The following is a 57,671-nucleotide window of genomic DNA, read 5'->3' as shown; positions in this document are numbered from 1 at the left end:
TGGCAACCAGCGATACCCGCGCACCGGCCAACCGGGTGACCGCCAGCACTTCCCTGGGCTTTGGCCTGGGGGCAGCGTTGACCAGCCTCTTCTTGTTCGTCCACCACAGTGCCACGCCCGGCAGCTTCTGGTTGCAGCTCGCGTTGGCCGCCCTGGCGATCGTCGTGGTCTGGCGGCTCCCGGACCCGGTGCTGAAAATCAAAGACGCGCCGCTGCTGCGCCTGCCGTTGTTTCCCGCTGGCAGCCTGCCCTACAGTTTTTCCATGCTGTTGGCCTGGGCGACGTCGGGCCTGGTCATCGCCCTATTGCCGTCCGTGCTGGCGACCCATGATTTGCAGCGCTGGTCTGGCCTGTCGACCTTCACGGTCATCAGTTGCGGCTTGCTCTTCCAGCCTTGGGTGCGACGTCTGCAACCGGCCAGGGCTACGTGTCTGGGCCTGTTGATCCTGCCCGCGAGCTACGCGTTGCTGGCCTGGGGCGCGAGCGTCGGCTCGCTGTTCGCCGTGCTGCTGGGGGCATTGGGGGCCAGCAGCGCCTGCTACGGTTTCCTTTACCTGGGCGGGTTGTCGGCCATCACGGCCATGGCTGGGGCGGAAAAGGCCCGGGTCAGTGCCGGGTTCTTCCTGTTCGCCTATGTCGGGTTCAGCATTCCGGTGGTGGTGACCGGGTTGCTGGCTGACGCTTTCGGCGCTGACGTGGCGTTGATCGTGTTTGGCCTGGCGTTGTTGGCGGGGGCGGTTGTCACGGGATGGCGCATCGTCCGAACGCAGGCTTATGTAGCCCACCTGTCCCATGGCTAAACATAAAACCTTTGTGGCGAGGGAGCTTGCTCCCGCTCGATTGCGCAGCAATCGCAAAATCTCGGGTCTGCTGCGCAGCCCAGCGGGAGCAAGCTCCCTCGCCACAGAGTCCACTTTATACCCGGTACAAACAGGGCTGGCTGACGCCGCCCCGGGACACTCGGTCCGGCAAAGTCGTATACCATATCCCCACCTAAGCCGAACGACCCGCTGCCGTGACTTTATCCAAGTTCAACCTGCCAGACCTGGGCAACACCCCGTCCACCTCGGAAATCATCACCCGCCACTTGCGCGATGCCATCGTGGCCGGGCATTTTGCCGAGGACGAGCCGATTCGCCAGGATGACATCGCCCGGCAGTTCAACGTCAGCAAGATTCCCGTGCGCGAAGCTCTCAAGCGTCTGGAGGCCGAGGGCCTGGTGATGTTCCAGCGCAATCGCGGGGCGATGGTGACGCGCATTTCCGAGGCGGAGCTGGCGCAGATGTTCGAAGTGCGCATGCTCCTGGAAGACAAAGTCCTGCGCCTGGCGATTCCCAACATGACCGAAGACACCTTCGCCCGCGCCGAAAGCATCTGCCAGGAGTTCATCGGTGAAGACGACGTCGGGCGCTGGGCCGAACTGAACTGGCAACTGCATGCCTGCCTCTACGAGCCAGCGCAACGGCCCTTCATGGTGAGCCTGATCCGCTCGGTGCACGACAAGCTGGAGCGGTACTTGCGCATGCAGATGAGCCTGTCGGCCGGTAAGGACCGTGCCGATCATGAGCACCGGGAAATCATCAAGGCCTGCCGCGCCGGTGATGTCGAACGGGCCGTGGCGCTGCTGGACGAGCACATCGCCGGGGTCTGCGAAACCTTGTTCAAGTTCCTGCCTTCCAGCCATTGATACATTGGTACTGTGCCGATTTCGTCATCGGCGATAGTTAAAACCCTCAAGCCGTCATCCCCTGGCGCGGGCCACGCTTACCGTCACTCATCTGAACGGACGTGGCCCTCCCATGAAACGCATCACCGTGATCGATTCCCATACGGGCGGCGAACCGACCCGCCTGGTCACCGACGGTTTTCCTGACCTGGGCCAGGGCACCATGGCCGAGCGCAAGCAACGCCTGGCCACGGAGTTCGACACCTGGCGCAGCGCCTGCGTGCTCGAACCCCGGGGCAGCGATGTGCTGGTGGGGGCGCTGCTCTGTGAGCCGGTGGACCCGAGCGCCTGTGCCGGCGTGATCTTTTTCAACAACAGCGGCTACCTGGGCATGTGCGGCCACGGCACCATCGGCCTGGTGGCGTCCCTGGCCCACCTGGGCAGGATCGGCCCCGGCGTGCACAACATCGAAACCCCGGTGGGCACGGTACAGGCGACCTTGCACGAAGACCGCTCGGTCAGCGTGCGCAACGTGCCGGCCTACCGTTACCGCCAGGCGCTGGCCCTGGAGGTGCCCGGCATCGGCCCGGTGGTGGGCGACGTGGCCTGGGGCGGCAACTGGTTTTTCCTGATCGCCGAGCATGGCCAGCGTGTCGCCGGCGATAACCTCGACGCGTTGACCGCCTACACCTACGCCGTGCAGCAAGCCTTGGAGCAGCAGGGTTTTCGCGGTGAGGATGGCGGCCTGATCGACCACATCGAACTGTTCGCCGACGACCCGCAAGCGGACAGCCGCAACTTCGTGCTCTGCCCGGGCAAGGCCTATGACCGCTCCCCGTGCGGCACCGGCACCAGCGCCAAACTGGCGTGCCTGGCCGCCGATGGAAAACTGCAACCCGGGCAGATCTGGCGCCAGGCCAGCGTCATTGGCAGCGAGTTCGAAGGCTCCTACGAACAGGCGGGCGAGCGCATCGTGCCGACCATTCGCGGTCGCGCCTACATCAGCGCCGAAACCACCCTCATCATCGAAGCGGATGACCCGTTCGCCTGGGGCATTCGTCTGTGAGCGAGAGCCATGTCGCCGACGTGATCATCATCGGTGCGGGCATCATCGGTGCGGCCTGCGCCCAGGCGTTGGCCCGACGTAGCGTCAACGTGCTGGTGCTGGACGCCGGTTGGCACGGCGCCACGGCGGCTGGCATGGGGCATTTGTTGGTGCTGGATGACAACCCGGCGGAACTGGCCCTCAGCCAATACTCCCTGCAACGCTGGCGCGAACTGGCGCCAGCCCTGCCCGCCGATTGTGCCTGGCGCAACAACGGCACCTTGTGGTTGGCGGCCAATGCCGAGGAAATGGCGGTGGCCCACAGCAAATACCTGAACCTGCTGGCCCATGGCGAAGCCTGTGAATTGATCGGCCGCGCCGCCCTGCATCAGCGCGAACCCGAACTGCGCCCAGGGCTGGAAGGCGGGTTGCTGATCAAGGGCGACGGCATCCTCTACGCCCCGGCCGCCGCGCGCTGGATGTTGGACGCGCCCAGGATTCGCCAGCAGCGGGCACACGTCAGCGAAGTCGACGGGACTCGCGTGCGCCTCGACGACGGGCGTTGGTTGAGCGCCGATGCGGTGGTGCTCGCCAATGGTATCCAAGCCACCGAGTTGTGCCCGGAACTGCCCATCGAGCCGAAAAAGGGCCACCTGCTGATCACCGACCGCTACCCCGCCACCGTCACTCACACCCTGGTGGAGCTGGGCTATGTCACCAGCGCCCACAACGCGAGCGGGCCGTCGGTGGCGTGCAATATCCAGCCGCGCCCGACCGGGCAATTATTCATCGGCGCCTCGCGACAGTTCGGCACCGTCGACCCGCAGGTGGAAGGCTGGATGCTGGCGAAGATGCTCAAGCGCGCCGTCGACTACATGCCTGGGTTGGCGCATCTGAACGGCATCCGGGCCTGGACCGGTTTTCGCGCGGCGAGCCCCGACGGCTTGCCGCTGGTGGGCCAACATCCGCAGCGCAAGGGGTTGTGGCTGGCGGTGGGTCACGAGGGGTTGGGCGTCACCACCGCGCCGGCGACCGCCGACCTGCTGGTGGCGCAGTTGTTCGACGAAACCTCGCCACTGGCCGCGCAACCTTACCTGCCGCAGCGTTTTTTGGGAGAACCGGCCCATGCCTGAAGCCCGGCATACTTCCCCCGTTTGCTCCGGGAATGGGGTCAACTCTGTGGCGAGGGAGCTTGCTCCCGCTGGGGCGCGAAGCGGCCCTGTTTTGGGTCTGCTGCGCAGCCCAGCGCGAGCTTGCTCCCTCGCCACGGTTTTTGGGTGCGCTCACGACATTCGCTTAGCCAAGGAGGATTGGACCCATGCCTGAAGTGTTCCTGGATGGCCGCCCGCTGTCAGTCGCCAACGGCACCAGCGTCGCGGCGGCATTGGCGTTGGGCGCGGACGGTTGCAGTCGCACCTCGGTCAGCGGCCAGCGTCGAGCGCCGTTGTGCGGCATGGGCACCTGCCAGGAATGCCGGGTGCTGATCGATGGCCGACGCCGCCTGGCCTGCCAGACCCTGTGCCTCGACGGCATGCAAGTGCAGACCCGACCATGAACGAAGCCACCGACCTGCTGATCATCGGCGCCGGCCCCGCCGGCATGGCCGCCGCCCTCGCCGCGGCCAGCAGCGGCGCGCACATCGTGTTGCTGGATGACAACCCACTGCCCGGCGGGCAGATCTGGCGCGACGGTCCCCAGGCCAACCTGCCCAGCGCAGCCCGGCACCTGCGCGATCAACTGCACACCTGCGCCAACGTACGCTGCCATGCCGGCACGCGCGTGATCGCCTGCGCGGCGGATAAAACCTTGCTGGTGGAAGATGCCGAGCGCGGCTGGCAGATCAGCTACGAGCGCTTGATCCTCTGCACCGGTGCCCGTGAGCTGCTACTGCCGTTTCCCGGCTGGACGCTGCCCGGCGTGACCGGCGCCGGCGGGTTGCAGGCGCTGATCAAGGGCGGGTTGCCGGTGCACGGGGAACGGCTGGTCATCGCCGGCAGCGGCCCCTTGCTGTTGGCCAGCGCCTCCACGGCAAAACACCAGGGCGCACAGGTGCTGCGCATCGCCGAGCAAGCCAGCTTCGGCGCCGTGGCCGGTTTCGCCGGGCAACTGCCGCGCTGGCCGGGGAAGTTTTTCCAATCGTTCAGTTTGTTCGACTCGCACTACCGAACCGACACCCACGTGGTGGAGGCGCTCGGTCGGGAACGGCTCGAGGGCGTGCGTCTGCAACAGCAAGGCCAGACGATTGAACTGGCCTGCGACCGGCTCGCCTGTGGCTTCGGGCTCATTCCCAATACCCAGTTGGGCCAGGCCCTGGGCTGCGCGGTTGAAGGCCAGGCGTTGGTGGTTGACGCCTGGCAAGCGACCACGCGCCATGAACATTACGCCGCCGGGGAATGCACCGGTTTCGGCGGCAGCGAACTGGCATTAGTGGAAGGCGCCATTGCCGGCCATGCCGCCGTCGGCAATAGCACAGCCGCCCAGCAGCTATGGCCTCGCCGCGCACGTTGGCAGGGTTTCGCCCGGGCCTTGAACACGGCCTTCGCCCTCGATCCACGGCTCAAGTCCCTGGCCCGCGGCGACACCCTGGTTTGCCGCTGTGAAGACGTGCCTTATGGCGAACTGGTCGGCCACGAAAACTGGCGCGAAGCGAAACTGGCCAGCCGCTGCGGCATGGGCGCCTGCCAAGGCCGAGTGTGCGGTGCTGCACTGGAACACCTGTTCGGCTGGACACCACCGGCACCACGCCCGCCCTTCAGCCCGGCGCGGATCGAGACCCTGCTGGAGTTGGAAGAAACCCCACCCAGCTGATCCCACACAGACTCTTCTGTGGGAGCGGGCTTGCTCGCGAATGCGTCGGCACATCCGGCATCGATGCTAACTGATCCACCGCTTTCGCGAGCAAGCCCGCTCCCACAGTAGAACGCGTGGACCTGGACTTCCTGCCTCGATGACTTTGCCCCTATGATCCCTGAGTCCCCTCAGGAATCTGGCGCCATGTACCCCTCGCTCACCTCCCTCGCCCCCTGCGACCTCGACACCCTGTTGCGCAGCCTGCAGCCCATCGCCCCGCTGCTGGACACCCTCGCCGACGTGGTGTTTTTCATCAAGGACCGGCAGGCCCGCTACGCCTTCGTCAACCAGACCCTGGCCCGGCGCTGCGGTTTCAAACACAGTGGCGGCCTGCTCGGTCTCACTGCCGAGCAAGTGTTTCCCGAGCGCTTCGGCCCGCTGTACACCGAACAGGATCGCCGGGTGCTGGCCAGCGGGCGGGAGTTGGCCGACCAGCTCGAACTGCATTTGTATTACGGCAACCAACCGGTGTGGTGCCTGACCCACAAGCTCGCCCTGCACGACCCAAGCGGCCAGATCGTCGGCCTGGCCGGCATTTCCCGCGACCTGCAACTGCCGCAATCGAGCCACCCGGCGTTTCACAAACTGGCGGCGGTGGACGCCCATATCAAGCAGCACTTCGCCCGCCCCATCAGCCTTGCCGAGCTGACCGCCATTGCTGAATTGTCGGTGGCGCAGTTGGAGCGGCACTGCAAACGCATCTTCCAACTCACACCGCGGCAAATGATTCACAAGGCGCGCCTGGAGGAAGCCTCGCGACTGTTACTCGACCACGACCTGCCGATCACCGAGATCGCCCTGCGCTGCGGCTACACCGACCACAGCGCCTTCAGCCGCCAGTTCCGGGCCCTGACCAGCCTGTCGCCGAGCCAATACCGTGAAAATCAGCGCTGATCGTGTTCGCTGATGGGGCGTCAGATCCCATGGCTGCTCCCATCTGTAACACCCCAAGCCAACGTAGCAACTTGCCCTGATGCGCCACCGCTCGGCGAAAATACCTCTAGATCAACCCTCCAATGCCATTACGGCGCCTCAGGTCAAAACAGGCATGCTGATTGCTTATCTAATATCGTATACGAAATCCTCAATACGATATCTCACCGCATTTATTCGACAGCGAGGCATTTATGAAAAACCCTGCATTGGCCGTAGCCCTCAGCGTTGTCCTTACCCCGCTTTTCATGGCCCCCGCCCACGCCGACAAGCTCGACGACATCATCGGCTCCGGCAAGCTACGTTGCGCCGTGACCCTGGACTTCCCACCCATGGGCTTTCGCGATGAAAGCAACAAACCGGCGGGGTTCGACGTGGATTATTGCCACGACCTGGCGAAGGTCCTCGGTGTCGACGCCGAAGTGGTGGAAACCCCGTTCTCCGACCGCATCCCCGCGCTGCTGTCCGGCCGCGCCGATGTCATCGTCGCCTCCACCTCCGACACCTTGGAGCGGGCCAAGACCGTCGGCCTGACGGTGCCCTACTTCGCGTTCCAGATGGTGGTGCTGACCCGCGACGACACCGGTATCAACAGCTACGCCGACCTCAAGGGCAAGAAACTCGGCAACACCAGCAGTACCTACGAAGCCATCGCCTTGGAAAAGGACCAGAAGAGCTGGGGCAGCGGCAGCTTCCGCGCCTATCAATCGCAGAACGACACCCTGCTGGCCGTCGCCCAGGGACACATCGATGCCACCGTGGTGACTAACACCGTCGCCGCCGCGACCCTCAAGTCGGGCAAATACAAGGGCTTGAAGATTGCCGGTGACGCCCCCTACGTCATCGACTACGTGTCCCTCGGCGCCAAGCGCAGCGAGTACGGTCTGCTCAACTACCTGAACCTCTTCGTCAATCAGCAGGTGCGCACGGGTCGCTACAACGAGCTGTTCGTCAAATGGGTCGGCACCGACATCCCGCCGGCCAACCTGACCGTTCCCCAGGTCTACTACTGAGGATTGGCCCATGCCAAGCACGCCTGTCCGTGTGAAAGGCCGCAGCCTGGTGGAGGGTGCCGCCCAGGGCGCCCTGCTGTTCGCCGAGGTGGGCCTGAGTTTCTGGGGCGGGGTCGATCCGGCCAGTGGCGAGGTCATCGACCGCCACCACCCCTTGAGCGGCGAGCGCCTGGCCGGGCGCGTCTTGGCGATTCCCAGCGGACGCGGCTCCTGCACCGGCAGCAGCGTCTTGATGGAACTGATCAGCAACGGTCACGCACCCGCGGCCCTGGTGTTGGCCGAAGCCGATGAAATCCTGACCCTGGGCGTGCTGGTGGCGCAGGTGATTTTCCAGCGGTCCCTGCCGGTGTTGTGCGTGGGACACGAGGCCTTCAATGGGCTGCGTGGCCAGGGTTTTGTCCGCCTCGAAGGCGATGTCCTGACCCTCACCGGGCGCCGCCCGAACGACGGTTGGCAAGGTTCGCAAGCACCGTCGGCGTCGCCCATTTTCTCGACCCTGGACCTGAGCGAACAGGACCGGGCATTGCTCGACGGTACCCACGGCAAGGCGGCCCAAGTGGCGATGCACATCGTGCTGCGCATGGCCGAGATCCAGGGCGCCACGCAGTTGCTGGACGTGACCCAGGCCCACATCGACGGTTGCATCTACACCGGCCCGGCCAGCCTGCGCTTTGCCGAACAACTGGTGCAGTGGGGGGCGAAGGTTCGCGTCCCCACCACCCTCAATGCCATTTCCGTGGACCAGCGTCGCTGGCGGGAACTGGGCGTCGATCCAGCCCTGGGCGAACCGGCCAGTGCCTTGGGCGATGCCTACATGGCGATGGGCGCGCAACTGAGTTTTACCTGCGCGCCCTACCTGCTGGAGACCGCGCCAAAGGCCGGCGAACAGATCGTCTGGGCCGAGTCCAACGCGGTGGTCTACGCCAACAGTGTGCTGGGTGCGCGCACGCAGAAGTACCCCGACTTCCTCGACATCTGCATCGCCCTGTGCGGGCGGGCACCGTTGATCGGCTGCCATCTCGACGACGAACGCAAGGCCCAACTGATTGTCGACGTGCCGACGCTGGGTCAGGTCGATGACAGTTTCTATCCGCTGCTGGGCTATCACATCGGCAGCCTGGCGGGCCGGCGCATCCCGTTGATACGCGGCCTGGAACACGCCGCGCCGAGCCTGGACGACCTCAAGGCCTTCGGTGCCGCGTTCGCCACCACCAGCGCCGCACCGTTGTTCCACATCGCCGGGGTCACCCCGGAAGCCCTCGACCCTGCCGATGTCCTGGAGAAGGACGTTACCTTGCCGCAGGAAAGCGTCGATGCCGCAAGCCTGCTTGCCAGTTGGCGCGAGCTCAACAGCGCCCGGGACAATTGGGTGGACGTGGTGTCCCTGGGCAATCCGCATTTCTCCCTCAGCGAATTCGCCGCCCTCGCGACCTTGTGCGCGGGCCGGATCAAGCATCCGTATGTGGTGCTGGCCATCACCTGCGGCCGAGCAGTGCTGGAACAAGCGCGCAAAGCCGGATACCTGACGGCCATCGAAGCCTTCGGCGCGGTGCTGGTGACCGACACCTGCTGGTGCATGTTGGGTGAGCCGGTGATCCCGCCCCACGCCACCACGTTGATGACCAACTCAGGTAAATACGCCCACTACGCACCGGGCCTGGTCGGTCGCGGGGTGCATTTTGCCGCCCTCGCCGACTGCGTCGAGGCCGCCTGCACTGCCGCGACCCACGGCCAGCCGCCGACGTGGCTGCAACCCACTGCCCGCACGGGAAGTCCGACCCATGTTTGACTACAGCTTCCAATGGCGCCCGGCCTTACGCGCGCTGCCCGACATGCTCGCCGGGGCCTGGGTGACCTTCGAGACCGCCGCGCTGTCGATGATTTTCGGCGTGCTGATCGCCCTGGTGCTGACGGTGATGCGCCAGGCCCCGAATCGCCTGCTGCGGGGCGTGGGCAATGGCTGGGTGTCCATCGCTCGCAACACGCCCTCGCTGTTCCAGATCTACATCCTCTATTTCGGCCTCGGCTCCCTCGGGCTGCACGTCAGTTCCTGGCTGGCCTTGCTGGCCGGAATCACCTTCAACAACGCCGGCTACCTGGCGGAAAACTTTCGCGGTGGCCTCAAGGCCGTGCCCGGTACGCAAATGCGCGCCGCCCGCTCCTTGGGAATGAGCGCCTTCCAGGCCTACCGGATGATCATCGTCCCGCAATTGTTGCGCATCGTCTTCTACCCGCTGACCAACCAGATGGTCTGGGCGGTGCTGATGACGTCCCTGGGGGTGGTGGTCGGCCTGAACAACGACCTCACCGGCGTGACCCAGGAATACAACGTCAAGACCTTCCGCACCTTCGAATACTTCGCCCTCGCGGCGCTGCTGTATTACCTGATCGCCAAGCTGATCGTCGGGTTGGCCCGGCTGTTGTCCTGGCGGCTGTTCCGTTATTGAGGGCGGGTCATGTTTTCTACAAGCCTTACCGTTAACGACGTGTTGTATCTGCTTGAGGGGGCCTGGGTCACCGTGCAATTGACTGCGTGGTCGATCGTGCTTGGCACGCTGGCCGGCTTGCTGTTCGGCCTGCTGCGGGCGCTGTTGCCGCGAGCCAGCCTGCCGCTGGCCTGGCTGCTGGACGTGTTTCGCAGTGTGCCGCTGCTGATCCAGTTCGTGTTGTTCAACTCCCTAAAGAGCATCGTTGGCCTGAACCTCAGCGCGTTTGCCGTCGGTTGCATCGTGCTCGGGGTCTACGCCGCCGCGTACTTCACCGAGATCGTCCGCGGAGGCGTGCTGGCGGTGCCGTTGAGCACCCGCCGGGCCAGCCGGTCGCTGGGCCTGAGCTATGGGCAGGACCTGCGGTTCATCGTCCTGCCGATTGCCACGCGGGTGGCGTTTCCCGGCTGGCTGAACCTGGTGCTCGGTGTGATGAAGGACACCGCCCTGGTGATGTGGATCGGCATCGTCGAATTGCTGCGGGCCTCGCAAACCATCGTCACGCGCATTCAGGAACCCCTGCTGGTGCTGTGCATCGCGGGCCTCATTTACTACGTCATGAGCCTGGTGGTCGCCCGCCTCGGCGCACGCCTGGAAAGAAGGTGGCAGGAAAATGATTGAGATCGAAAACGTGCACAAGTCTTTCGGTGACCTGGAAGTGGTCAAGGGTGTGAGCCTGACCGTGGACAAGGGTGAAGTGGTGTCGATCATCGGCGGTTCCGGCTCTGGCAAGTCGACCCTGCTGATGTGCATCAACGGCCTGGAGCCGATCCAGAAAGGCAGCATCCGCGTGGATGGCATCGAGGTCCATGACCGCGCCACCGACCTCAATCGCCTGCGGCAAAAGATCGGCATCGTCTTCCAGCAATGGAACGCCTTCCCCCACCTGACCGTGCTGGAAAACGTGATGCTGGCGCCGCGCAAGGTGTTGGGCAAAAGCAAACAGGACGCCGAGGCCCTGGCGGTGAAACAGCTTGAGCACGTGGGCCTGGGGGACAAACTCAAGGCCTTCCCCGGCAAGCTTTCCGGCGGTCAGCAACAGCGCATGGCCATCGCCCGGGCATTGGCGATGTCGCCGGACTACATGCTCTTCGACGAAGCCACCTCGGCGCTGGACCCGCAACTGGTGGGCGAAGTGCTGGACACCATGCGCATGCTCGCCGAGGACGGCATGACCATGGTGCTGGTGACCCACGAGATCCGCTTCGCCCGGGACGTGTCCGACCGCGTGGCGTTTTTTTGCAATGGCCGGGTCCATGAGATCGGGCCGCCGGACCAGGTGATTGGCAATCCGGTGCAGCCGGAGACGGCGGCTTTTCTCAAGTCGGTGAAATAGCCGATGGCCCTATCGCGAGCAAGCTCGCTCCCACACGGACTTGTGTACACCATTGAACCCTGTGGGAGCGAGCTTGCTCGCGATGAGGCCCGACCAGACAACACAAGGATTTGATCCATGCGCTCATCCAGAATCATCCATGTCATCAGCTGCCACGCCGAAGGCGAAGTCGGCGATGTGATCGTCGGCGGTGTCGCGCCGCCCCCCGGCGCCACGGTGTGGGAGCAGTCACGCTGGATCGCCCAGGACCAGACCCTGCGCAACTTCGTCCTCAATGAGCCCCGCGGCGGGGTGTTCCGCCACGTCAACCTGCTGGTGCCGGCCAAGGACCCGCGGGCGCAAATGGCCTGGATCATCATGGAACCGGCCGACACGCCGCCGATGTCCGGCTCCAACTCGCTGTGCGTCGCCACCGTGTTGCTGGACAGCGGCATCCTGCCAATGACCGAACCCCAGACCCGCCTGGTGCTGGAAGCCCCGGGCGGCCTGATCGACGCCGTGGCCGACTGCCGCGACGGCAAGGTGCAACGGGTCGAGATCAAGAACGTACCCTCCTTTGCCGACCGCCTCGATGCCTGGATCGAAGTCGAGGGACTGGGTTCGTTGCAGGTGGACACCGCCTACGGCGGCGACAGCTTTGTCATCGTCGATGCCCAGCGCCTGGGTTTTGCCATTCGCCCCGATGAAGCCGCCGAGCTGGTGGCCGTGGGCTTGAAGATCACCCGCGCCGCCAATGAGCAACTGAGTTTCGTGCACCCGCTGAACCCCGACTGGTCGCACATCTCGTTCTGCCAGATCGCCGCACCCATTGTCCGTGAGGACGGCATCGCCACGGGCGCCAACGCCGTGGTGATCCAGCCCGGCAAGATCGACCGCTCCCCCACCGGCACCGGCTGCTCGGCGCGCATGGCGGTGTTGCAGGCCAAGGGCTTGATGCAGGTAGGCGAGCGTTTTATCGGCCGTTCGATCATCGGTTCCGAATTCCATTGCCGCATCGACTCACTGACCGAGGTGGCCGGACGCCCGGCGATTTACCCGTGCATCGCCGGACGAGCGTGGATCACCGGGACCCATCAGTTGCTGCTCGACCCGGCCGATCCGTGGCCCCAGGGCTATCGGCTTTCGGACACCTGGCCCGGCGCATGACGTTCAGATTCACCCAAAACCTTGTGGCGAGGGAGCTTGCTCCCGCTGGACTGCGAAGCAGTCCTGAAGGCTGACAACTCGGTGTGTCAGTCAGATCCTGGGGGCCGCTTCGCGACCCAGCGGGAGCAAGCTCCCTCGCCACAAAAGCACTATCAAAAACGGAGACAACCCATGAGCAAACGCATCAACTGGAGCGGCGTCTTCCCTGCCGTCACCACCCAATTCAACGATGACTTTTCCATCAACCTGGAAAAAACCCACCAAGTGATTTCCAACGTCATTCGCGATGGCGTTTCCGGCCTGGTGGTCTGCGGGTCGGTGGGGGAAAACACCTCCCTGAGCGCCGAGGAAAAAATCGCCGTGACCGAAGTCGCGGTGGACGCCTCCCGGGGCCGGGTGCCGGTGATCTGCGGCGTGGCCGAGTTCACCAGCGTGCAGGCCGCCAAGGTTGCCAACGCGGTGCGCAAGGTCGGTGTCGACGGGGTGATGCTGATGCCGGCGCTGGTCTACGGCTCCAAGCCCTTCGAGACCGCCGAGCATTTCCGCTACGTGGCCCGCCATGCCGACGTGCCGCTGATGGTCTACAACAACCCGCCGATCTACAAGAATGACGTGACGCCGGACATTTTGATTGCCCTGGCCGATTGCGACAACGTCGTGTGTTTCAAGGACTCCTCCGGCGACACCCGGCGCTTCATCGACGTGCGCAATGAAGTCGGCGATCGCTTCGTGCTGTTCGCCGGTCTCGACGACGTGGTGCTGGAAAGCCTTGCCGTGGGCGCCGAAGGTTGGGTCTCGGGCATGTCCAACGTGTTCCCCCAGGAAGGCGAGACCATTTTCCGCCTGGCCCGCGCCGGACGGTTCGCCGAAGCGATGCCGATCTACGAATGGCTGATGCCGATCCTGCACCTGGACGCCCGGGCCGACCTGGTGCAATGCATCAAGCTGTGCGAAGCCATCGCCGGCCGCGGCAGCGCCCTCACCCGCCCACCGCGCCTGGCCCTGCCGGACGCGGACCGGGTGTATGTGGAGCAGATCATGGCCAAGGCCCTGGCCAATCGGCCGGTGTTGCCGGATGTGGGGCTTTAAGGCCTGACCTACCCCGCAAGGCATCTGAGGATCCCCCTGTGGGAGCGAGCTTGCTCGCGATAGCGATCTGCCTGGGCCGGCTATGCTGGATGTGCCGACCTCATCGCGAGCAAGCTCGCTCCCACATGGATTTGCGGTGAACACATAAGAATGAGCCCATGCGACTCAACCTGTGGGAGCGAGCCTGCTCGCGAAAGCGGTCTGTCTGAGCCGGCTATGCTGGATGTGCCGACCTCATCGCGAGCAAGCTCGCTCCCACAGGGATTTGCAGTGAATACACAAGAGTGAGCCCATGCGACTCAACCTGTGGGAGCGAGCTTGCTCGCGATAGCGATCTGTCTGAGCCGGCTATGCTGGATGTGCAGACCTTATCGCGAGCAAGCTCGCTCCCACAGGATTTGTGGCGGACATGAGAGGCTTCCCATGAACTATTTCCTGGCCCAGGCCCTGAACAATCGATGGGCCAACCACAGGTTGCTCGGCGCCTGCGCGCAGTTGAGCGAGGCCGACTACGCGGCGCCGCGCACGGGATTCTTCCCGTCCATCCAAGCCACGCTCTGCCACATCCTGGAAGTGGACCGCTATTACCTCACCGCCCTGGAAGGCGACCGTGACGGCCAGATCAAGGACTTCTCCGAAACCCTGGCCTTTGCCCACCTGATGCACAACCAGACCCAGACCGACCAGCAACTGGTGGCGTTCTGCGAAGCCCTGCGGGAGCAAGACCTGGTCCGCTCTGTCGATCTGGTGCGCGTCGACGGTGTGGTGCGTGAACGAATCGACCGGCTGCTGTTGCACCTGTTCGAGCATCAGATCCATCATCGTGGACAGGTCCACGGCATGCTCAGCGCCACCCACGTCGCGCCGCCACAACTTGATGAGTTTTTTCTCGACTGCGACCGGCCGTTTCGCAACGACGAGGAACAACTGCTTCAATTGGATGAACGGCGGGTCTGGCGCGAATACCTGCCAAGTTGATCCGCCCCCCCTCAAAGGAGACCTTGCCATGAATGTCATTCTTCGTAGCATCGGTTTGGCGTTGATGCTGATCACCACGGCGGCACTCGCCCACCACGGCTGGAGCGAATACGACGCCAGCAATCCCCTGACGCTCGAAGGCACGATAAAGGAAGCCGGCTATTCCCATCCCCATGGCTACGTGCGCCTGCAAACCACCGACAAAACCTGGACCGTCGTGCTGGCCCCACCGTCACGCATGGAGAATCGCGGGCTGGGCAAGGACATGCTCAAAGCAGGTAACAGTGCCACCGTGGTCGGCTATGCAAACCGCAACAAACCCGACGAATTGCGCGCCGAACGCATCACCATCGACGGCAAGACCATCGAGTTGCGCTGATGCAGGCCTCCCCGGCAGGCTCACCCCAGGGCTGGATGGACCAGTTGGGCGATTCGTCCCTGGCGTTGGCCATGCGCAGCGAGCTGTGGCTCTATCCGCTGGTGGAAGTGGTGCACATCATCGGCTTTTCGATATTGGTGGGCGCGGTGGTGATGTTCGACCTGCGCGTGCTCGGGCTGTCCAAGGGCATCGCCGTGACCGCCCTGGCCCGCCACTTGCTGCCCTGGGCGATTGCGGCCCTGCTGCTGATCGTGCCTGCGGGGTTGCTGATGTTCAGTGCTCACCCCCATGACTTTGCCGGCAACAACGTCTTCATCCTCAAGCTGTACCTGATCGCGGCAGCGGGCCTTAACGCCCTGCTGTTCCACGTTGGCACCTACCGCTCCGTCCAGCAATGGAACACCGGCCATAAGGCACCCGGCCTGGCCAAGGCCCAGGCATTGGTCTCCATAGTCCTATGGCTCGTGGTCATACTCTGCGGCCGCCTGCTGGCCTACACCTGAACTGCACGTGAAAAAGAAGCGATGGCCGCTGCCGGCCATCGCCAAATCGCCCACCCGGGCGCCCTCAGATCCGTGCGGGAGACACGATGATCTTCACGTTGTGCTCCTTGTTGTTCACCAACTCCTCGAAGCCCTGCCCGACGATCTCTTCCAACTGGATGCGCCCGGTCACCAGCGGCGAGATGTCCAGGCGTCCGTCGGCGATGAAGGCAATCACGTCGGCGAACTCACCGTTGTAGGCCAGCGCGCCCAGCACTTGCTTCTCCGTGGAGACCAGCTCAAAGAAGTTGAACTCGCTCGGTTCCTCGAAAATCCCCACCAACACGCATTTGCCGGCCTTGCGGATCAGGTCGATGGCCAGCTTGGCGGTGTGCTTGTTGCCAATGCATTCGAAGCTGACATCGGCACCCAGGCCACCCGTCAGGCGCCGAACTTCAGCCAAGGCGTCGCATTCATTCGGATCGATCACATGGCTGGCCCCGACTTCCAAGGCCTTGGCCTTGCGTGCGCCGGACATTTCCAAAGCAATCACCTGGGCTGCACCAGCCGCCTTGGCGCACATGATCGTGCACAAGCCGATGGTCCCGGCGCCCACCACCACGACGTTCTGGCCCAGCAGGCTGCCGGCCTTTTTCACCGCATGCATGCCCACCGCCAGTGGCTCGATCAACGCACCGGCCTCGGCGGGGAAATCAGCCGGTAGTTTGTAGAGCAGGTTCGCCGGGACATTGACCAGCTCCGCGAACGCACCGTTGTTCATCAACCCGGTGAACGCCAGGTTCTCGCAAATGTTGTAGAGCCCATGGGTGCAGTAGTAGCAAGTGCCGCAGTGCTGGCAGGCGTCCGCCGCCACCGGCTCGCCGACACTGAAACCTTCGACGCCGGCGCCCAGTTCGACGATCTCGCCGCAGAACTCGTGGCCAAGGATGCACTGGCCTTTGATCCCGGTCAGCGGGTGCGGCGCGTCCACCGGGATGAACACCGGCCCGGCCACGTACTCGTGCAAGTCGGAGCCGCAGATGCCGCACCATTGCACGCGGATCTGCACCCAACCGGCGGGGGGCGAAACCGGCAGTGGCACGTCTTCGACGCGGATGTCGTTGCGGCCATGCCAGACGGCGGCGCGCATGCTGCGGGTCGGCTTGATAGAAACGTTCATAGCGTTGCCTCCAGAATTTTTTATAGGGCGACGATGCAATCGCCGCCCGCTTGTTCAGTACTGTCCGATGAACCCGTTGATCAGCCGATTGACCTGCTCGGCCGCTTCCATCTGCACCATATGGCCTTGGCCCGACAGCACCTCGACCCGCGCTGATAACCCTTCGGCGTGAGACGCCGGGATGATTGCGTCGTCGCTGCCCCAGATCACCAGGGTCGGCACGTGGCCCGCCTGCACCACTTCCCGCAGGTCCGCCTGCTGGCGACCGTCGGCGAACAACGTCGCTGACAATTGCTGCAGCGCCGCGTCCACACCTTCCAGGCGCTTGTACTTGAGCATGTCGTCGAGCATCTGGCGGTTGACCAGCTCGGCATTGGAGAACAGTTGCACCAGCTGCGGCTTGAGGGCGTTGCGGTTGGCCGCTTCGACGAACCCTTGCAGGTAGCTGCCGTTGATCTGCGCACCCAGGCCGGCACTGCCGATCAAGGTCAGGGAGCGTATCCGCTGGGGCATCAGGCGCGCAGCGTTCAGCGACACCGCCCCGCCCATGGAATGCCCCACCAGGTGCACGGCGTTGATGTCCAGGTGATCGAGCAAGGCCAGCACCACGCCGCTCAGCTCGTCCAAATCGCCGCGTTGCAGGGTTTTCGACGATTCGCCATGGCCCGGCAGGTCCAGGGCAATGACCCGTCGCCCGGCCGCCAGGGCTTCATGGTTGAACAGCCAGTTGTTCAAGTCGCCGCCAAAGCCGTGCACCAGCACCAGCGGCGTACCGCCCTCGCCGCGCTCGAAATAGCGGATCACCCGGCCGTCCAGCTCGACTTTCTGTGTTTTCGGACCACTGTCCTCATCAGCCGCGTCGCCGGGCACGAAGTTGGATTGGAACTGCTCGATGACCGCGTCAATCTCGGCGTCGCTGGCCTCGCCTTCGACGACGATGCCGAGCAAGGCGCCGACCGCCAGGGTTTCGTCCTGGCGGGCGATCTGCCGGCGCAGGATTCCAGAAAACGGCGCCTCGACGCTGCTGGAAATCTTGTCCGTCTCGACGTCCATCACTTCCTCGCCCTTGGTGATGGCCTGCCCCTCTTCCTTGAGCCAGGCATCGACCCGGCCCTCGGTCATCGACAGGCCCCACTTGGGCATGGTCAAGGTATGAATCTGGCTCATCAGCGCTTGCTCCACTCGATCACGTTGAGCACGGCTTGTTCGATCTTCGCCGCGTCAGGGATGTACAGGTCTTCCAGGGAGTCGGAGAACGGCACCGGCGTATGGGGCGCGGTGACCATTTCGATCGGCGCCTTGAGCGCGCCAAAGGCTTTTTGCGCCACCAGCGCCGAGATGTCGGTGGCCATGGAACAGCGTGGGTTGGCCTCGTCGATCACCACCAGGCGCCCGGTCTTCTCGACACTTTCCAGGATGCTGTCCTCGTCCAGCGGGCTGGTGGTGCGCAGGTCGATCACTTCGCAGTCGATGCCGCGCCCGGCCAGGTTGCGCGCCGCGTCCATCGCGGTGTTGACCAGCCGTCCGTAGGAGACCAGGGTGATGTCCTTGCCGTCGCGCAGGAAGTTGGCCTCGCCGAACGGTACGGTGTAGAGCTCTTCCGGCACTTCGCCCTGCATGCTGTAGAGCAACTTGTGCTCGCAGAAGATCACCGGGTCGTTGTCGCGGATTGCCTGGATCAGCAGGCCCTTGGCGTCGTAGGGCGATGATGGGCAGACCACTTTCAGTCCCGGGATGTGCGTCCACAACGACGTGAGCATCTGTGAATGCTGGGCGGCGGCGCGCAGGCCGGCGCCGACCATGGTGCGGATCACCAGGGGTGTGGAGGCCTTGCCGCCGAACATATAGCGAAACTTCGCCGCCTGGTTGAGGATCTGGTCCAGGCAGCACCCGGCGAAGTCGACGAACATCAGTTCGCACACCGGGCGCACGCCGCAGGTGGCCGCGCCGACCGCCGCGCCGACGTAACCGATTTCCGACAGTGGCGTGTCCAGCACGCGCCCGGGGAACTGGTCGTATAGGCCCTTGGTCACTCCGAGTACGCCGCCCCAGGCGTCGTTTTCACCGGGGGCGCCGGCGCCACCGGCCACGTCCTCACCCATGATGAACACGCTGGCGTCGCGGCGCATTTCCTGGGCCAGGGCTTCGTTGATTGCCTGCTGATAGCTGATTTTTCTCGCCATGATGAATTTCTCTGTTCTTGTTTTAGGAGGGCGTTCAGGGATAGCTGACGTAGACGTCGGTCAGCAGGTCCGCTGCAGAGGGCTTGGGATCGGACTTGGCCTTGTACACGGCGTTTTCAATCAGCAGGTCCACTTCCTTGTCGATCTGGTCCAACTGCTCGACGGTAAGCAAACCGGCCCGGGTGGTGCGTTCGCGGAACTGCATCAGGCAGTCCTGGTTTTCGCGGAAATGCTTGACCTCGTCCGGTGCGCGATAGGTCTGGGCGTCGCCTTCGAAGTGGCCGTAGTAGCGGGTCAGCTTGACCTCGATCAGCGACGGCCCTTCCCCGGCACGGGCGCGTTCGACGGCGGCCCCGGCGGCTTCGTGCACGGCAAAGAAGTCAAAGCCGTCCACCGTCACGCCGGGCATGCCGAAGCCGGCGGCGCGGTCGGCGATGTGATCGCAGGCCACCGACCAGTTGGAAGCGGTGGCCTCGGCGTAGCCGTTGTTTTCGGCGATGAACAGGCACGGCAGGTTCCACACCGAGGCCATGTTCATGGCTTCGAACACCGCGCCTTCGTTGGAGCCGCCGTCGCCGAAAAACACCACGGCGACGCTGTCGGTGCCCTTGAGGCGGGCCGCCAAAGCCGCGCCGACCACCAGTGGCGCACCGGCGCCGACGATGCCGTTGGCGCCGAGCATGCCTTTCTCGAAATCGGCGATGTGCATCGAGCCACCCTTGCCTTGGCAGACGCCGGTTTTCTTGCCGTAGATCTCGGCCATCATTCCGTAGACGTCCACGCCCTTGGCGATGCAATGGCCGTGGCCACGGTGGTTGGAGGCGATGCAATCGTCATCGCCCAGGTGGGCCATGACGCCGGCGGCCGACGCTTCTTCGCCGGCATACAAGTGGACGAAACCGGGGATCTCGCCCGTGGCGAACTCCACGTGCAGGCGCTCTTCAAAGGCGCGGATGGTGCGCATCACCTGGTAGGCGTGCAGCAGTTGATCGTGGGTGAGCGGTGTCGACATTTTTATTCTCCTGGGGTGTCTTCTTGAAGATTCAGAGGGTGTTGCGGGTGCTCGCGGCCGATGGCCAACAAGCGTTGTTGCGCGGCGTAGGCCAGCACCGCGTTGACGTCGATGCTCAGCGGACCGCCGGCATCGAGGGTGACCGTGGGCCGGTCGTGGGCGTTGAATTCGATTTCCCGTTCGCCATCCAGGGCCAAGGTGCCGCTGGACAGCGACAAGCCATGGGCGACGCCGGGTTCCAAAGGGCCGGCGGCGAGCACCCCACAGCCTTGCAACAGGCCCGGGGCGAGCGGCACCAGCAGCGCTTCGGGGGATTGCGGGTCCAGGCGCATCCAGGCCCCGCCCGGCGCCTGGCGGGACACCGGGAACCACAAGCCGCACAACGCCGACAGGCCAATGGATTGCGGTTCGGCGAAAGTCACGAAGACTTCGGCCAGGTCCTGTGCCCGACTGATGGCCCGGGCGCCGACAAAACGCAACGGCGACACGGCGACGTCCACCAGGGCGACTTCGCGCAAGCCACGTCCGGCGTCGCAGACCAGCAAGCGCTTGTTGCGGCGCAAACCGATCGCGTCCGGAATCCGGCCGCTGGCGTACAACCCACCGGCCAGCCCGGCACTGGTGGCCTCGCGCAGCTCGGGAAAGGCGTTGTTGGTGCCGGTGGACAGGGTCAGCAATGGGATGTCGCCGACTTCGGCGGCTACCGCCTTATGGGTGCCATCGCCGCCGAGCACGGCGATCAGCGCCACCTCGCGCTCGGCCATCAAGCGCGCGGCCCGGCGGGTGTCTTCGACGGTCTGGCGCAGGGTCAGGTCGAGGAATTCCAGGGCCGGCCAGCGGCTGCTGCGGGCCTGGCGGCTATGGCTGTTCTTCAGCACGGCGGCGGCCATGCCGATCATGTCGGTGGGCATCAACACTTGTTCGATGCCGGTGGCGCCGAACGCGGCCAGCAGGCGCTGGATCACCGAAACCTTGTCGGTACTGGAAAACAGCCCGGCATTGGCGGTCAGGCGCCGCACGTCGCGGCCCGAGGCGGGATTGGCGATGATGCCCACGGTCAGGGGTCGGCGGCTCATGGCGCCACCGTGGACGGTGCGGGCAAACGGCCTGGGCAGGAAGACATAGACACCTCGTTGTTATTATTGGAGGCCCGTCGGGCGGGTTCCAGGCATAGAGCAAGGGCGGTGCCAGTTGCGAAAAAAACCTGCAAGAAGGCCGAACCAGAGCGGTCCAGAGATGTTTGACGAAGCAGCGGACCGAGCCCCGGTGAGACGCCCCATGTCAGCCTGCACGAGGTCCGGACGAGACGCTGAGACGTGGCGTCTCACACCGCCCGAACAACCCGTCGAGCTTGTCTGCACCCGGCGAACGGCGCTTAATGTGCGCACAACGACAAGAAGCTGAATCGGAGGCCCCATGCTTTCCGCTCACTCCCGGGCGCACGTGGATTGCGTCAGCCGCGTGGTGAAAAACGCGAACCAATTGCCACAATTGCCCGTCCCGGACCTGATCCTCGACTCCTGGCGCCGTTCCCTGGAGCAACATCACCTGGACCCGGGTTCGCTGCAGGGCCCGCGCATCCTCTCCCAGGACGTGCTCAAGCAATGCCGCGAGCGCTCCGAGCTGTTCCTCAACATCGCCAGCGAAGAAGTGGCCCGCCTCCATGGCCGGGTACGCGACGCCGACTATTGCGTACTGCTGACCGATGCCCAGGGCCAGACCATCGACTACCGGGTGGAAACCTCGATCCGCAATGACTGCCGCAAGGCCGGGCTATACTTGGGCACCTGTTGGTCGGAGGGCGAAGAAGGCACGTGTGGCGTGGCGGCGGTGCTCACGGCCAAGGCCCCGGTGACCGTGCACAAGCGCGACCATTTCCGCGCGGCGTTCATTGGCCTGACCTGTTCCGCCGCGCCGGTCTTCGACCCCCAGGGTGAATTGCTCGGGGTGCTGGACGTCTCGGCGGTGCGCTCGCCGGATGATCGCCGCTCGCAGCACCTGATCCGGCAAATGGTGGTGCAGAGCGCCAGGGAGATCGAACAGGCGTTTTTCATGAGCAGCGCCCAGGGCTATTGGGTGCTGCGGGCCCATCGCAACCCCGGCTACGTCGACAGCCAGCCGGACTTCCTGTTCGCCTGGGATGACGACGGTTGCCTGCAAGCCTTGAACCCGGCTGCCCGCCAGTACCTGCTGCAACAGTACGGGCAGGTGCCGCAACACATCGGCCAGGTGTTCGAGCAGCAACGGCTGCACCGTGCCCGGGACGAAAGCCTCTGCTTGCTCGATCACGCCCTGCACGGACGCTTGAGCGCGCCTCGCCAGCGGGCCAGTTCACGTTCGCGGGTGGCGATGACTCCGTTGGAAATCGATCCACGCCTGGCCGACAGCCTGCGCCTGGCGGTGCGGGTCAAGGATCGCAACCTGCCGGTGCTGATCCAGGGCGAAACCGGTGCCGGCAAGGAAGTCTTCGCTCGCCAGTTGCACCAGGCCAGCCAGCGCCGCGAGCGCCCTTTCGTGGCGCTGAACTGCGCGGCCATTCCCGAAAGCCTGATTGAAAGCGAATTGTTCGGCTACGTCGCCGGGGCGTTCACCGGCGCCTCGGCCAAAGGCATGCAGGGCCTGTTGCAACAGGCCGACGGCGGCACCTTGTTCCTGGATGAGATCGGCGACATGCCGCTGGCCTTGCAAACCCGCCTGCTGCGGGTACTGGCCGAGGGTGAAGTGGCGCCGCTGGGCGCATCCCGCCGCAAGGCCGTCGACATTCAGGTGATCTGCGCCACCCACCGCGACCTGGAGACGCTGGTGGCCGCCGGCGAGTTTCGCGAGGATTTGTATTTCCGTCTCGGCGGTGCGCGTTTCCAGTTACCGCCGTTACGTGACCGCAGCGACCGGCTGGCGCTGATCAATCGGATCCTTGCCGAGGAGTCGGCATTGTGCGGGGGAACCGTGCAGTTGAGCGGCGCCGCCCTGGAATCCCTGCTCGGCTATCACTGGCCGGGCAATGTCCGCCAGTTGCGCCATGTGCTGCGCTATGCCTGCGCGGTGTGCGAAGCCAGCGTGATCCAGCTCAGCCACTTGCCCGAGTCATTGCACAGCGCGGACGTCGCCGATCAGGGGCCGGAGCCGAGCGCCAGCCCGGAACGCCAGGCGTTGCTCGATGCGTTGGTGCGCCACCGCTGGAAACCCACCGCCGCCGCCCGGGCCCTGGGCATTTCCCGGGCGACCCTGTATCGACGGGTGCATCAACATGGCATCGAAATGCCAGGCCGCAGCCCCGCCTGAGCACCTAGCGGCGCGCCAGCTCATGACGGACACATTGCTCGTAGTAGGTCTGCTTGACCGCCGCGGGTTTGAGACGCGAAGCGCTGTTGTAGGTCTGCTCGGTAATGCCCAGGGCGGTCATGCGCATCCAGGGCCGGGGAAACTTGCGCACCTGCAGCTTCTTGCGTGCGCCGTACAGGCTGACGCCAGACAGCTTCGACGCCTGCGCCCCCGCCGCGATGTCCGAACCCCAGCGGCACACTGACTGCTGGTTCTGCGTCAGCGCCTTGGCCTGGGCCTCGAGCGAGACGGCGGCCAAGAGAAACGTCGCTACGACCCACATAGAAATACGCATAGGTTTGTCGCCCAACTTTCTGAAAGGAAAGAAGTTTGCCTCTCTGCAAATGAGCAAGGGGCCAGCATTTGCAGTCCATTCTCGAATCCGCATGCAATCCATTGTGGCGAGGGAGCTTGCTCCCGCTGGGCCGTGCAGCGGCCCCAAGAAAGCCGTGACAACTCGGTGTGTCAGGCAAATACAGGGGGCCGCTTCGCGACCCAGCGGGAGCAAGCTCCCTCGCCACGGAACGGCTTGCCTTCGCCATCTGGGATATCCCAATGGCGAAACAATCTATAAACAAGTAGAGATAATAAATATAAGCCTTTGAAATTAAACAATTTAAGTTAATTCAATGACTCGTCTTCACCTCCTGCAACAACTGCTGGATCACCTGCTCCTGCTCACCATAGCGCCCTTCACCAAAATGGCTGTAGCGCACCTGCCCCTTGGCATCGATGAGGTAATGGGCCGGCCAGTATTGATTGTTGAAGGCGCGCCAGATCGCATACTGATTGTCGATCGCTACCGGATAGTGGATGTCCAGCTTGCGCACCTGCTCGCGGACGTTATCGATGATCTTCTCGTAGCCGTATTCCGGGGTGTGGACGCCGATCACCACCAGCCCATCCTTTTCATACTTCTTCGCCCAGCCGTTCACATAGGGCAAGGTGTGCTGGCAGTTGATGCAGTCGTAGGTCCAGAAGTCCACCAGCACCACCTTGCCCCGCAGCGACTCGCTGCTCAGCGGCGGCGAGTTCAGCCATTGCACCGCGCCGTCCAGTGAAGGCATGGCGCCCTGGGATTCAAGGGACGGCATGGCACTGGCGCCGGCCTTGCTCACCACGTAGTCGATGGCCTTGGGCACGTTCTCCAGCAGGCTTTTTTCCAGGCTGGTGGACTGTTGGGAGGAAGTCGCCGCCAACAAGCGGTCATCCGTCCCAGTGCCAATCGCCACGGCCGCCAGCAACACCGCCAGCCCCGTTCCCCGGCGCAACCAAGTGGTCATGGGCAGCGAGAGCTTCAGGCGCCCGACCAGACCACGCCCGGCCAGGATCAGCGTGCCCAGGGACAAGGCACTGCCCAGGCCGTAAGCGAGCAGCAACAGGCTGGTTTGCGCGCTGGCGCCTTGCAGCATGGCGCCGGTCAGGATCACCCCGAGTATCGGCCCGGCGCACGGTGCCCAGAGCAACCCGGTTGCAACGCCGATCAGCACCGAGCCCACCGGCCCGGCCATCCGCCCGGCCCCGGCGTCCAGGCGATTGCCCAGGTTGACCAGCGGCCGCGCCAACCAGGTGCCAACCCGGCTGAAGATCAACGACAGGGCGAACACCCCCATCACCACCAACGCGACTTGTCGACCGACGCTGCTGGCGCGCACCACCCATTCGCTGCTGACCACCGCCAGGCTGGAGACCAGGGCGAACGTCAACACCATGCCGCCGAGGGTCAGCAGCACCGAGCTGCGGGAGCGATTGGCCCGGGCGAACAGAAACGGCACCACCGGAAGAATGCAGGGGCTGAGGATCGTCAGGATCCCGCCGAGAAAAGCGATCAGAAGCATGGCAACACCTCAAAATAAAAGGCCTACATAGGCCCACAAAAGCAGGTCAGTTCTGGTTGCTGCAGTGATCGGAAAACTTGCGATAGTCCAGCGCCTGCTGGTGGCCTGTCGAATCCAGGTAGGTCATGTGGGCGTTGACCACGCCGCAGGTCGGCTCGGTGTCTTCGGTGAGGGAAAGCACCTTCTGGATGTCCAGGTGGCTGCCGTAGGTGTAGGTGTGCGGTTGCACGTTGCTTTCGGCCCGGGCCGACAGGGTGCAGATGTTCAGCGCGGCAAAAAGGCAGGCGGCGTAGACGGCTTTGGTGTTCATGGCGATTCCTCGATTCAATGGGGGTTTATCTGCCGAGGCCTGTTGTGTGCCTCGATGGATGCCATTGAATGCCCCGCAGGTATCGCGTCTGTATCGAGCCCGGTGGCTTTTTGCATCGCTGTGTATCCGTCAGGCGCCAGATACACTGCAATACAAACCGCCGCGAGCCGGGCTGGCCGGGGCCTGTAGACTGCTCACAACGAAACGCCGAGGAGCGGGACACCATGGATCATGTCGATCACGTGTTGATAGTGGATGACGATCGCGAGATCAGAGAGCTGGTTGGCAACTACCTGAAGAAGAATGGCCTGCGCACCACCGTTGTCGCCGATGGCCGGCAGATGCGCGCCTTCCTCGAAACCACCCCGGTGGACCTGATCGTGCTGGACATCATGATGCCCGGCGACGATGGCCTGGTGCTGTGCCGGGAACTGCGTGCCGGCAAGCACAAGGCCACGCCGGTGCTGATGCTCACCGCCCGCAACGACGAAACCGACCGCATCATCGGCCTGGAAATGGGCGCCGACGATTACCTGGTCAAGCCGTTCGCCGCCCGGGAGCTGCTGGCGCGGATCAACGCCGTGCTGCGCCGCACCCGCATGTTGCCGCCCAATCTGGTGGTCACCGAAAGCGGTCGCCTGCTGGCGTTCGGACGCTGGCGCCTGGACACCACCGCCCGCCACCTGCTGGACACCGACGGCACCATGGTTGCCTTGAGCGGCGCCGAGTATCGGTTGTTGCGGGTGTTCCTCGATCATCCGCAACGGGTACTCAACCGCGACCAGTTGCTTAACCTCACCCAGGGCCGGGACGCCGATCTGTTCGATCGCTCCATCGATCTACTGGTCAGCCGCCTGCGCCAGCGCCTGCTGGACGACGCCCGGGAACCGGCCTACATCAAGACCGTGCGCAGCGAAGGCTACGTGTTCTCGCTGCCGGTGGAGATCCTCGAGGCGTCGGTATGAACCTGCCGCTGCGCTGGCCGCGGACCCTGGCCTCGAGGCTGTCGCTGATCTTCCTGATCGGCCTGATCCTGGCCCAGGGCCTGTCTTTCGGCGTCCAGTACTACGAGCGCTACCAGAGCGCCAAGTCGACCATGCTCGGCAACCTGGAGACCGACGTCTCGACCTCCGTGGCGATTCTCGACCGCCTGCCTGCCGCCGAACGCCAGGCCTGGCTACCGAAACTCGCCCGGCGCAACTATGGCTATTTGCTCGACGAAGGCCAGCCCGGCCAACCGATGGACCTGGCCGACGCGCCGATCTCGGTCAGTTCGATCCAGGAAGCCATCGGCCAGGCCTATGGCCTGACCTTCAAGCAGATTCCCGGGCCGAACATGCACTATCAGGCGCACCTGCGCCTGGGGGACGGCAGCCCGCTGACCATCGACGTACGCCCGGCGATGGCGCCCCTCTCCCCTTGGCTGCCAATGGTGTTGCTGGGGCAGTTGGCCCTGTTGATCGGCTGCACCTGGCTGGCCGTGCGCATCGCCGTAGGTCCCTTGACCCGACTGGCCCAGGCGGTGGAAACCCTCGACCCGAACGCCCATAGTGTGCGCCTGGACGAAAAAGGCCCGACCGAAGTGGTGCATGCGGCCAAGGCCTTTAATGCCATGCAAGACCGCATCGCCGCCTACCTCAAGGAGCGCATGCAGTTGCTGGCGGCGATTTCCCATGACTTGCAGACCCCCATCACGCGCATGAAGCTGCGCGCCGAATTCATGGACGAAGGGATTGAAAGGGACAAGCTGTGGAGCGACTTGAGCGAAATGGAGCACCTGGTGCGTGAAGGCGTGGCCTATGCCCGCAGCATCCACGGCGCCACCGAGGCCAGTTGCCGGATCAGCCTGGACGCGTTCCTCGACAGCCTGGTGTTCGACTACCAGGACACCGGCAAGGACGTGCAACTGTCCGGAAAAAACGCCGCCGTCATCGACACCCGTCCCCATGCCCTGCGGCGGGTACTGATCAACCTGGTGGACAACGCCTTGAAATTCGGCGGCGCGGCGCAGATCCAGGTGCAACCGGCCGACAACGGGCAATTGGCGATCCAGGTACTGGACCGTGGCCCCGGGATCAGCGAGCAGGAACTGGCCGAAGTGCTCAAGCCGTTCTACCGGGTGGAAAGCTCGCGCAACCGGGAGACCGGCGGCACCGGCCTGGGCTTGGCCATCGCCCAGCAACTGGCGATCGCCATGGGCGGCTCACTGACCCTGAGCAACCGCGACGGCGGCGGCCTCTGCGCCGAATTGCGCCTGGCGCTCACAAGCTGACACTGCCCCACACGGTTCTGGGGCGATGCAAATAGGGGTGCCTCATCCAGTTCCCCTGTGGGAGCGAGCCTGCTCGCGATAGCGGTGGGTCAGCCAGCATTCATTCAACTGACCCGACGCCTTCGCGAGCAAGCTCGCTCCCACACTGTTCTTTGGCGTTGCAAATAGGGGGGGCCTTACCCAGATCCCCCTGTGGGAGCGAGCTTGCTCGCGATAGCGGTTTGTATGCCAGTGTGTCTGCGGATGATCGGCATACACGAACTTGCACAATGCTGCGCCGCGGACACACCCCGCTTACACCGGCTTGAAAGACTCCCTCCCATCCCCGGCGACTATCACGACCGGGCCGTCGACATCCAAGGAGCCTTCACATGCCTACCCCTACCGCATCCCCCTTTCGTTACCAAGGCTGGTCGCTGTTCAGCCTGCTCGCCGCCCTGGTGCTGTTGATGACCGGGTTGATCCTGATACTCAACCCGGACCTGACCGAAGGCGTGCGCAGCGCCATTCGCGCCACGGCGCGTTCGTCGTTCATCCTGTTCCTGCTGGCCTTTACCGCCTCGGCATTCGCGGTGCTGGTGCCCTCGCCCCTGAGCCGGGCGCTGGTGCGTGAACGGCGCTTCATCGGACTGGCCTTTGCCTTTTCCCACCTGGTCCACGCCGTGCTGATTTACACCTACGGCCAGCTCAATACCGAGTTCTGGCCCGGCCGCACCACCCTCGGCAACGTGCCCGGTACCGTGGGCTATGTGTTCATCCTGCTGCTGGCGCTGACCTCGTTCAAAAGCACCACGCGCCTGATCGGTTTCAAGGCCTGGAAGCGCCTGCATGTCACCGGCATGTGGGTGCTGGCGGCGATCTTTGCCTATTCCAACTTCAAACGCATCCCCATGAGCGACTGGTACGTGCTGCCCTTCGGCCTGATCTGCGCCGCCACCGCCGTCCGCCTGGTGGGCAAGCTGGCCCAGGCCACCCAGCGGCGCCAACGGCCGCAACACGCGGCTTGAGCCAAGGGAGATCGATCATGTACGCAAGTACCTTGAAAACACTGCATACCCCGCTCGAGAACCTCGGGGCATGGCTGGCGCCGCTGGGCCTGCGCCTGTTCCTGGCCTGGGAGTTCTTCGAATCCGGTCTGGAGAAATGGAACGGCGCGAACTGGTTCGCCGAGATCCAGTCTGCCTTCCCGTTCCCGTTCAACCATGTGCCGGCCCAATGGAACTGGGAACTGGCGATGTGGGCCGAGCTGATCGGTGCCATCGCCCTGTTGATCGGCCTGGGTACCCGCCTCTGGGCCCTGGTGCTGATCGTCGTCACCGTGGTGGCGACCGCTGCGGTGCACTGGCCGGCGGACTGGTCGAGCTTGAGCGAGCTGGCCCAGGGTTATGCGATTACCAACAAGGGACACGGCAACTTCAAGCTGCCGCTGATCTACCTGGTGGCCTTGCTGCCGTTGCTGTTGCAAGGGGCTGGGAAGTTGAGTGTGGATGCGGTGCTGGGGGCTGGGCTGCATCGCCGAAACAAGGCCTGAAAAAAACTTTGTGGGAGCGAGCTTGCTCGCGATGGCAGTGGGTCAGTCGACTTCAACAGTGACTAATGTACCGTCATCGCGAGCAAGCTCGCTCCCACAAGGGTTCGGGGTTAATTGGCGAGGTGTGGCTGTACGCCAACAACCCCTTCCTCCTGCATCCGCCGCAACAGCGCCACCGCGCTGTCCATGAATTCTGCCGAATCCACCCCCGCCTCCCGCGCCAGCGCCAGCAGCTGCCCTCGCCCCGTCAACCCTGGATAGGCCTCGATGCGCTGCAAAAGCCGCCAGGCCAACGGGCTGAGTTCGGAAAAACGCACCTCGAACCCAGGCGTTCGCCGCACCAGCAGCAGCGTCGGCTGCGCCGGTGGTGTCGAGGGCTGATAACTCGGCGCCAGGCGATGCACCGGCCATTGGTACGCCAGCGGCCAGGCCAAGGGCGAGACACGCAGTGGCGAGCCGAGCAAGGACGTCTCGTCATGGGCCGGCAACGGCTCGGCCTCGGATTGCAGCAGCGCCATCTCGACCCACTCGTAGTGCGCCAGCTCCGCCACGAACGGCGGCCAGTCCGGCGAGGGATGGTCTGCAAGATAGCCAACGAATTCCTCGGCGATTTCACCGAACTTGGGCGTGGCACAGCGATGTTCACGCAGGAATCGGCGCACGCAGGCACGCCAGGGGTCCTGTCCCAGCAGGTTCACCAACACGGGGAAGGTGCCGCTGAGCAGCGCACGCATGTTCTCGAAGATCAGGTCGCGATACACCTGGGCCCGCGCCGCGTCCATGCCGGACGGGATCGGGCAGTGATCCGGGTCGCGCAGGTAGCGGGTCAGCGCCTGTTGCTGCTGATGCAGCGTCTGCCGGGCCTCAGCCATGGGCCACCGCCCGCCAGGTGCCGGCCTGGTGCTGTAACTGGCGAATCGTCTGCAGTTCGGCCACCAGCGCGGCGTAAGGCGGGAAGTTGAAGTCCCGTTCGAGCAAGGTCGGCTGTACGCCGAAACGTGCATAAGCCTGGGCCAGCAGCGCCCAGACCACCGGCTTGACCGGCGCGCCATGGCTGTCGATTTTCAGCGTGTCGGACTCGTCGTAATGCCCGGCCACATGCATCGCGACCACCCGCCCCGGCTCAAGACCCGCCAGGAATGCCTGGGGATCGAAGCCATGATTGACCGAGTTGACGTAGACGTTATTGACGTCCAGCAACAGGTCGCAATCGGCTTCGCGCAACACCGCCCGGGTGAATTCCAGCTCGCTCATGTCCTGTTGGGGGGCGGCGTAATAAGAGACGTTTTCCACCGCCAGGCGGCGTCCCAGCACATCCTGGGCCTGGCGGATCCGCGTCGCCACGTGATGGACCGCTTCCTCGGTGAAGGGCAGCGGCAACAAGTCATACAAATGCCCCTCGTCACCGCAGTAGCTCAAGTGCTCGCTGTACAACGGCACCTTGAAACGCTCGAGGAAAGCACGCACCTGGCCGAGAAACGCCAGGTCCAGCGGCGCCGGCCCACCGAGGGACAACGACAGGCCATGGCACGTCAACGGATAACGTTCGGCCAGGGAATGCAAGGCGGCGCCATGGGGGCCGCCGATGCCGATCCAGTTTTCCGGAGCGACTTCAAGAAAATCGAAATCCCCGGGCGGTGCCTGGCGCAGTTCAGCGAGCAAGGCCCGGCGCAGGCCGAGGCCTGCCGAAGGTTGGGGTAGATTCAACATGGCACATCTCCTGGGGAAACGAGATGTGGTGAGCCTCATGGAACGATCAACCCCATGATGGAAACCGAATACCCGTGGCGAGGGAGCTTGCTCCCGCTGGGTCGCGCAGCGGCCCCAGTTTTTTTGGGCCTGCTACGCCCGAAGCGTCGGACCGGTCCAGCGGGAGCAAGCTCCCTCGCCACGGAGCCTTTGTTCGACGCCGCTTCAGTGGGCTGGCATCAACGCATCAGGCTCACCACCGGGGGCGAATCAGGACTCGATAGCCGCCCCGCACTTGCCTTCGCCACATTTGCCTTCCGCGGTCTTCGCCTGGGCCGACAGGTATTGCTTGGCTTCCGGCAACGAGATACCGCCGTCGTGGTTGGCGTCGATCTTGTCGAACTCAGCGGCGCGTTCCGGCGCGGCGGCGATGAATTCGTCCCGCGAGACCTGGCCATCGTGGTTTTTATCGGTCTTGGCGAACTTGTCTTCGCCGCACTTGCCTTCGGCGGGTTTCTTCACCGTATCGGCGGCGGCCAGGGTGTAGCCCTGGGCCAGGTCGTTCATGGTCAAGGCCGAAGCCGCCGTGGAGAGACCCAGGCCACCGACCAAAGCCAGGCCAAGTGCAAGGGATGAATGACGGGAGAAGTTGAGCATGGGGTATTCCTCTGACGATTGACGATTAATCCGCCAGTCACCGGCACCGAGGCTCGGGGCCGGCTGGCTGGCGTAGTTAATCGACGGTGTGTATCCGGCCTGTGTCGCCGGCCCGGCCCTTCGTCAAGCAGATGTATCCGGGCCTGCGCGGTACACACTGCGATACACGCCCGCCCGGCCACAGCCCCTGGCGTTGAAAAAATCGAAACCTTGGACGGCGTGCACCGGTCAAGTCCTGTATGAACGTCAACCGCTGCACGTCGCGCCGAGCGACCACAGCCCGAAACGAGGGACAGACATGAGCATGACCGTCGGTGATTTCCTGGTGGAACGTCTTTATGAATGGGGGGTTCGCCGTATCTATGGCTATCCGGGCGATGGCATCAACGGCGTGTTTGGCGCCTTGAACCGCGCCCAGGGAAAGATCCGCTTCATCCAGGCCCGCCACGAGGAAATGGCCGCGTTCATGGCCTGCGCCCACGCCAAGTTCACCGGCGAACTGGGGGTCTGCATCGCCACTTCCGGACCCGGCGCGTCCCACTTGGTGACCGGCCTCTACGATGCCCGAATGGACCACATGCCAGTGCTCGCCATCAGCGGCCAGCAGGCCCGCGCCGCGCTGGGCGGGCATTACCAGCAGGAACTGGACCTGGTCAGCCTGTTCAAGGACGTGGCCGGGGCGTTCGTGCAGCAAGCCAGCGTGCCCGCCCAGGTGCGTCACCTGCTCGACCGCGCCGTACGTACGGCGGTGGGTGAGCGCCGGGTCACGGCGCTGATCCTGCCGAACGACCTCCAGGACATGGAATACACCGCGCCGCGCCACAAGCACGGGACCGTTCACTCCGGCGTCGGCTACCGCAAGCCCAGCGTCGTCCCCTACGAAGAGGACTTGCGCAAAGCCGCCGAGGTGCTCAATGCCGGCAAGAAAGTCGCCATCCTGGTCGGTGCCGGCGCGCTGCAGGCCACCGACGAGGTGATCGCCATCGCCGAGAAACTGGGTGCCGGTGTGGCCAAGGCATTGCTGGGCAAGGCCGCCGTGCCCGATGACCTGCCCTGGGTCACCGGCACCATCGGCCTGCTCGGCACCGAGCCCAGCGACAACCTGATGGCCGGCTGCGACACGCTGCTGATGATCGGCTCCGGCTTCCCCTACGCCGAGTTCCTGCCCCCTGAAGGCCAGGCCCGGGGCGTGCAGATCGACATTCAAGCGGACATGCTCAGCCTGCGGTATCCCATGGAAGTCAGCCTGCACGGCGACAGCGTCGATACCTTGCGCGCCCTGCTGCCGCTGATCGAAGAAAAAACCGACCGCACCTGGCGCAAGAAAATCGAGCATTGGCGGGAACGCTGGGAGCGCACCCTGGAAAAACGCGCCTTGGTAGCCGCCAAACCGATCAACCCGCAGCGAGTCACCTTCGAGCTGTCGCCGCGACTGCCAGAGCAGGCCATCATCACCTGCGATTCGGGCTCCTGCGCCAATTGGTACGCCCGCGACCTGAAGATCCGGCGCGGCATGATGTGTTCGCTGTCGGGTGGCCTGGCGTCAATGGGCGCCGCCGTGCCCTACGCCATCGCGGCGAAGTTCTGCCACCCGCAGCGGCCAGTGATCGCCCTGGTAGGCGATGGTGCCATGCAGATGAACAACATGGCCGAGCTGATCACCGTCGCCAAATACTGGCGCACCTGGGCCAACGGCACCTGGATCTGTGCAGTGTTCAACAATCGGGACTTGAACCAGGTGACATGGGAACAACGGGTGATGGAGGGCGATCCAAAATTCGAAGCCTCCCAGGACATTCCCGACGTGCCCTACCACCTGTTTGCCGAATCCATTGGCTTGAAGGGCATCCTCGTGTTGCACGAAGACGACGTGGCCACGGCCTGGGAAACCGCGCTGGCGGCGGATCGTCCGGTGCTGATCGAATTTCGCACCGACCCCGACGTGCCGCCGCTGCCACCGCACATCAAGCTGGAACAGGCCAAGAAGTTTGCCTCGACCCTGCTCCAGGGCGACCCGAACGAGCGAGGCATCGTGGTGGAGACCGCCAAGCAGGTATTGAGCAGCCTGCTGCCGGGCCATCGCACGGATAAAGAGTGAGGCGTGACACGATGCCCACCGTTGAGCTGCATCGTCGCTATGAAAGGTCCCTGCTGCTGGCGTTCTGCGTGGTGTGGGGCTGGCTGGCCATCGCCCCCCTGAAACGCAGCGACTGGCTGGCGGAAAACCTGCTGGTGGTTGTGTTGCTGGTCGTGCTGGTGGCCGTTCATCGGCGATTCAGCTTTTCCCGGCTGTCCGCCACGCTACTGTTCGTGTTTCTCTGCATCCATGAAATCGGCGCCCACTACAGCTACGCCAAGGTGCCCTACAACCAGTGGTGGCAGGCCTTGACCGGGGGCCCTTCGCTTGACCAGCTCATGGGGTTCCAACGCAACCAATTCGATCGGCTGGTGCATTTCAGCTATGGCCTGCTGCTGGCCTATCCGCTGCGGGAGGTTTTGCTGCGGGTGGCGCCTGCAAAGGGGTTCACAGGCTATTTGCTGGCCTGGAGCCTGATTCTCGCGTCGTCGGCCATTTACGAGATCATTGAATGGTTGGGCGGTGCCTATATAGGCGGTGATACCGCCAAGGCTTTTGTCGGCGCCCAGCGGGACCCGTGGGATTCACAAAAGGACATGGCCTTGGCCGCGCTTGCCGCGTTCATCGCCCTGCTGGCCGCCGCCGGGGTCAGCTACCTGCGCCAACGGGACGTCGCCCTCCAATGGGCATCCCGCTTCAAGGCCCGCACATGACAACAACGCAGCCTGTCGGCTGCTTCGTTAACACGACTAAGTAAATCAGCCCGCCCGCCGATACAAGACAGGTGCGGGTGAAATCGCTTTTGGCTGATGACTTTTTTATGACTGAAAATGCTGGCAATGACTCGACTGTCCTTTCCCCGGGCTCGCCAACCCGTAGTTTCACCCGTCGCACGTTCCCGGCCATCATGCTCCTGCTGTTTGTCATGTCCGCACTGGCGATCGCCGTGCTGCTTAACATCACGGCGGCCCAGGACCGGCGCGCCCGCGAACAGAGCCTGTTTTTCGCCCAGCGGGCCATCGAGGGCATCCGCACCGGCATCGGCCGCGACCTGAGCGACTATTCCAAGTGGAGCGACGCCTACCGGCACCTGCATGTCGATGTCGACAAGGAATGGGCCTATGACCAGGAAAACGTCGGCAGCAGCGTGTTTTCGCTCTATGGCTACCAGGCGGTGTTTGTCATTTCCCCGACCGGCAAGACCGTTTATTCGGTGATCGATGGCCAGATGAGCGAGGTCGATGCCGACACCTGGCTGACCGGCGACCTGCGAGCACTGCGGAACAAAGCCAGCACGGCGGAAAATCACGACGAAGTGGTCGTCGAGCTGCTGCACCACGACGACGCCCCGGCGTTCGTCGCCGTGTCCGCCATCACCACTGGCACGGACAACAGCGTGGCGCAAATTCCCGGCCCGCCCAGCCTGATGCTCTTCGTCAAGGTCCTGGACCCCGGCGCCCTGGAAATCCTGGCGCGGGATTTTGCCCTGCCCGATGCCCATATCGCCAGGACCCCGGGCCCCGCCGATACCGCCCAATTGCTGCTCGACGATCTGACCCAAGAGGCCCTGGCGTGGCGACCGCAGACCCCGGGCCAGGATCTGCGCAAAGTCCTGCTGCCGTTGCTGGCCGTGGCGTTACTGGTGCTGGGAATCCTGGCCCTGGCCGTTCTGCGCCACGCCTTGACGATGCTGCGCGCCCAGGAAAGCCAATACGCCAGCCTGCTGGCCCACCGCAAGGCTTTGGAGCGCAGCGAAGAACGTTTCCGCGACATCGCCGAAGTCTCCTCCGACTGGTTGTGGGAGGTCGACTCGACCGGGACGCTGACCTACCTGTCGGAACGCTTCGAACAAGTGACCGGCTTCAGCCCCACGGAATGGCTCGGCAAACCGCTGCACCGGCTGCTCCACCCCCATGGTGGCTCGATCTCGATTGCCCAATGGTTGCTCGGCGGTGCCAACAGCCTCTCTTCGGCACCGCTGCTGTGCGAGTACACCGCGCGCAACCAGCGCATCCGCACCTGCAAGCTGTCGGTACGGGCCATCGAAGCCGGCACCTTGGGTTTTCGCGGCACCGCCACGGATATCACCGACGAGTTGCGCGCGCTGGCCCAGATCAAGCACCTCTCCCTGCATGACCCGCTGACCGGGCTGGCCAACCGCAACCGTTTGTTCGATTGCCTTCGCGAACACCTGGATCGACCTGATCGCCCGCCCCTGGTGCTGCTGAACCTGGACATGGACCGATTCAAGCCGGTCAACGACTCCCTGGGACATGCCGTGGGCGATAAGGTGCTCAGGGAAGTGGCGCATATCCTCCAGCAAAACGTCCGTGGCACCGATCTGGTGGCGCGCCTGGGCGGTGATGAGTTTGTCATTGTCATGCCCGAGCCCGGCGATGCCGACGATATCGATCAGCTCTGTGCACGACTGATCGACTGCATGCAACGGCCCATGCACCTGGACGGCAACACGCTGTACCTGGGAGTGAGCATCGGCGTCGCCTGGGCGCAGCCCGGTGACGAACGGGCCGATGAACTGTTGCGCCACGCCGACATCGCCTTGTATGCGGCCAAGGCGGCGGGCCGCAACACCTGGCGCGTGTACGTGGAAGCCATGGGCAACCTGGCCCGCGACCGGCGGCAATACGAGCAGCAACTGCGCAACGCCATGCAGCACGATCAACTGGAACTGCGCTACTTGCCTCGCTTCGACGTGATCGCCGAGCAACTGCACGGTTTCGAAGCCCAGATCTTCTGGCACCACCCCGAAAAGGGTGAGCTGGGTGGGGCCGACTTCATCCCCGTGGCGGAAACCTCGGGTCAGTTGGAAGAACTGGGCACCTGGGTCTTGATCAACGTCTGTGAAGAAGCCGTGACCTGGCCGAGCGATGTGAATGTCTCCCTCGCGGTTTCACCCCGGTGGTTCAACAGCAGCTTCCTGCTCAACCAGGTGCAGGAAGCGCTCGAAACGAGTGGCCTGGCGCCTCACCGGTTAACCTTGGAAGTGGCCGAAGGTGTGCTGCTGGCCGACCACAAGGCCGTCGCCGCCACCCTCCATGCGCTCAAGGATCTTGGGGTGCGGATCAACATCGATAAGTTCGGCACCAACATCGCCTCCCTGCGCGAGGTGCTGGACCAGCCGTTCGATGGCATCCGCTTCGATCGCAACATCCTCTCGCAGTTGGGCCTGGAGGACGACAAGGAAGGTGTCCTGGCGATGATCCGGTTGAGCCGCAGCGTCGGGCTCATGGTCACCGCCGAAGGGATCGAAAACGCCCGACAATACAGCCAACTGCGCAACGTGGCCTGCGACCATGTCCAAGGCCCCTACTTCGGCGCAGCACTGCCCCGCTCGGAAATGGCCTCGTTCTTCACCACGCCGCGGTGGCTGTAACCCGCCGCTCCACCGCTATCGCGAACAGGCTCGCTCCCACACTGAGACCTGCGGTGCATGCAAAAGCTCATGAACACCGCAGTCCCCCCTGTGGGAGCGAGCTTGCTCGCGATGGGGCCAGCACTGCCAACATCACCGCAAGCTGAATTCCCCCTACAAACTCAACCGCCCCCGTTCCTCCTCTGTCAGCCGCTGGCGGCTCTGTTCATCCAAAGGCCCCGCGCCCAGGACCTGGACCGGGCTGGCCGGGTCGTAGGCCCGTGGGGCTTCGCGGCTGGCGCCATCGCGGGACGGGGCCAGTTGCTCGGAGCCAAAGCTCACCACCTGCACGGTGAACACCGACGCCTGGTTCTGCCGCGCGGCGTTCTGTTGCTGACGGGCGACATCCTCAGCCGCCTGCGTCGCCGAGGACGCCGCCGAACTGGCCGAGGTGATGGCCCCGGTGTTCACCGAAGCCGCCAACGGCACGCCGGTGGACTTGCCCTGGGTCTGGATGTTGGCCGCGTTCACCACGGTCAAGGCCGCGATGTTGACGTTGCCCGACACCCGGATCCCCGCCTCGCCCGCATCGATGGTGCCCAGCGGGGCGATCAGGTCGATATCCCCAGGTGACACTTCAGCAATCGGGTTGAGGGTGGCGATACCCGCGCCGGTACTCGGTACCGATGGCGACAGGGTGACGTTGCCCCAAGTGTCATACACGCGCCTTGGCGGCGTATAGACCACCGTCGTCTTCGAACCGCGCCCGGCGTTGATATCGCCCCCGGCCGACCAGCCGAGGATCGACCCGCCAAAGGTGGTCATGATCCGGCTCTGGCCCAGCAAAATGCTGCCTTGGGCGTACAACTGAATGTCACCCCGGCCTTGGGTGATGACCCCGGCCGAGGCCGGTGGCGCGTCACCTTCGATCCCGAATACCTGCTGCCCGCCCGGGGTCAGCACCTGGATATCGCCGCCAAAGTCAGTGTGGATCCCCGAACCGCCGTAGAGCGTGATGTCACCGTCGTAGCGAATGGTGTTGCCCGCCACATCCTTGCTGGGGAACAGCGCGGCAATCGCCTCGCGACCCCGGCGGTAACTGCCGCTGCGCTCGCCACCGACGGTGTTGTATTCGCGCCCCCCGGCCTTGAGTTCGGCGAAGTAGATCTGCCGGGCGAAGACGTTCTGCTGTTCCGTCGGCAGGCCGGCGAAAAACGCCAGAGCCTGGTCTTCGCCAGCGCTGTAGCCGAAGCGTTGACTCAGCCACTGGTTCAGTTCGCCGCGATAATCTTTCAGCGCCGCGCCTGGTTGCAGGTAACGCGCCAGCAAACCCCGATAGTTCGGCCCCTGGGGGCCAGCCCCGGCAATCAGCGCGATCGAGGCGCCCCCGTCACGGACCTGCGCCGCCGGGTCGACATTGCCAATGCTGTTGAAACCGCTCTCCTGGTACAACTGCCCCACGCCCGGGCCCGACCCGTACAGGTTGCGCCCGGCACTGACCTCCAGCAGGCCGGGACCGGCGATATTAAAGGTGCTCAGGCGGATGTCGCGCCCAGCGGAAACCTGGGAAATTTCATCGCTTCGACTGTGCACGATCAAGTTACCGATGGATTGCCCGCCAGCCGAACCACTGACGGCAGCAGGCACATCAGTCGCGGTGTTCAACGGCAAACCGGAGTTGACAATGTCACGCCCGGCCATCACCCGCAGCGGGCCACTGCCCTCGTAGCGCACTTCGTCACCCGATTCTGGATAACGAATCACTTCGCCGGTCCGCAGGCCGACGATATCGCCCTTCACCGCATAAAAACGCACCGGCTCGCGCCGGGTATACGGCTGGACGCTGAAGGTATTGGCGCCAAAACTGAATAACGGGAATTCGCTCGGCGCGACATAGACCCCAGTGCCGTAATTATCATAGTTCGGATTGCTGTTGATCCCGCTGTAGCCGGCGAAGGCCGGGCGCAACGGACTGGACAACAGGGCCGGATCGGCCCCCGACTGCGTGACCGCATAACCGCCGGCATAAATCGAATCGGCGGCGATCAGTTGCAACTCGGCATTGGCCGAGGGCGCGGTCATCAACGAGAACCCCGATGCCACGTCACTGACGCCACGGGCCGATGGTCCGTAGTAAAGGCTGCCATTGGCGGCGACGGCCCGCAGGATCGAGGGGTAGACAAAACGTCCGCCGGAGACTGAGGCATTGAGACCGGCCAGTTTTTCAATGGCGACGATGGGCGTCAGGTTACCGCCGACACTGAACAGGTCGATGGCGGTATTGCCGGTCCACAAGGAGAATTGGCTCAGGCCGCCGCCACTGCGATAGGCACCTTCGCGGTCGGTGTAGCCGGTGGAGTTCTGCATCACCACCCGTCCCGGATCGCCCACCCCTTGCAACACCAGGTCGCCACGGCTGTCCAGGCTGACGCCGGCATCCCCCGGCATCAGGGTCACGCCGCCGCGAGCGGTGGCCATGGTCGCAACGTAAGCGTCATAGGCTCGAGATTCTTTTGGATCCTGGAAAGCGCCATAGCTGCCGTAGGTCAGGCCCAACGCCCCGATCGCTCCAGCCTGCAACTGCAATGAACCGCGCAGGTTGGCCAGCATCCCGTTCAGATCAGCCGCCGCGCTGACACTCTCTCGTGCCGCCTGGGAAGGGTTGAGTTCACCGCCGATGCGCAACCGCAGGTCGCCGCCACCGGTCAACACCAGGCGGCCATCGGCGGCAACCCGGCCACTGCTGCCCACGGCCAGCACCAGCCCCTGGCTGCGCTCCACATCGGCGCCCAGGACACCGAGTTGCTGGGAAATCAAGCCGGCGTCGCCGCCCACATCGACGCTCAGGTTTCCGCCGCCCAGCGTGCCGATCCCGGTAAAGCCCGTCAGGTAGGGATCACCCGCCTCGGTGGAAGGCTGCTGGGCGAAGGTGCCGAAGTTGATCCACCAGGCGGTGGGGATTTGCGTGGCCGGATCGGCCGTGGTGCCTGTGCCTTGGCGCCATAACCAGTTGCCCATTGCCGCAGACGTGTTCTGTGCCCCACTGCCGACGTTTCTCTTGGAGAACGAATCGCCGTGCAGGTCACCGCCCACCGTCAGCTTGAGGTTACCGCCTTGCTCCGGGTACCAGGCCTGGTAAGCGCCACCGGTGGTGAGCGATTCATAGGCGGCACCCGCAGCCCCCAGCACACTGCCATCGGGCTGTCGGCCACGGGCCTGCTGATAGGGGTCGTCGGCGCCAGGCGTCAACGAGGCCGACTGGGTGCCGGCGGTGTAGACCCCGAACAGCGACCGCATATTGAAGTCACCGGCACTGAGCAACTCCAGATCCCCGGTCCCGGTGCGCAAGACGCTGAACAGCTGGCTGCCGGGAGTGACCTTGGTGCGGATCGGCTCCGGAGGGTTGTCGGGAACCACAGCCAACACGCACCAGTCAGGAAACCAGGTGCAGAAATCCAGCGCCTCAGGCGGCACAGGCTCCCCTGGTACACCATAATTGTTGGTCGGAGACCAGACCAAAACCGTTTTGGGCGGCGCCGGCATGCACGCATCGGGAACCCAGGTGCAGAAGTCCAGCATTTCGGGTGGCACTGGTTCCCCCGGCACTCCAAAGTTGCTGCCCGGCGCCCAGACCAGCCCCGTGCCGCCACCTCCGCCACCGCCACCCCCGGTCTGCTCGCGCTTGGCCAGGTAATGCCCGTCGGCCAATTGCAAACTGCCCGCCTCTGCATGAGGGCGGGTGATGCGGCTATCAGCCGCCTCGGTATCGGCCCCCGCCACCCAACGCATCGACCAGGATTGCGAGCCGTCCGGCAGCAGGCTTGCGACCGCCCAATTTCGACCCTGGATACCGTTATCGACCGGGCGCAATTCGATCAGGTCGACCCCCTCGGCCAGCTTGACGTCGGTGCCGGAAGGAATCAGCGCGCCGGAGCCCAACGCCAGGGCGCTACGCAACGTCAGCCCGCTGCCCGGCACTGCGACCCCCTTGGGCCAGGTGCCGTCCTTGACGGTTATGCCCATCGGCAGGCGGGTACCGGCTTCCAGGCGAGTGTCGACCGGCAAGCTGACCGCCTCTTTGAGCAAGGTGCCGGCGGCATACAGGAGGTTGCCGCTGGCATCGCGGATGGCGGCCTGCAACAGCGTACCCGCGGGCAGGTTCAGTGCCTCGCCCAGGCTCAGCGTGGTCGGCAGCTCAAGCCCCGCCGGCAGGCTGCCGCCCTTGAAGGGCACGTCATAGTTGAGCAGGCTGCCGGCCGGATACAGGGTGCCCTCGGCCAATTCGACACCGGCCCCCGGCACCACCAGGTCAGCACCGAACGGCTGTTTCCCGCTGATCAGCAACCAGCCATTGCCATCGGTGCGCAACGTCGGGTCGCCGGCGTCTGGCGGCGCGAAACCATCATTGATGCTGCCATAGATGTTCAGGTTGCCACCGGCGCGCACCACCAGGTTGCCCGCCTCGCCGGAGCCATACACATCGGTCTTTTGCATATGGCGGTTGAGGCTGGCGTAGCGATAACCGGAAAGGTCCAGGTCACCCTGCACCACCAGGTCGCCGTCCGGCGTCTTGCTGAGGATCTCCACGCCGGGCCGCAGGTGCAGCGCATCGGCGTAAGTGGCATTGTTCAGGCCGGCCAGCTTGCCGTTGAGCAGATTGCCGTTGTTCAGCGCGGCATTGATGAACGCCTCGCTGTCATTGTGTTTATCGTTCAGGTAACCCTGATCGATTACTTGATAAGGCCGCCCATCCACCGCCGGCACGGTGCCGTCACGGGCATCGGTGTAGCGGGCGATCGCGTTGACGCTGATGGAGCGCGCGCCGAGCACCGACAAGTTTCCAGAGGCATCGATGGCGATATCGCCGTACCGCGGATCATCGACCCGCAGCCGCGGGGCATTGAGCTCCAGGGTGCCACGGGCCCGGCCGTCATATTGTCCCGGGCCATTGCCCAGCGGCGCGCCGGTGCCGTGGCGCAGGTCCAGGCGCGCACCGCTGGCCAGGGTCAATTGGCCGTCCCCGGAGTTGAGTTCGATCAGCGCCCGGTTGGGGCTGTCGATGATCTTGCCGTAGCTGTCGACCCGCAAAATGCTGCCGTGGGTATCGAGCAGCGCGCTGCCGGCGACAGTCAGCCCGTGTTTCGCCGCCAGACGGATACTCCCGACCGCTTGCCCGCTGGCATCGACAGTGCCGAGCACGGTCAGGCTGCCGTTGTCCACCGAGACATTGATGGCATTGGCCTTGAGTTCGTTGCCGATCACCAGGTCGCCTTGCTTGAGCTGGAAGCTGCGCGAGCCAAACACTTGGTCACGGTTCAGCCGCCCGTTCAGCGCGGCGAAATCCCCCAGGGTTTGCCCGCGCAGGTCCACCGCGCCGCCGGCATAGGGCACCAGGGTGCCGCCGGCGTTATAGGTACCGGTGGCGGAACCGAGGATGCGGCCTTGCAGGTCGATCAGGCCGGCATCGGAGTCGAGGGCGATCGCACTGAGCAGGCCGGCGCGGTTGTTGCGGGCGCTGAGGTCGACGGTCGAACCGGCGGCCTGACGGATATTGCCGGTGCGGCTGTCGAGGAACAGATCACCGCCCCAACTGTATTTGCGCACATCGTTGAGCACCACCTCGCGCCCGGCCAGGTCGATCCGGGCGTTGTCACCCAGCACCACGTCGCCACTGGCGCCGAGGGTGAGCTTGCCGCTGGGCAGGCGGACCGTGCCGTCGAGCAGCAGGCTGCCGGCCTGTAGCTGCAACTCAGCCCCCAGCGCCGCGTTGTCGACGGCTGCGGCCGACAACCCGGCAATGCCCGCCACCGTCAGCGCGCCACCGGCGGTGATGCGGTTGACCGAGCCGGCCTCGCCGGTCCACAGCGGTGTGTTCACCCGCAGGTCGCCGCCGCTGTAGCTGTAGCCTTTGCCGCTGACATAGTCGCCACGGGACTGGTACACCTGCAACGCGCCTTTGTGGTTGGCGGTGATGCGCTGGCTGGCGGTCAGGTTGACCTGGCTGAAGCCCAGCGTGAGGCGCTGCGGGTTGTCGAGGTTGTTGGCCTGGGCATTCGGGCCGTAACCGAATTCCAGCACCTGGGCCTGGATATCCAGCACCCCGCTGCCGTTGCCAGGTCCGGCCAGCAGCGGCGCGCCGGCCGGCGTCAGCGCACCGTTCCACACCAGGGTGCCGGTGCGAATGCTGGCATGGTCACCGGCCGCGCCGTAGCCGTAGATCGCCGGCGTGCCGAGGACCAGCCGCTGGAGGCTGGACTTGCCCGTCAAGGGGTCCAGGGTGCTGAGCTCGACGCTTTCGTAGAAGTTCACCGAATCCCGGGCATTGAGCACCAGGTTTTCCAGGGCGGGCGCGCCCTTGAGGCGATCGCCGCGCAGCAGGCGGTCAAGCACCTGCTGGTTGAGGGTCAGCCCCTTGGGCAGCGCCTGGCGTTGTTGGGCCGCCGCCAGCGCCTGGGCCGAACCGATGTTGATCGCGCCCACCGCCAGCGTCAGGTTGCGCGTGCCGAAACGCACCGACTCATCGAGGTTGAAGGCATTGTCGGTCGCAGCGGTGATGGTGCCTTGGGAATAGAGTTCGGTGGTGCCGCTGCATTGCCCGCTATCACACTGGCCGATCAGGATCGAGCCCGGACCATCGGTGCCCGCGCTTGCGGTGGGCGGTAGCACATCGAGCCAGCCATTGGACACCGCCAGCAGGCTGTTCTGGCCCGGGTTGTAGACGAAACCGCTGCGGGAGTCGAACGGAGTGCTGCCTTGACCCAGGGTATTGATGCTCGCCCCCTGCTCCACCACGATGGCGCCGGCCTTGCCATTGGTGGCGAGGAACACCTCACCGGCCTTGAGACCGCTGCCCTGGCGCAGAATGATGTCGGACAGCGTCGAGTTGAAGGTCACCAGATTGCCGCCCTGGCCGTAGCTGACGCCGGGCAGCGTGCCAATCGACAGGCGCGGAGCCTGCAAGGCATTCAATGCCTGATCATAGAGCGAGGCGCCGGCGAAACCCGCCGTGGCCTGTTGACCGACCGGCAGCACTTCGAGGCGGGCGGTGTCGGCAAAAACGCCGACGCTGCCGCCCAGGCCGCCCTCGGCCGGTTTGAAACGGGCTGTTCCGTTGAATCGGAACGTCTCGGTAGGGTCGCCCACCCCTTTGAACTTGAGCTTGAGGGTCTTGCCATCGGCCTCGATCATCGGCCGCGGCACGCCTTTGAGCGCGGCGTCGGCCTTGGCGAACGCTGCGTAGCCGGTTTCGTTGTATTGCGAATAACGCCGCAGCACGGCCGCCGAGGTCAGGATCACTTGGCTGGACAGCGCATCGCGAATATTGCTGTGGGCAATCGACAGCCCTCCCGAGGTGGCCCAGGAGCCGTTACGCATGGCCAGGCTGCTGGCCATTTTCCCACTGTCGGCCAAGCCATTGAGTTCGACCCGGAACGCCCCCGGCAACAAGGCATAAGTCGAGGGCAGCAAGGTGTAGGTGCCCGCCGGCAGGCCTGGAACACCCGCGTCCAGGGTAATGCGCTGGCCGATCAGCGGATCGCGCGCCCCGGCCTCCCCTGACGGCGGCGCATAGCCGCGCTGGTCGCCGGGGACGATGGCGTACACCGGGTTGGTGTCCAACCCCGGCAGTACCAGGCTACCGTCCGCACCGATCTGCACCAACGGGTTGTAGCGCGCGTCGGTAGAGCCGCCCCGCCCGGAAATGAAACCGGCGCCGGCCAGTTCGCCGCCACCGGACAGATCCAGCACGGCACCGGGTTGCACGTCGATGCTGTGGCCGATCATCGAGACGCCCACCGACAACACGTTGACCGACGTGCTGCCCCCCGCGCCGATCAATTGGACGTCCTTGCCGTTGTAGCGATAGGACAAGCCGTCGACCGTGCCGCCATAAGGCATGTTCAAATCGGCCCCGCTGACCGACGTGACACTGCCCGGCAACAACTTCAAGGTCTGGATATCGCCCCCTTCTTCGCCCAGGCTGAGCAGCCCCAACGGCGCCCGCAGCACGCCGCCCTGCAATAAGGTGCCGGCGTCCAGGCTCAGTGAACCGAACACCGAATACGGTTGGGCCGGCAACGTGTCGGTGGTACGCCCGATCCGCAGGGTCGAGTCGGCGGTGGTCTTGACCCGCGCCGTGGCCCCCGTGGTCGGATAGATCTGCGCCGCCAGCAGGGTCAGGTCAGCGTTGCTGAGCAGTTGTGTGGCCGTACTCTCGATATTCAGCGGCGAGCCGCCAAGGAAACGCAGGTCGCCCCGGCTGCTCAACTGCGCCTGGGCAAAACCGCGACGATCGACCTCCAGGGCCGGGCCCTGCTGGCGCGCCAGCACGCCATGAGCGCCCAGGGTCAGGACGTCGCGAAGGTCCAGCAGATCGGCGTTGACCTGCAATTGGGCGGCGCTGTCCTGCACCGACAGGCCACCCTGGATAGTCGGGCGTACATGCACGTCGGCGCCTCGCGCCGCGGCCCCCGCCAGACGCACATAAGGGGCGTTCAAGGCTATTCGGCTGTCACCCGGCGCGCCCTCGGCCAGCGCCAGGGAGCCGGTATAGATCTGCAGGCTCTGCGCCAGGTTCAGGTTCACATCACCGGCAAACGACAGGATGCCGTTGCTGAGCAAGGTCAGGTTGGCGAACCCACCGCGGCTGACTTTATCGACGTCCAGGCGGCCCTGGCCGTAGCTCATCAGGCCATCGGTGGCAGCGCTGCCGGTGCCCCGGGACAGGATCAACTCACGCGGCACCCGCACCTGATCGTCCACCGTCGAGCGATCGTACAGCGGGGTTTCCAGCGCCACCGACAGGCTGCCACCGGCAGCGCCCACACCGCCGGAAGCCGCCTGGAACTCGCCGTCCAGACGCAAGCCATTGTTCGAACTCAAGGCGATGCTCCCGCCCGCGCTGCTCAGCGTCGTGGCGCCTTGGCCACGGATATCCAGCTCGGCCTGGGCGCCGTTGGCCAACAGCCGCGCGCCCTGCTTCACCACCACGAACAGGTCCGGCGCGCTGGCCGTGCCTTTGTCGGTGTCGACGCTGCCACCGATGACAATGCTGCCGGCGTCATCCACCCGGCCGTAACGCCGGTTCTGGGCATCCACTGCCGTGAACGCGCGGGCCGAGACGTCCAGCCGTGCATGCTCACCCAACAGGATCGAACGCTGATGGGGACGTTCGACCGCCGGAATATCCGCCAGCCCCGCCGGCTTGATCTGGGTCAGCAGGATTTTCCCACCCCAGGCATCGAGTTGCCCGTCGACGCTCAACTGGCCGACGCTGGCCAGGCTCAGAGTGCTGCCTGGATCGACGCTGATCCGCGCGCCCGTACCGACCACCAGCGCCGCCGTTTCCCGCTCGCTGGCAGTGGACAGGATGCTGCCGGCCTGCAGGCTCAAGTTCGCGCCCTTGCGCTGGCTCAACACGCCTTTGATCGCATCCTGCTGGTACAGCTCAGGGGTCCAGAGCGACAGCAGCGTCTGCGGGTCACTGCCGGTCGCTGCGTCCTGAAGGTTATCGCCAAAGTGGTACACCGGCATGCTGACGTCCAGCTGGGTGCCATCGCTGACGGTCAGTCCCTGGTTACCGGTAATGTCGTAGGCCGAGAAGCCCTTGTTGAAGAAGTCATTGCCCAACACCAGGCCCGCGTCGGCGTCCGCCACCGGGTGGTCGCTGAGGGTCACCTTGCCGGCCTGCACGCTCAGGCGTCCGCCGCCATTGACCCCATGGCCGCGCAGCTCACCGTCGAGGCTCAGCACCCCGTCGCCAGCGGACGTATTGGCGTTGGCCGCCAGGGTCAGGTTACCGCCCTTGCCGCCACGTTGCTTGCCATCGGCCAGCAGCGCGGCGCCCGATGAAACATCGATCAGGCTGCCGCTCGCCAGCGTCAGGTCGCCGCTGCTGCGCAGGGACACGTTGCCGCCATTGAGGAACGGCAGCGCGCTGCTGTCATTCGGGTTGTGCAGTTGGTTGCTCCAGAGGCCACGGGTATCGAGGGTCACCCCCTCGCCCACGCGAACGGCGGCGCGGCTGCCGTCAACGGCATCGATGCGGGTGTCCTCGACCCGGGCGCTCTCACTGATTTGCTGCAACACGTTGCCCAGGGCAATCTCGCCGCCCCGCGCCGCCAGGTTGGCGTCGACCTGGACCTGCGGCCCGTACAGGGTAATGCTGCCGGCCGGCGCGACCTGCAGGTCTCCTTCGACCTTGATGCTGCCGGTGGCGGCGATCTTCACGGCGCCAAGGCCGAAGCCGTTGAGCTGTTCACTGTTCAGGTACAGGCGGCCTTCGCGCCCTTCAGCCACGGTGTCCTGGAGTCCCACTCCGGCCGCAAGGGATTGATCCTCGGTCCCGAGGACGATGTCCTGCAGCGTGCCGGCATTGGCGCGCAAGGCGTATTGCAGGGTACCGCTGCTTTTCACGTAGTGAGGCACGTAGTTGCCAACGATCAGTTGCGCGCCACGGGCCACCGCCTTCGCCGACTGGTTGTAACCGTCCAGCCCGACCTGGGCGGCCTGCACCTGGCGGTCGCTCTGGAAGGTGTCGCCGACCACCTGGCCTTCCAGCACGGCGTTGCGCGTGCCGATCACCAGGGAGCCGGCGTCGCGACCGACGCTGTAGCCCTGCTCGAAACGCTCCCGGGGTGCGATCAGCGGACTGTAGTAGAACCGGCTCTGGCCCCAACGCGTACTGTGATCCTCGTAACCCTGGTACACCCCTTCATAGAGGATGTCGCCAGGGGCGCTGGAGATTTCATACAGTCGCCCGTTCGCACCCTTGAGCCAGCTTTGCTTGACCATGCCGGATTGCACATCGAGGGTGCCGCCGGACAGGTTGATCTGCGAGCCCTTCTGCGTCACTACATCGTTACCGCTGAAGGACACCGTGCCGCCCTGGGCCATCCATTCACCCACGCTGTGCACGCGGGTGCCCAGGTAGCCGCCGACCTCCAGCAGGCCACCGGCGGTGTACCAGCGATCCGTCGCGTAGCCGTTGGTGCCGGCGGGCACGAACACCAGGTCGCGGGTGTCGACCCACACGTCCTTGCTGTTCAGGCCGCCCTTGTCGCGGTTGCCGGGGGCATCGCGCTGTTCGTTGCCCTGGACGTTGATCTTGATGCTGTTGGATTCCATCGCCACCTTGACGCCCAACGCACCGGACACGTCGATGACCGCGCCATCGCCGACCCGACTGCGCTGGGTCGCGCGGACGCCGACCTGGCCGCCGCTGGCGAGGGTGATCGAGCCTTTCTGGAAGTCGACGGTGCCGGCGCTGTCGATGGCGATCAACGACTGGTCGCGGCGATAGCCGTCGACCGCGACGATAGGCGAAGTGTTGGCACTGGGTGGTTGCAGCAGACCGTTGCGCTGGCTGTCCAGGGCACTGCTGCTATCGAGCAGGATCGCACTGGTGGCGCCCTCGCCCAGGGTCACGCTGCGACTGGCGGTCAGGTGCAGGGTGCCGCGTGAATCCACCGAGGTACTGGCCAGCGCCACGCCGTTTTGCCGCACGTCCTGGCCGGTCAGGCTCACGTCGCCCAATGCTGCCTGCAGCAGGCCGCTGTTGCTGACTTCGCCCGTGCCGCTGGCGACCACTTGATTGCCGCGCACCGACGATTGCGCGTTACCGTCGGTGCCTTGGCCTTTCTTGATCACGAAATCACTGCCGGCGGCCAGCGCGACCTGGCCCTTCTGAGCGCTGATGGTCCCGGCGTTGTCCACTTCGTTGCCCAGCAACAGCACATAACCGCCACCGGCGGTGGAGCTGGCAGGCGCGTGGGTTTCGATCCGCGCGCCCTGCTCGACCCGCACCTTGCCGCCGGCGTTGGTGAAGGTCGGCGCCGCGCCGGGGCTGTAAAGGCCATTGTTCTTGAACTGGTTGTCGTCGAACGCGGTGGCGGCCGCCACCAGGTTGCGCACGTTGATCTGGCTGCTGCCGCTGAAAACGATGCCGTTCTGGTTGAGGATCAACACCGTGCCATTGGCCTTGATCGCACCTTGGACCTGGCTCGGCGCGGTCGCGTTATTGACCCGGTTGAGCACCGCCCAGTCGGCGTTCTGCTGGAAATTGACGGTGGTATCGCGCCCGACGTTGAAAGTGTCCCAGTTGATGATCGCCTTGTCGGCCGTCTGCTTGATCGAGACCTGGGTCTTGCCGCCCGCCTCGGTCTGCACCGGCGCCTCGACGTTGCTGAAGACCGGTTTGCCATCGGCGCCGATCACCAGGTTCAGGCCGTTGCCACCCAGGCCGTTATGAATGGTTTGCGGGTTGGCGAAGGCTGACGCACGGCCCGCCGCCTGCAAGGCCTGCTGCGCGGCGATCGCCGCCACCGTGTTGTTGAGGTTGCTCAGCGAGCGCTGCAATTGCTGGTTGGCCGTCTGCTGTTGCGCCAGCGGTGGCGGCGCGCCTGGAACCTGCCCGCCCGGGCGAGCGGCATGGGTGGCCTGGGCCGCGCCTTTGGCGGCAAACCAGCTCGAACTGAAAGCCGCCGGCTGCGCGGCCTGGGCCGTGCCCGTGAGCACCAACAGGCCAATGGCCTGGGCCAGTGGGGTCAGGTACAACGCGCCCTGTTCCAGTACCGAGCGAGAGGATCCAGGGGCGAAGCCGCGAGGCGTCGGTTTCGAAGTTTTTTTAGACAGACGCATCACTATCCGATCCTTTTCCCATAGCACAGAGTTAGGTCACACAGCCGCCCGAGGTGGCCGTATCGATACCTGATAGGCGGTTACAACGGTGCGCGACCGAACGCTTGTCATACAAAGTTCATCTGCGTGCTGGCCGGGCAGCGAAATCATCTGGAACAGCGAAGCGCGCAGGGTTTTCAGGCGCAGAAAAACAACATCGGCAGCGCCAACCTGGCCGCTACCGATGCTGTTTTCAGAGTGGCCACATCCTGTGGCCGAAGGTGCTTCCTGCGTGCGGCTTACAAACGACCTTTGCCGTTGCAGACGCTGATGTTGGCAATATCCAGGCCGTCGCCATAGGCGTTGTCGAGGAAGGTTTTCTTGATTTCGCCAGCCAGGTTGGTCGGTGTTGCGCTGGTGCCAGGGACGATGGCGAAGGCGTGGGCGTTGATGACGGTGTTTTTGGTGCCGGTGTACAGGCTGGTCAGGAAGTTGCGGATGGCGGTGGCATCGGCAGCGGTCTTGTAGCACTGACCCACGAGCAGGTTGGTGTAACCCACGATCGGGTACTGGTTGGCACCAGTGGGAACAGCGGTGTCATTGGCGGCGGAACCGAAGGTAGGGACCCACTTCAATGGGTTGGCACGATCGGCAGCGGTAGCCGGGACTGGAGCGGTACCCAGGGCGGCGGTGGTGTTGGCCAGGCTTGGCAGTGGCGCGGTGCCGGCGGCTACGGCGTTTTTGCTGACGCGAGCAACCACGGCGTTGTTGTTGGGAGAAACAAAGTCAGGGCTGACATAACCGATGGCGCCATCGGTGGCGTTGACCGCGGTCACGATGTCAGCGCTGCCGGCAACGGCCTGCCAGTTGGCAGGCTCGGCACCCAGGTTGGCCGTGGTAAAGGTGCTGCTGACGCCGAACTTGGTAGGGCAGGAATCGTTCAGGAAGCGGGCGAACAATTCGGTGGTGCCGCTGCTGCCGGAACGGTAGATGACCTTGATCGGGGTGGCGTCGCTGTTACCCAGGATCGGGCCCCAGGTGGTCACGGTGCCGGAGAAAATGTTGCACAGTTGGGCGCCGGTCAATTGCAGGGTCGTGGTGCCGCTTTTCTTGTACGGGACGGTCACCGAGGTGCCCACCGATGGAATCTGGATCAGTTTGCCGAAGGTGGCACCGAAGGCGTTGTTGTAGTTGGTCAGTTCAGTCTGGCTGATGACCGAGTCGCTACCGGCGAAATCGACCGGGGTACCGGCAGGCTGGCTGATCGAAGCGGGTGCGTTGGTCAGGAAAGCGGTCTTGCCGGCGCCGCTGCCGACACCGGTGTAGCTGAAGTCTGTCGGCAACAGACGTGGCAGAGGCGAAGCGCCGTTGTAGAGTCTCTCAGGCAGGGTGGCACCGCCACCGACAACCGCGGCCATCGATTGGGCCGAAGCCAGGGCGGCTACTGCCAGGGACGCTGCGATCATAGTGCGCTTAAACATGAAGAATCTCCTTTCGTCGTGTTCGTACGTAGGTTGAGTGACGCATGCTTGCCGTCATGGCGCTCGGTCCTGTGCCGATGGCGATGGGGTGAGGCCATGGGTTAGAAACTCGCAGCTTCCGGTGACAGATAAAGGAAAAAACCTCGGGAGCCGAGGGTTGTTTTCAGGGCATTTTCCTCGGGTGTTCGAGGGCTCTGGATCGTGGGTTCAGGCGGGTTTCACTATTGAGCCCGGCATGGTGGGAGTGGAGGTCGCGGCGGGCGGTCGCCTGGCGAGCAAACATGACAGAACGAGGAACCCGAGTTTGGCGTGGGCAAGGCTCGGGAGATGTCTGATGCATTGAAAAAAATTTTGCCGATCAGCTTTTGTGGCGAGGGAGCTTGCTCCCGCTGGGTTGCGAAGCGACCCCAAACAGGTCCAACGCGATCCGCCTGATGTACCGGGGTATCAGGTTTTGGGGCTGCTGCGCAGCCCAGCGGGAGCAAGCTCCCTCGCCACGGTTTTTTGCGCGGCGGGCTATTGAACCAACTGGTTGATCTCGATAATCGGCAACAACACCGCCATGACAATCACCAGCACCACGCCGCCCATGACCACGATCATCAACGGCTCCAACAATGCGGTCATGCCCATGGCGCGGCGTTCGATGTCGCGGGACAGGGTTTGCGCGGCGCGTTCGAGCATCGGTGGCAGGCAGCCGGTTTTCTCGCCGCTAGCGATCAGGTGGATCAGCACCGGGGGGAAGACTTTTTCCACCCGCAGCGCCGCCGCCAAATTGACCCCTTCGCGGACCTTGGCCGTGGCCTCGCTGACGCTCTGGCTCAGGCGTTCGTTGGACAGCGTCTGGCGTGCGGCCTCAAGGGCTCGCAGCAACGGCACCCCTGCTCCGCCGAGAATTGCCAGGGTCGAGGCAAAGCGCGCGGTGTTGAGGCCCAGTACAAAACGCCCGATCAGCGGCAGGCGCAACACCCGTGCGTGCCAGTTCAACCGTGCCGCCGGTTTGCGCAGGTACAGCCGCCAACTCCAGAAACCGCCTGCCAACACCCCAAAACACAACCAGCCCCAGGCGCGAATGAAGTCACTGGCCGTGAGCATCGCCACGGTCAGCCCGGGCAGGTCTTGCCGGGCCTGGGAGAACGCGCTGACCACCTGGGGCACCACATAGCTGAGGAGGAAAATCACGATGGCGACCGACACCAGCCCCACCACCCCGGGATAGATGAACGCCGTGAGAATCTTGCCCCGCAAGTTGTTGCGCTCTTCGATGTAATCGGCCAGCCGCTCCATCACCTGGGCCAGGTCACCGGACTCTTCGCCCGCGGCAATCAGCGCCCGATAGATTTCCGGAAAGTCCCGCGGCCGCGCCGCCAGGGCTTCGGCCAGGCGCATGCCGCTGCGCACATCGGCGCGCACCGCACTCAGGGTCTGGGCGATGTGCTTGCGCTCGGCCTGTTCCACAGTGGCGCTCAACGCCGCTTCCAGCGGCAGGCTAGCTCCCAGCAGGCTCGCCAGTTGACGGGTGGCCCAGGCCAGGTCGTTGTCCGAAAGCTTAGCGCTGAACAAACCACCGCCGCTGGTCTGCGCCGTGTTGCGCTCGAGCTGCACCTGCAACGCGGTCAAGCCGCGACTGCGCAACAGATTGAAAGCGGCGCCCTGACTGTCGGCTTCCAAGTGCCCAGACTCGATTTTGCCCTGGGCGTCGGCGGCCTCGAAACGGTAGCGATTCATCAGGCGTCCCGTGTTACGCGCAGGATTTCTTCAGGGGCCGTGGTGCCACTGCGCACCCAGCGCTCGCCGTCCTCGCGCATGCTGAACATGCCGGCCTGGCGGGCGGCGGCGCGCAGTGCCTGCTCCCCTGCCCCTTGGTGGATCAGCGTGCGGATGTCGTCGTCGATGCAGAACAATTCATGGATACCCGTGCGGCCGCTGTAGCCGGTCTGGTTACAGGTTGGGCACCCCACCGGACGCCAGGTGCCGGGCGTCGCCGGGTCGGGTTGCTTGCACTGCGGGCAGAGCCTGCGCACCAGTCGCTGGGCCAGCACGCCGAGCATCGACGAAGCCAGCAGGAATGGCTCGACGCCCATGTCGATCAAGCGGTTGATGGCCGACACCGCGTCGTTGGTGTGCAACGTCGCCAGCACCAAGTGACCGGTCAGGGAGGCCTGTACGGCGATTTGCGCGGTTTCCAGGTCGCGGATTTCACCGATCATGATGATGTCCGGGTCCTGGCGCAGGATCGCCCGCAACGCCAGGGCGAAGGTCATGTCGATCTTGGCGTTGACCTGGATCTGGCTGATGCCCGGCAGGTCGTATTCCACCGGGTCCTCCACGGTGAGGATGTTATGGACGCTGGCGTCCAGCCGGGCCAGGGCGGCGTAGAGGCTGGTGGTTTTGCCACTGCCGGTGGGGCCAGTGACCAGGACAATGCCGTGGGGCTGGCGGATGAGGTGATCGAGCTTGCCCAGCACGCCCGGGTCCATCCCCAGGGTTTCCAGCTGCAGGCGTCCGGCCTGCTTGTCCAGCAAGCGCATCACCACCCGCTCGCCATGGCCGGTGGGCACTGTCGAGACGCGGATATCGATCGGTCGTCCGGCCACGCGCAGGGCGATACGACCGTCCTGGGGCAGGCGTTTTTCGGCGATGTCGAGCTGGGCCATGATCTTGATCCGCGACACCAGCGCACCGTGCAGGGCCTTGCGCGGCGAAACCACATCCCGCAGGGTGCCGTCGACGCGGTAGCGCACCACCGAATGGCTCTCGTAGGGTTCGATGTGGATGTCGCTGGCCTCGTCCCGGGCGGCCTGGGTCAGCAAAGCGTTGATCATGCGGATCACCGGCGCGCCGTCCTGGGTGTCCAGCAGGTCGGTGATCTCGGGAATGTCCTGCATCAACCGGTCGAGATCCACTTCGTTTTCCGCCGCGCCCACGACTGCGGCAGCGCTGCCGGTGTCGGCATAGGCGCTGTTGAGCAAGCCGTCGAGTTCCTCGTCGCGCACCCGTTCCAGCCGCACCTCGCCGAACTGACGGCGCACTTCACTGATGGACCAGCCCGGCGTGGACGGGCATACCATCAACACCGCGCCGTCTTCGCACTGGCGCAACACCAGGCGCTGGGCCTTGGCCCAGGCGTATGGGAGGGTGGTCATGCCAACACCTCCTCTATGACTGACATGGCCCCTGTGGCGAGGGAGCTTGCTCCCGCTGGGTTGCGAAGCGACCCCAAACAGGTTGAATGCGATCTGCCTGACGCACCGAGGCGCCAGGTTTCGGGTCTGCTGCGCAGCCCAGCGGGAGCAAGCTCCCTCGCCACAGGTTGAATGCTCATTGTCCAACCGGCTCCGTTGCCGGCACCGCCTTGATCACCGCCCTGGGCGTTTGCAGGCTCACCGGCGCGGCGCCCGGAATCGCCCGGGCCGAGGCTGGCAGTTGCGGCGCCTGGACGTCCGGCAGTGCCCAGCTGCGCTCCGGTTGCAACAGGCCCTGGGCGCGGCGCATGAAGTCGTAGCGATTGAGGGTGATGCCGCGCCCCGCCGCCGTGTCGCGGATGATATAGGGCCGCAGGAACACCATCAGGTTGGTCTTGGTGACCTGCCGCCGTTCGTTGCGAAACAGCGCGCCGATCCCGGGAATCGTCGACAGCCACGGCACCGCGTCGTTGCTCTGGCTGTAACCATCCTGCAGCAGCCCGCCCAGGACCATGATCTGCCCGTCGTCGAGCAGGATGCTGGTGTCGATGGCGCGCTTGTTGGTGACGATGCCCGTGGTACTCGAAGCGCGATTGTCGACGCTGCTGACTTCCTGATAGATATCGAGCTTGACCGTCCCGCCTTCGGAAATCTGCGGCCGGACGTTGAGCTTCAAGCCCACCTCTTCACGGGTCACGGTCTGGAACGGGTTGTTGCTGGTACCGCCCCCGCCGGTGACATAGCTGCCGCTGACGAACGGAATGGTCTGGCCCACGAAAATGCTCGCCGCTTCGTTGTCCAGGGTCAGCAGGTTCGGCGTCGACAGCACGTTGGTGCCGCCCTTGCTCTTCAAGGCCCGGGCCAGGACCTTGAGGTCGAGGATCTTGCCGATGCCGGGAATGTCCACGGTGCCGTTGACCAAGCCCAGGTTCAGGCCCTGGGGCAACACGTCGATGCTGGTCTTGCCATTGAGGTTGAGCCCCGTGCCGCCGAGATTGACCCCGCCGATCACGCCACTGCCGCCAAGGTTGCCGGTCTGCCATTGCACACCGAATTCGCTGGCGTCGTCCTCGCCGACCTCGACGATCAGGCTCTCGATCACCACTTGGGCGCGACGCTGGTCCAGCAGGTCGATGACTTCCCGCAGGTTGCGGTACAGCGGGTCCGGCGCGGAGATCAGCAAGGTGTTGGTGGTGGCGTCGGCCTGGATGGTCACGCCGCCGGCGCTGAAGGCGGTGCCCTGCTCACTGTTCGTCGACGTCGTGCTGGTGGAACCGTTGCTGCCCTGGGCGTAGCCATTGCCGCTGCTCGACACACTGCCGCTGGTGGTGCTGCTGGTGCCGTCGCCACTGCTGCCCTGCCCGCCCTGGCCGTTGGTGCTGGCGCCCATGCCGCTGAGCACCGAGCGCGAATTGTCGTTGCCCTCGCCTTCGCTTTCCCCGGTGAGCAAGCCGCGCAGGGCCTGGGCCAGTTTGCCGGCCTGGGCGTTGCGCAGGTACACCACGTGCAGGTTGCTCGGGTTGTTCTGGGCGTTGTCGAGTTTGTAGATCAGGTTGCGCGCCAGCTCCGTGCGCTCGGGGCTGCCGGCGCGAATGATGATGGAATTGGAGCGCGGGTCGCCAATCACGTTGATCTTCTGGGTCTGGTCGCCGCCCTGGGTTTCCAGCAGGTCAGAGACCATTTGCGCGATGTCGACGGCGATGCCGTTGTGGATGGGCACCACGTCGGTGTCGATGGCACTGGGGGTGTCGATGCCTTCGATGAGCTGCGCCACCCGCGACAGGTTCTCGGCGTAATCGGTGACGACAATGGTGTTGTTGCCCGGGTAGGCATTGATCGGGTTGTTCGGCGACACGATCGGGCGCAGCACCGGGATCAGGTTCACGGCGTTTTCGTATTGCAGGCGGAAGGTGCGGGTCAGCATGCCGTTGCCGGCCGGTTTGTCGGCGCTGTAGATCGGCCCACCGAGCAGCTTGGCGTCGGCCTCGGGCACCACCTGGGCCACGCCGCCGACGTCGACCACGCTGAAACCTTGCATGCGCAGCGCGGCCAGCAGCATGTCGTAGGCCTGGTGGGCCGGGACCTGGCCCTCGGAGACCAGCGTCAGGTTGCCCTTGACCCGCGGGTCCACCAGGAACTGTTGGCCGGTGGAACGGGACAAGGCCCGCACCACCGCCTGGATGTCCGCCTCGACGAAATTCAGCGTCACCGGTTGATCCCCCAGGGGCGTGCGCGCCGGCGCATTGCCGCGCGGCTCTCGGGCACGGGCGGTGAGGTCGACTTGATGCCGCACTGCCGGCTTGCGTTCACGCCCGTCCTGGGCCCGCTGGCGATCGAGCAATGCATCGCCGCTGCGCTGGGTACTTCCCAACGGAATCCCCAGTTCGCTGTCCACCAGCAACGGTGGCTGCGACGCGGGCGGCGTGCTATTGCAGGCACTCAACGCCAGCAACAACAGCGGTGCAGCCTTGCGCCAATGACGTGGGTATCGGGCCCCTTTCATGAAGCTTCCTTAGCGCTATGCGCCTGATCCATGCGAACGGTTCCGGACAAGGTGCCGGCGCTGTTGTCGTGGTTGTCGAGGGTGTCGGTATTGGCCGGGACGGAACGCTGCAAACGAGCCTCGATCACCTCCAGGGAAAATTGCCGTGGGTTACCCAGCAGCCAACTGATGACCGCCTCCGCCGGGGCCTGGTCGAACGTAAGCTGCCAGGCACCGGGACCCTCGGACATTTGCAATTGGTAGTGCTGGCTCAAGCCGCTGGCGTCCAGGCTCTGGCGCAAGGCGGCTTCGAGGGGCTGGTCTTGGGCAGGCCCCGCGACGTCACGCAACAGCACCTCAAGGGCTTCGGTCTGTGAGCGCAGCTTCGGGGTTTCGGTTTGCCAATAGGCGATGGTCTTCAGCGGCGGCTGGATCAGTGCGAGCCAGACCAGACAGCCACCCAACACCAGCGCAGCCAGGGCCACGGCGGCTTGTTCGCGGGCGGCAAGCCCCTGCCAGAAGGTGCGCAATTGCGTGCGAAAGGTTTGCCAACGGACCCGCGCCAGGGCCAGGGAGTGCTTATTCATCGTCGGCGTCCGGGGTTTCGTCGGGGGCGTCCTGGCCCGCTGGCGCCACGCGCAGGACCCAGCCCTGGTCGACGGCGGCGATGTCGATGCCGGCCTGGGCCAGGGGGATTTTCCAATCATCGTCGGCGGCGGGCTTCTGCGCCTCGGCCACGACATTCAGGCGCAACTCACCGTTATCGAACGCCAGCGCCTGGACATTGCCGCTCATGAACGGCATGGCGCTGCCCGCTTGCTGCACCAGGCTGGCAAAGCGTTGGGCCGGGTCAGTCGCCGCGCCGCTCTGGCGTGCTGCGATTTGCTGGCGCGCCTGCTGCAGCGGGTTGAGGATCACCGGCAATTCGGGAAACGCCTGCTTCACCCGCTGGCTCATCTGCGCCTTGAGCCGTTGGCCTTGGGCCGCTTCACGGGCGGCGTAAAGGTTCAGCCCGACCACCCACACCGCCAGCGCTGTCGCGCAGATCGCCGCCGCCCGGCC

The 57,671-nt window shown here is 64.7% G+C and carries 43 protein-coding genes (2 of these 43 running past the window's edge); 25 read left to right on the top strand and 18 right to left on the bottom strand.

Annotation, left to right across the window (positions count from 1 at the left end; all coding sequences use genetic code 11):
• The 17 genes from ACIPQ1_RS11140 to ACIPQ1_RS11060 form a co-directional block, all read left to right on the top strand.
• A protein-coding gene (locus tag ACIPQ1_RS11140) for an MFS transporter (protein ID WP_411387422.1) crosses the window boundary here: on the top strand, positions 1 to 800 show its 3' portion. Its footprint begins 367 nt before the window's first position; the window shows 800 of its 1,167 coding nt (coding positions 368–1,167); the start codon falls outside the window, past its left edge; its stop codon occupies positions 798 to 800.
• A 215-nt stretch (positions 801 to 1,015) separates the two neighbouring features.
• Positions 1,016 to 1,687, top strand: coding sequence for an FCD domain-containing protein (locus ACIPQ1_RS11135; protein WP_186704947.1), 672 nt, complete (start codon positions 1,016 to 1,018; stop codon positions 1,685 to 1,687).
• A 112-nt stretch (positions 1,688 to 1,799) separates the two neighbouring features.
• Entirely contained in the window at positions 1,800 to 2,732 is a 933-nt protein-coding gene (locus ACIPQ1_RS11130; RefSeq protein ID WP_446534103.1) for a 4-hydroxyproline epimerase, read from the top strand.
• Entirely contained in the window at positions 2,729 to 3,844 is a 1,116-nt protein-coding gene (locus tag ACIPQ1_RS11125) for an NAD(P)/FAD-dependent oxidoreductase (RefSeq protein WP_446534102.1), read from the top strand. Before ACIPQ1_RS11130 ends, ACIPQ1_RS11125 begins: the two co-directional genes overlap by 4 nt.
• Positions 3,845 to 4,029: 185 nt before the next feature.
• Positions 4,030 to 4,266: a 2Fe-2S iron-sulfur cluster-binding protein gene (locus ACIPQ1_RS11120; RefSeq protein WP_446534101.1), complete on the top strand. Its 237-nt coding sequence runs from the start codon at positions 4,030 to 4,032 to the stop codon at positions 4,264 to 4,266.
• Positions 4,263 to 5,519: an FAD-dependent oxidoreductase gene (locus tag ACIPQ1_RS11115; protein ID WP_446534100.1), complete on the top strand. Its 1,257-nt coding sequence runs from the start codon at positions 4,263 to 4,265 to the stop codon at positions 5,517 to 5,519. The genes ACIPQ1_RS11120 and ACIPQ1_RS11115 overlap by 4 nt, the downstream gene beginning before the upstream one ends.
• Positions 5,520 to 5,705: 186 nt before the next feature.
• Positions 5,706 to 6,455 (top strand): helix-turn-helix domain-containing protein, encoded by a 750-nt coding sequence (locus ACIPQ1_RS11110; protein WP_446534099.1) that lies wholly within the window; start codon positions 5,706 to 5,708, stop codon positions 6,453 to 6,455.
• A 233-nt stretch (positions 6,456 to 6,688) separates the two neighbouring features.
• The gene (locus tag ACIPQ1_RS11105; RefSeq protein WP_186728578.1) at positions 6,689 to 7,507 is read left to right on the top strand and encodes an ABC transporter substrate-binding protein; all 819 of its coding nucleotides are present in this window, start codon (positions 6,689 to 6,691) and stop codon (positions 7,505 to 7,507) included.
• Positions 7,508 to 7,517: 10 nt separating this feature from the next.
• A complete protein-coding gene (gene lhpI, locus ACIPQ1_RS11100) occupies positions 7,518 to 9,296 on the top strand; it encodes a cis-3-hydroxy-L-proline dehydratase (protein WP_446534098.1) in 1,779 nt (592 codons plus the stop codon).
• Positions 9,289 to 9,954, top strand: a complete 666-nt coding sequence (locus ACIPQ1_RS11095; protein ID WP_057452167.1) for an amino acid ABC transporter permease — start codon at positions 9,289 to 9,291, stop codon at positions 9,952 to 9,954. The genes lhpI and ACIPQ1_RS11095 overlap by 8 nt, the downstream gene beginning before the upstream one ends.
• 9 nt (positions 9,955 to 9,963) lie before the next feature.
• The gene (locus ACIPQ1_RS11090; protein WP_411387415.1) at positions 9,964 to 10,614 is read left to right on the top strand and encodes an amino acid ABC transporter permease; all 651 of its coding nucleotides are present in this window, start codon (positions 9,964 to 9,966) and stop codon (positions 10,612 to 10,614) included.
• A complete protein-coding gene (locus ACIPQ1_RS11085) occupies positions 10,607 to 11,329 on the top strand; it encodes an amino acid ABC transporter ATP-binding protein (protein ID WP_092172955.1) in 723 nt (240 codons plus the stop codon). Before ACIPQ1_RS11090 ends, ACIPQ1_RS11085 begins: the two co-directional genes overlap by 8 nt.
• Positions 11,330 to 11,446: 117 nt before the next feature.
• Entirely contained in the window at positions 11,447 to 12,475 is a 1,029-nt protein-coding gene (locus tag ACIPQ1_RS11080) for a trans-3-hydroxy-L-proline dehydratase (protein ID WP_446534097.1), read from the top strand.
• Between the two features lie 171 nt (positions 12,476 to 12,646).
• Positions 12,647 to 13,564: a dihydrodipicolinate synthase family protein gene (locus tag ACIPQ1_RS11075; protein ID WP_446534096.1), complete on the top strand. Its 918-nt coding sequence runs from the start codon at positions 12,647 to 12,649 to the stop codon at positions 13,562 to 13,564.
• A 423-nt stretch (positions 13,565 to 13,987) separates the two neighbouring features.
• A complete protein-coding gene (locus ACIPQ1_RS11070) occupies positions 13,988 to 14,542 on the top strand; it encodes a DinB family protein (protein WP_250963190.1) in 555 nt (184 codons plus the stop codon).
• Positions 14,543 to 14,570: 28 nt separating this feature from the next.
• A complete protein-coding gene (locus ACIPQ1_RS11065) occupies positions 14,571 to 14,921 on the top strand; it encodes a DUF6152 family protein (RefSeq protein ID WP_250963191.1) in 351 nt (116 codons plus the stop codon).
• Positions 14,921 to 15,424, top strand: a complete 504-nt coding sequence (locus ACIPQ1_RS11060) for a DUF6644 family protein (RefSeq protein ID WP_446534095.1) — start codon at positions 14,921 to 14,923, stop codon at positions 15,422 to 15,424. The genes ACIPQ1_RS11065 and ACIPQ1_RS11060 overlap by 1 nt, the downstream gene beginning before the upstream one ends.
• A gap of 64 nt (positions 15,425 to 15,488) precedes the next feature.
• On the opposite strand, the gene ACIPQ1_RS11055 is transcribed toward ACIPQ1_RS11060, so the two are convergent.
• The 5 genes from ACIPQ1_RS11055 to ACIPQ1_RS11035 all read right to left on the bottom strand — a co-directional run bounded on the left by ACIPQ1_RS11055 (position 15,489) and on the right by ACIPQ1_RS11035 (position 20,854).
• On the bottom strand, positions 15,489 to 16,553 hold the full coding sequence (locus tag ACIPQ1_RS11055) for a 2,3-butanediol dehydrogenase (protein WP_225917632.1): 1,065 nt from the start codon (positions 16,551 to 16,553) through the stop codon (positions 15,489 to 15,491).
• An 84-nt stretch (positions 16,554 to 16,637) separates the two neighbouring features.
• On the bottom strand, positions 16,638 to 17,750 hold the full coding sequence (locus tag ACIPQ1_RS11050) for an acetoin dehydrogenase dihydrolipoyllysine-residue acetyltransferase subunit (protein WP_446534094.1): 1,113 nt from the start codon (positions 17,748 to 17,750) through the stop codon (positions 16,638 to 16,640).
• Positions 17,750 to 18,766 (bottom strand): alpha-ketoacid dehydrogenase subunit beta, encoded by a 1,017-nt coding sequence (locus ACIPQ1_RS11045; RefSeq protein ID WP_250963194.1) that lies wholly within the window; start codon positions 18,764 to 18,766, stop codon positions 17,750 to 17,752. The genes ACIPQ1_RS11050 and ACIPQ1_RS11045 overlap by 1 nt, the downstream gene beginning before the upstream one ends.
• 34 nt (positions 18,767 to 18,800) lie before the next feature.
• The gene (locus ACIPQ1_RS11040; protein WP_053119650.1) at positions 18,801 to 19,778 is read right to left on the bottom strand and encodes a thiamine pyrophosphate-dependent dehydrogenase E1 component subunit alpha; all 978 of its coding nucleotides are present in this window, start codon (positions 19,776 to 19,778) and stop codon (positions 18,801 to 18,803) included.
• A gap of 2 nt (positions 19,779 to 19,780) precedes the next feature.
• The gene (locus ACIPQ1_RS11035; protein WP_446534093.1) at positions 19,781 to 20,854 is read right to left on the bottom strand and encodes an ATP-NAD kinase family protein; all 1,074 of its coding nucleotides are present in this window, start codon (positions 20,852 to 20,854) and stop codon (positions 19,781 to 19,783) included.
• Between the two features lie 340 nt (positions 20,855 to 21,194).
• Here ACIPQ1_RS11035 and ACIPQ1_RS11030 point away from each other — a divergent pair, with 340 nt between their 5' ends.
• Positions 21,195 to 23,060 (top strand): sigma-54-dependent Fis family transcriptional regulator, encoded by a 1,866-nt coding sequence (locus ACIPQ1_RS11030; protein WP_411387408.1) that lies wholly within the window; start codon positions 21,195 to 21,197, stop codon positions 23,058 to 23,060.
• A 4-nt stretch (positions 23,061 to 23,064) separates the two neighbouring features.
• Here the strand turns inward: ACIPQ1_RS11030 and ACIPQ1_RS11025 are convergent, their stop codons facing one another.
• The 3 genes from ACIPQ1_RS11025 to ACIPQ1_RS11015 form a co-directional block, all read right to left on the bottom strand.
• Positions 23,065 to 23,394, bottom strand: coding sequence for a hypothetical protein (locus ACIPQ1_RS11025; protein ID WP_250963198.1), 330 nt, complete (start codon positions 23,392 to 23,394; stop codon positions 23,065 to 23,067).
• Positions 23,395 to 23,725: 331 nt separating this feature from the next.
• Positions 23,726 to 24,937, bottom strand: coding sequence for a cytochrome c biogenesis protein DipZ (locus tag ACIPQ1_RS11020; RefSeq protein ID WP_446534092.1), 1,212 nt, complete (start codon positions 24,935 to 24,937; stop codon positions 23,726 to 23,728).
• A gap of 46 nt (positions 24,938 to 24,983) precedes the next feature.
• Entirely contained in the window at positions 24,984 to 25,247 is a 264-nt protein-coding gene (locus ACIPQ1_RS11015; RefSeq protein WP_250963200.1) for a DUF2790 domain-containing protein, read from the bottom strand.
• Positions 25,248 to 25,471: 224 nt separating this feature from the next.
• On the opposite strand from ACIPQ1_RS11015, the gene ACIPQ1_RS11010 reads away from it, so the two are divergent.
• From ACIPQ1_RS11010 to ACIPQ1_RS10995, 4 genes are all read left to right on the top strand, one after another.
• Positions 25,472 to 26,212, top strand: coding sequence for a response regulator (locus ACIPQ1_RS11010; protein WP_003202589.1), 741 nt, complete (start codon positions 25,472 to 25,474; stop codon positions 26,210 to 26,212).
• Positions 26,209 to 27,519: an ATP-binding protein gene (locus ACIPQ1_RS11005; protein ID WP_411387406.1), complete on the top strand. Its 1,311-nt coding sequence runs from the start codon at positions 26,209 to 26,211 to the stop codon at positions 27,517 to 27,519. Before ACIPQ1_RS11010 ends, ACIPQ1_RS11005 begins: the two co-directional genes overlap by 4 nt.
• Positions 27,520 to 27,890: 371 nt before the next feature.
• Positions 27,891 to 28,526, top strand: coding sequence for a ferric reductase-like transmembrane domain-containing protein (locus ACIPQ1_RS11000; RefSeq protein WP_207965207.1), 636 nt, complete (start codon positions 27,891 to 27,893; stop codon positions 28,524 to 28,526).
• A gap of 17 nt (positions 28,527 to 28,543) precedes the next feature.
• Positions 28,544 to 29,050, top strand: a complete 507-nt coding sequence (locus tag ACIPQ1_RS10995; RefSeq protein ID WP_411387404.1) for an HvfX family Cu-binding RiPP maturation protein — start codon at positions 28,544 to 28,546, stop codon at positions 29,048 to 29,050.
• Between the two features lie 110 nt (positions 29,051 to 29,160).
• On the opposite strand, the gene ACIPQ1_RS10990 is transcribed toward ACIPQ1_RS10995, so the two are convergent.
• The 3 genes from ACIPQ1_RS10990 to ACIPQ1_RS10980 all read right to left on the bottom strand — a co-directional run bounded on the left by ACIPQ1_RS10990 (position 29,161) and on the right by ACIPQ1_RS10980 (position 31,396).
• Entirely contained in the window at positions 29,161 to 29,922 is a 762-nt protein-coding gene (locus tag ACIPQ1_RS10990) for an HvfC family RiPP maturation protein (RefSeq protein ID WP_446534091.1), read from the bottom strand.
• Complete coding sequence (locus ACIPQ1_RS10985; RefSeq protein WP_446534090.1) at positions 29,915 to 30,760, bottom strand: HvfB family MNIO-type RiPP peptide maturase; 846 nt, start codon at positions 30,758 to 30,760, stop codon at positions 29,915 to 29,917. Before ACIPQ1_RS10985 ends, ACIPQ1_RS10990 begins: the two co-directional genes overlap by 8 nt.
• A gap of 249 nt (positions 30,761 to 31,009) precedes the next feature.
• Positions 31,010 to 31,396: an HvfA family oxazolone/thioamide-modified RiPP metallophore gene (locus ACIPQ1_RS10980; protein ID WP_072404447.1), complete on the bottom strand. Its 387-nt coding sequence runs from the start codon at positions 31,394 to 31,396 to the stop codon at positions 31,010 to 31,012.
• Positions 31,397 to 31,694: 298 nt separating this feature from the next.
• Between ACIPQ1_RS10980 and ACIPQ1_RS10975 the strand changes: the two genes are divergently transcribed.
• From ACIPQ1_RS10975 to ACIPQ1_RS10965, 3 genes are all read left to right on the top strand, one after another.
• Complete coding sequence (locus ACIPQ1_RS10975; protein ID WP_446534089.1) at positions 31,695 to 33,494, top strand: thiamine pyrophosphate-requiring protein; 1,800 nt, start codon at positions 31,695 to 31,697, stop codon at positions 33,492 to 33,494.
• Positions 33,495 to 33,505: 11 nt separating this feature from the next.
• Positions 33,506 to 34,186: a DUF2238 domain-containing protein gene (locus ACIPQ1_RS10970; protein ID WP_411387400.1), complete on the top strand. Its 681-nt coding sequence runs from the start codon at positions 33,506 to 33,508 to the stop codon at positions 34,184 to 34,186.
• A 107-nt stretch (positions 34,187 to 34,293) separates the two neighbouring features.
• On the top strand, positions 34,294 to 36,867 hold the full coding sequence (locus ACIPQ1_RS10965; RefSeq protein ID WP_446534088.1) for a bifunctional diguanylate cyclase/phosphodiesterase: 2,574 nt from the start codon (positions 34,294 to 34,296) through the stop codon (positions 36,865 to 36,867).
• A gap of 153 nt (positions 36,868 to 37,020) precedes the next feature.
• Here ACIPQ1_RS10965 and ACIPQ1_RS10960 read toward each other — a convergent pair whose 3' ends face one another.
• The 7 genes from ACIPQ1_RS10960 to gspL all read right to left on the bottom strand — a co-directional run.
• Positions 37,021 to 49,482 (bottom strand): filamentous haemagglutinin family protein, encoded by a 12,462-nt coding sequence (locus ACIPQ1_RS10960; protein ID WP_446534087.1) that lies wholly within the window; start codon positions 49,480 to 49,482, stop codon positions 37,021 to 37,023.
• Between the two features lie 278 nt (positions 49,483 to 49,760).
• Entirely contained in the window at positions 49,761 to 50,942 is a 1,182-nt protein-coding gene (locus ACIPQ1_RS10955) for a substrate-binding domain-containing protein (RefSeq protein ID WP_411387397.1), read from the bottom strand.
• A gap of 516 nt (positions 50,943 to 51,458) precedes the next feature.
• Positions 51,459 to 52,670 (bottom strand): type II secretion system inner membrane protein GspF, encoded by a 1,212-nt coding sequence (gspF, locus tag ACIPQ1_RS10950; protein WP_411387396.1) that lies wholly within the window; start codon positions 52,668 to 52,670, stop codon positions 51,459 to 51,461.
• Positions 52,670 to 54,088, bottom strand: a complete 1,419-nt coding sequence (gene gspE, locus ACIPQ1_RS10945; RefSeq protein ID WP_446534086.1) for a type II secretion system ATPase GspE — start codon at positions 54,086 to 54,088, stop codon at positions 52,670 to 52,672. The genes gspF and gspE overlap by 1 nt, the downstream gene beginning before the upstream one ends.
• 175 nt (positions 54,089 to 54,263) lie before the next feature.
• A complete protein-coding gene (gene gspD / locus ACIPQ1_RS10940) occupies positions 54,264 to 56,630 on the bottom strand; it encodes a type II secretion system secretin GspD (RefSeq protein WP_446534085.1) in 2,367 nt (788 codons plus the stop codon).
• On the bottom strand, positions 56,627 to 57,196 hold the full coding sequence (gene gspM, locus ACIPQ1_RS10935; RefSeq protein WP_250965113.1) for a type II secretion system protein GspM: 570 nt from the start codon (positions 57,194 to 57,196) through the stop codon (positions 56,627 to 56,629). The genes gspD and gspM overlap by 4 nt, the downstream gene beginning before the upstream one ends.
• Positions 57,189 to 57,671: the 3' portion of a type II secretion system protein GspL gene (gene gspL / locus ACIPQ1_RS10930; RefSeq protein WP_411387392.1), read on the bottom strand. 690 nt of this gene lie beyond the right edge of the window; 483 of the gene's 1,173 nt are visible here — the last part of the coding sequence; its start codon lies beyond the right edge, outside the window; it ends in the stop codon at positions 57,189 to 57,191. The genes gspM and gspL overlap by 8 nt, the downstream gene beginning before the upstream one ends.

The organism is Pseudomonas sp. LARHCG127, from assembly GCF_052871455.1.
This window is presented reverse-complemented; position numbering and strand designations above follow the sequence as displayed.

What these genes read in the sequence shown, in the direction of transcription:
- ACIPQ1_RS11130 (WP_446534103.1), top strand. Translation starts at nt 1,800, where the DNA reads ATGAAACGCATCACCGTGATCGATTCCCATACGGGCGGCGAACCGACC.
- ACIPQ1_RS11120 (WP_446534101.1), top strand. Translation starts at nt 4,030, where the DNA reads ATGCCTGAAGTGTTCCTGGATGGCCGCCCGCTGTCAGTCGCCAACGGC.
- ACIPQ1_RS11115 (WP_446534100.1), top strand. Translation starts at nt 4,263, where the DNA reads ATGAACGAAGCCACCGACCTGCTGATCATCGGCGCCGGCCCCGCCGGC.
- ACIPQ1_RS11110 (WP_446534099.1), top strand. Translation starts at nt 5,706, where the DNA reads ATGTACCCCTCGCTCACCTCCCTCGCCCCCTGCGACCTCGACACCCTG.
- ACIPQ1_RS11105 (WP_186728578.1), top strand. Translation starts at nt 6,689, where the DNA reads ATGAAAAACCCTGCATTGGCCGTAGCCCTCAGCGTTGTCCTTACCCCG.
- lhpI (WP_446534098.1), top strand. Translation starts at nt 7,518, where the DNA reads ATGCCAAGCACGCCTGTCCGTGTGAAAGGCCGCAGCCTGGTGGAGGGT.
- ACIPQ1_RS11095 (WP_057452167.1), top strand. Translation starts at nt 9,289, where the DNA reads ATGTTTGACTACAGCTTCCAATGGCGCCCGGCCTTACGCGCGCTGCCC.
- ACIPQ1_RS11090 (WP_411387415.1), top strand. Translation starts at nt 9,964, where the DNA reads ATGTTTTCTACAAGCCTTACCGTTAACGACGTGTTGTATCTGCTTGAG.
- ACIPQ1_RS11085 (WP_092172955.1), top strand. Translation starts at nt 10,607, where the DNA reads ATGATTGAGATCGAAAACGTGCACAAGTCTTTCGGTGACCTGGAAGTG.
- ACIPQ1_RS11080 (WP_446534097.1), top strand. Translation starts at nt 11,447, where the DNA reads ATGCGCTCATCCAGAATCATCCATGTCATCAGCTGCCACGCCGAAGGC.
- ACIPQ1_RS11075 (WP_446534096.1), top strand. Translation starts at nt 12,647, where the DNA reads ATGAGCAAACGCATCAACTGGAGCGGCGTCTTCCCTGCCGTCACCACC.
- ACIPQ1_RS11070 (WP_250963190.1), top strand. Translation starts at nt 13,988, where the DNA reads ATGAACTATTTCCTGGCCCAGGCCCTGAACAATCGATGGGCCAACCAC.
- ACIPQ1_RS11065 (WP_250963191.1), top strand. Translation starts at nt 14,571, where the DNA reads ATGAATGTCATTCTTCGTAGCATCGGTTTGGCGTTGATGCTGATCACC.
- ACIPQ1_RS11060 (WP_446534095.1), top strand. Translation starts at nt 14,921, where the DNA reads ATGCAGGCCTCCCCGGCAGGCTCACCCCAGGGCTGGATGGACCAGTTG.
- ACIPQ1_RS11055 (WP_225917632.1), bottom strand. Translation starts at nt 16,553, where the DNA reads ATGCGCGCCGCCGTCTGGCATGGCCGCAACGACATCCGCGTCGAAGAC.
- ACIPQ1_RS11050 (WP_446534094.1), bottom strand. Translation starts at nt 17,750, where the DNA reads ATGAGCCAGATTCATACCTTGACCATGCCCAAGTGGGGCCTGTCGATG.
- ACIPQ1_RS11045 (WP_250963194.1), bottom strand. Translation starts at nt 18,766, where the DNA reads ATGGCGAGAAAAATCAGCTATCAGCAGGCAATCAACGAAGCCCTGGCC.
- ACIPQ1_RS11040 (WP_053119650.1), bottom strand. Translation starts at nt 19,778, where the DNA reads ATGTCGACACCGCTCACCCACGATCAACTGCTGCACGCCTACCAGGTG.
- ACIPQ1_RS11035 (WP_446534093.1), bottom strand. Translation starts at nt 20,854, where the DNA reads ATGAGCCGCCGACCCCTGACCGTGGGCATCATCGCCAATCCCGCCTCG.
- ACIPQ1_RS11030 (WP_411387408.1), top strand. Translation starts at nt 21,195, where the DNA reads ATGCTTTCCGCTCACTCCCGGGCGCACGTGGATTGCGTCAGCCGCGTG.
- ACIPQ1_RS11025 (WP_250963198.1), bottom strand. Translation starts at nt 23,394, where the DNA reads ATGCGTATTTCTATGTGGGTCGTAGCGACGTTTCTCTTGGCCGCCGTC.
- ACIPQ1_RS11020 (WP_446534092.1), bottom strand. Translation starts at nt 24,937, where the DNA reads ATGCTTCTGATCGCTTTTCTCGGCGGGATCCTGACGATCCTCAGCCCC.
- ACIPQ1_RS11015 (WP_250963200.1), bottom strand. Translation starts at nt 25,247, where the DNA reads ATGAACACCAAAGCCGTCTACGCCGCCTGCCTTTTTGCCGCGCTGAAC.
- ACIPQ1_RS11010 (WP_003202589.1), top strand. Translation starts at nt 25,472, where the DNA reads ATGGATCATGTCGATCACGTGTTGATAGTGGATGACGATCGCGAGATC.
- ACIPQ1_RS11005 (WP_411387406.1), top strand. Translation starts at nt 26,209, where the DNA reads ATGAACCTGCCGCTGCGCTGGCCGCGGACCCTGGCCTCGAGGCTGTCG.
- ACIPQ1_RS11000 (WP_207965207.1), top strand. Translation starts at nt 27,891, where the DNA reads ATGCCTACCCCTACCGCATCCCCCTTTCGTTACCAAGGCTGGTCGCTG.
- ACIPQ1_RS10995 (WP_411387404.1), top strand. Translation starts at nt 28,544, where the DNA reads ATGTACGCAAGTACCTTGAAAACACTGCATACCCCGCTCGAGAACCTC.
- ACIPQ1_RS10990 (WP_446534091.1), bottom strand. Translation starts at nt 29,922, where the DNA reads ATGGCTGAGGCCCGGCAGACGCTGCATCAGCAGCAACAGGCGCTGACC.
- ACIPQ1_RS10985 (WP_446534090.1), bottom strand. Translation starts at nt 30,760, where the DNA reads ATGTTGAATCTACCCCAACCTTCGGCAGGCCTCGGCCTGCGCCGGGCC.
- ACIPQ1_RS10980 (WP_072404447.1), bottom strand. Translation starts at nt 31,396, where the DNA reads ATGCTCAACTTCTCCCGTCATTCATCCCTTGCACTTGGCCTGGCTTTG.
- ACIPQ1_RS10975 (WP_446534089.1), top strand. Translation starts at nt 31,695, where the DNA reads ATGAGCATGACCGTCGGTGATTTCCTGGTGGAACGTCTTTATGAATGG.
- ACIPQ1_RS10970 (WP_411387400.1), top strand. Translation starts at nt 33,506, where the DNA reads ATGCCCACCGTTGAGCTGCATCGTCGCTATGAAAGGTCCCTGCTGCTG.
- ACIPQ1_RS10965 (WP_446534088.1), top strand. Translation starts at nt 34,294, where the DNA reads ATGACTGAAAATGCTGGCAATGACTCGACTGTCCTTTCCCCGGGCTCG.
- ACIPQ1_RS10960 (WP_446534087.1), bottom strand. Translation starts at nt 49,482, where the DNA reads ATGCGTCTGTCTAAAAAAACTTCGAAACCGACGCCTCGCGGCTTCGCC.
- ACIPQ1_RS10955 (WP_411387397.1), bottom strand. Translation starts at nt 50,942, where the DNA reads ATGTTTAAGCGCACTATGATCGCAGCGTCCCTGGCAGTAGCCGCCCTG.
- gspF (WP_411387396.1), bottom strand. Translation starts at nt 52,670, where the DNA reads ATGAATCGCTACCGTTTCGAGGCCGCCGACGCCCAGGGCAAAATCGAG.
- gspE (WP_446534086.1), bottom strand. Translation starts at nt 54,088, where the DNA reads ATGACCACCCTCCCATACGCCTGGGCCAAGGCCCAGCGCCTGGTGTTG.
- gspD (WP_446534085.1), bottom strand. Translation starts at nt 56,630, where the DNA reads ATGAAAGGGGCCCGATACCCACGTCATTGGCGCAAGGCTGCACCGCTG.
- gspM (WP_250965113.1), bottom strand. Translation starts at nt 57,196, where the DNA reads ATGAATAAGCACTCCCTGGCCCTGGCGCGGGTCCGTTGGCAAACCTTT.